Raw genomic sequence first — 57,671 nt, forward strand, 5'->3', positions numbered from 1 at the left:
GCTTGACTTTATCTGAGTATCCGACGCCTAGAAGCCGCCAGAACCCAGGGCCGCCGCCCACATGTCCCTTCATCTAAATCACTATGTCAAAGAGCACGTTCCTGCTCGAAGCGACGCTTCGAACATCCCTTGAAGGGCCCCAGTCGGCAGCACCGAAGTGCCGCAACCGATTTGTGAACGTCCCGAACCGGAGGACCGGTTGGAGCAGAGAGGCGAGCGCCTCGTTGCCGGGAGGGCGCCATCTATGTGCCCGACCGATTCCCGTCAACCCGAAAAATGCACTTTTTTCCGATCTTCGCATTTTTTCGGTTCGACCCGCGGCTTCCGCCCCGGATCGCCGCTGCGAACGGAGCGAAGGGACCCCCCGCCGGGAGGGAGCGCCCCTCGCCTTCCCCGCCCCCTTCCCAGATGAAGCACAGTCCCCGGCACGAGCCAGGAGCAACGGCCGCCACGCCCCCAACTGCGCCGGCCGTTTGGGAAACAAATCGGACACACGCGTCCATCGCCGCTCGTGAAACCGGCCGATCACGGTCGGCGTGCCATGCTTCGACTGCTCGGATACGGGACAGATGCCGCTACGGAAACCATGTCCGAACAAGGGTAATTACTTGTTCAGCATGATATGGTCCAAGTTCGACTCACAGGTATTTCGGGGGAATTACGATGGTTCGGCGAACGGATGCTGTGCGGCTCGCGCGGCTCGCGGCGCTGGTGGATGCGACGGGCGACGCAGTCGATGCCGATCGGCTGACCCGCATCCAGCGATCGGACTTCATTTCGGAAATCGGCGCCGTCCTCTCGCTGCTCGCCGATCGATCGGCGGCGCTGTCGCATGCGCTCGAGCGGCTGCGGGATCGCATTGCCGGTGCCGGCGCCCCGCGCCGTCCGCGCCAGGCCGACCGCAAGCTGTTCGGCACGCTCGCCCGGCACCTGAAGCGCATCGGCCTGCTGCTCGCCATGGGCACCGCCGCCTGGGCGACCACCGCCGCCGCCAATACCAGCGTGTCGCGCATGGCGCTCACCAAGGCGATGATGGCGCCGATGCCCACGCCGCCTCCCCTGCCCGTCGTCGCGGTGGGCGACCTGGTGCACAACCCGGTGACCGATGCCGACGAACGCGTCGTCGAAGTGATCAACGCCGCGCTGGTCCGCACCGACCAGAACAATACGATCCTGCTCGCCAACACCGTGGGCCAGACCTTCACCGACACCAACACCAACATCACCTATACGGTGAGCGCGGTTCAGCTGACATCGGGCCAGGTCACCGGCGTCACGCTCGACAAGAGCGGCGGCGGCACGGTCACCACGCCGATCGTCACCGATGTCAGCGCGGGCGTCGGCTCGGCGCCGCCACCGCAGGGCAACGGATCGACCGGAACGACGAGCTCGGGCTTCACCTTCCCGGCCGCGGCGGGCGACGTCCATCAATATTCGAACGTCCAGCGCGGCGCGAACGGCGGCAATGGCAGCTTCGGTGCCGGCGTCCGGATCTGCATCTTCGGCGGCTGCTTCACCATCGGCGCCAATGCCTCGGCCGGCGGCGCCGGCGCCAACGGGCCGGACATCACCGCGACGGTGACTCCCGCCAACAACGGCAACATCACCACCATCTCGGACAACCTCCCGGGCATCGCGGCGATCAGCGCGGGCGGCAATGGCGGCAATGGCGGCGACGGCGCCGGCAATGTCCGTGGCGGCGCCGGCGGCGGCGCGGGCCGCGGCGGCAATGTCAGCCTGACCTCGAGCGTGACCGTCAGCACCTCGGGCGTGCGCAGCTACGGCATCCTCGCGCAGAGCGTCGCCGGGCGCGGCGGCACCGGCGGCACCGGCTATCTGTTCTCGGGCGGCGGCGCCTCGGGCCCGGCGGCGCAGGGCGGCACCGTCACCGTCAACAATTCCGGCCAGATCCAGACCACCAACACCGGCGCGATCGGCATTCTGGCGCAGAGCCTGGGCGGCAATGCCGGCACCAGCGGCGGCAGCTACGGCATCGTCGGCAATCCCGGTTCGGGCAGCGTTGGCGGCGACGGCGGCAACGTCACCGTCGAGCATAGCGGCATCGTCCGTACCTCGGGCGTCGATGCGATCGGCATCCAGGCCCAGTCGATCGGCGGCACCGGCGGCAATGTCGGCGGCACCGGCGGCATCGCCACGTTCGGCGGCACCGCCGGCAATGGCGGCAATGGCGGCAACGCCACGATCAACGTGCGCGCCGGAGCCGAAGTCACCACCACCAAGAGCGGCGCCTATGGCGTCTTCGCCCAGTCGATCGGCGGCGGCGGCGGCTCGGCGGGCGGCTCGGGCGGCCTGGTCGCCTTCGGATCGGACGGCAGCACGGCGGGCAATGGCGGCATCGCTTCGGTCCTGGTCGAGGCAGGCGCGACCATCACCACCGGCGGCGCCAATGCGCATGGCGTGTTCGTCGAATCGGTCGGCGGCGGCGGCGGTGCGGGCGGCGCCTCGGGCGGCGCGGTCGCGGTCGGCGGCAAGGGCGGGTCCGGCGGCACCGGCGGCGCGGCGAGCGCCACCATCGCCGGCTCGGTCCGCACCGGCGGCGTCGACGCGCGCGGCGTGTTCGTCCAGTCCGTGGGCGGCGGCGGCGGCTCGGCCGAGGGCACCGGCGGCCTCGTCTCGATCGGCGGCAGCGGCACCGGCGGCGGCCTGGCGGGCAGCGCCTCGGCCAGCATCGCCGCAACCGGCAGCGTCGTCACCACCGGCAAGGGCGCCGACGCAGTGTTCGTGCAATCGGTGGGCGGCGGCGGCGGCGCGGGCTCGGGCTCGGGCGGCGTGGTCGCGCTCGGCGGGACGGGCGGCACCGGCGGCAATGGCGGCATGGTCACGGTCGGCAACGCCGGCACGGTCCGCACCGAAGGCGACGGCGCCCGCGGCATCTTCGCCCAGTCGGTGGGCGGCGGCGGCGGCAAGGGCGGCGACAGCGGCGGCCTGGTCACCATCGGCGGCAACGGCTCGGCGGCGAGCACCGGCGGCACGGTGACCATCACCAACACCGGCAGCGTCACCACGTTGCGCAACAATGCCACGGCGATCTTCGCCCAGTCGGTGGGCGGCGGCGGCGGCGACGGCGGCACCACCGGCGGCGTGCTGCTCACCATCGGCGGCAAGGGCGCGAGCGGCGGCAATGCCGGCATCGTCACCGTCAACCACAGCGGCAATATCGGCACCGGCGGCAATGATTCGAACGGCATCTTCGCCCAGTCGATCGGCGGCGGCGGCGGCAATGGCGGCGCGAGCGCGTCGCTGAGCGCGTTCGTCGGCGTCGCGATCGGCGGCGCCGGGTCGGCGGGCGGCAATGGCGGCACCGTCGACGTCAACCTCACCCCCCGCTCGGTGACGATCGGCGGCGTGCCGACTCAGCTCGATCCGTTCATCGCGACCAGCGGCGACCGCTCGCGGGGCATCCAGCTCCAGTCGATCGGCGGCGGCGGCGGCAATGGCGGCTTCGCGGTCCAGGCGACCGGCGGCTTCTTCGGCGGCGCCAGCGTGGCGATCGGCGGCAGCGGCGGGACCGGCGGCACCGGCGGCCACGTCACGCTCGACGGCGACGCGGTGATCCTCACCACCGGCGACAATGCGCAGGGCATCCTCGCCCAGTCGGTCGGCGGCGGCGGCGGCGCCGGCGGCTTCACCGTCTCGGTCGCCGCCGCGGCGGGGCCGGCGCTCGGCGCATCGATCTCGCTCGGCATCGGCGGATCGGGCGGCACCGGCGGCAATGGCGGCCTGGTCGAAGTCCATTCGGGCGGCGCGATCCAGACCGATGGCGATTTCTCGACCGGCCTGCTCACCCAGTCGGTCGGCGGCGGCGGCGGCAATGGCGGGTTCAACGTCTCGGCGGCAGTCGCGGCGGGCGGCGGCGGCGCGGTCTCCTTCGCCGTCGGCATCGGCGGCAAGGGCGCCAATGCCGGCAATGGCGGCGTGGTCGACACCGATTTCGACGGCACGATCTCCACCGGCGGCGACGATGCCGGCGGCGCGGTGATCCAGTCGGTCGGCGGCGCCGGCGGCTCGGGGGGCTTCAACGTCTCGGGCGCGGTAAGCTTCGCGGGCACCACCAGCGTGGGCGTCGCGGTGGGCATCGGCGGCGCGGGCGGCGGCGGCGGCGACGGCGGCAAGGTGACCGGGCGCGTCGGCGGCAACGTCCAGACCACCGGCGACCGCGCCACCGGCGTACTGATCCAGTCGGCCGGCGGCGGCGGCGGCAATGGCGGGTTCAACATCGCGGGCTCGATCTCGGGCAGCGGCTCCTATGCCGGCGGCATATCGGTCGGTCTGGGCGGCGCCGGCGCGGGCGGCGGCGGCGGCGGCGACGTCACCGGCACCGCGGCGGGCACGATCTATACTTCGGGCGACCAGTCCGACGGCCTGCTCGTCCAGAGCCTGGGCGGCGGCGGCGGTTCGGGCGGGTTCAACATCTCCGGATCGATCGCAGGCAGCGCGACCTTCGGCGGAGGCCTGTCCGTCGGCCTGGGCGGCGCGGGCGGCACCGGCGGCAATGCCCTGCACGCCACCGGCACCGCGCTGGGCGCGGTCCACACGCTCGGCGACCAGTCGCGCGGCGTGGTGGTCCAGTCGAACGGCGGCGGCGGCGGCGTCGGCGGATTCAACGTCTCGGGCAGCATCGGCGGTTCGGGCAGCTATGGCGCGGCAGTCAATATCGGCCTGGGCGGTTCCGGCGGCGGGGCCGGCAATGGCGGCGAAGTCGATGCGAGCGCCGTATCGATCCTGACCGAGGGCAACCAGTCGGGCGGCTTCCTCGCGCAGAGCGCCGGCGGCGGCGGCGGCGCGGGTGGGTTCAACGTCGCAGGCGGGGTGAGCTTCGGCGGCACCGCCGCGGGCGCGCTCTCGGTCGGCCTGGGCGGCTCGGGCGGCGGCGGCGGCAACGCCATGCGCGTCGGCGCGACGGTGACCGGCAATGTCGTCACCCTTGGCGACCAGTCGACCGCGATCACCGCGCAGAGCCTGGGCGGCGGCGGCGGCACCGGCGGCTTCAACGTCTCGGGCGGCATCGGCATTTCGGGCACCATCGCCGGTGCGATCAATATCGGCATCGGCGGTTCGGGCGGCACTGGGGGCGACGCGGGCATCGTCAAGCTCGACGTGACCGGCACCACCGCGACCGCGGGCGACAAGAGCGACGGCATCCTGGCGCAGAGCGTCGGCGGCGGCGGCGGCGCGGGCGCGTTCAACGTCTCGGGCGGCATCGCGGTGGCCAAGGACGGCGCCGGCACGCTCGGCATCGGCCTGGGCGGCGCGGGCGGCAGCGGCGGCGACGGCAAGGCCGTCACGCTCAACGTGAACCAGGGCGTTGCCGACACCGGCGATACGCTGGTCGCGGTCTCCACCGAGGGCGACGACGCCCGCGGCATCGTGGCGCAGAGCCTGGGCGGCGGCGGCGGCAACGGCGCGTTCAACGTCACCGGCGGCATTGCCGGCTCGAAGAGCGGCGCCGGCAATATCGGCGTCGGCATCGGCGGCGCCGGCGCCACCGCAGGCAATGCCGAAGCAGTGATCGCCAACATCAATGGCGACGTCGCCACGCGCGGCGCGCGCTCGGGCGGCGCGCTGATCCAGTCGGTCGGCGGCGGCGGCGGCAATGGCGGGTTCAACGTCTCCGGCGGCATCGCGGTCTCGAAGGAACTCACCGGCAACGTGCTGGTCGGCGTCGGCGGGTTCGGCGGCGCGGGCGGCGACGCGGGCACGGTCGACGCGGCCCTGACCAGCGACATCGGCACCCGCGGCGACGATTCGCTGGGCCTCACCGTGCAGAGCCTGGGCGGCAGCGGCGGCAATGGCGCGTTCAACGTCACCGGCGGCCTCAGCCTCAGCGCCGGCAATGGCAGCTCGGGCACGCTGGGCGTGGGCGTCGGCGGCTTCGGTGACAGCGGTGGGAATGCCAAGGCGGTCACCGCCGCGCTCACCGGCGACGTCGCGACGCTCGGCGCGCGCAGCGGCGCGATCCTGATCCAGTCGGCCGGCGGCGGCGGCGGCAATGGCGGGTTCAACGTTACCGGCAGCATCGCCCTTTCCAGCGGCGGCACCGGCACGCTCGGTATCGGCATCGGCGGCTTCGGCGGCGATGGCGGCGACGCGGCCACGGTCGACGCCACGCTTTCGGGCAATGTCGCCACCAGCGGCGCGGAATCGGCCGGCGCGCTGATCCAGAGCCTGGGCGGCGGCGGCGGCAACGGCGCATTCAACGTCACCGGCTCGCTCTCGATCTCGGCAGGCAACAACACCTCCATCGGCGCCGCGATCGGCATCGGCGGCTTTGGCGGCGACGGCGGCATCAGCCAGAAGGTCACCGCCAGCGTGACCGGCGACTATCGGACCCGTGGCGGCGATTCGGCCGGCGTGGTGGCACAGAGCATCGCGGGCGGCGGCGGCGCGGGCGGGATCAATGTCTCCGGCGCGATCGCCCTCTCCACCGGCACCGCGGGCACCGCCTCGATCGGTATCGGCGGCTTTGGCGGCGATGGCGGCAAGGCCGGCGATGTCGATCTCACCCGCATCGGCGACACCGTGACCAGCGGCACCGATTCCGACGGCGTCGTCGCGCAGAGCATCGGCGGCGGCGGCGGCCGCGGCGGCATCAACGTGGCCGGCGGCATCGCGGGCAGCACCAGCGGCAGCACCGGCGCGTTCGGCTTCGGCCTGGGCGGCTTCGGCGGCGGCGGCGGCGAGGCGGGCAACGTCACCGCGCGCGTGACCGGCAACGTGCTCGCAACGGGCAATGGCGGCGTGGTCGCGCACGCGGCGCAGACGATCAACTTCCTCGGCTTCGACTTCACTTTCCCCGCCTATCGCACGATCGCGAACGGTTCGAACGGCGTGATCGCGCAGAGCGTGGGCGGCGGCGGCGGCCAGGGCGGGCTCAACGTCACCGGCCAGATCGCCCTCACCTCGCCCGGCTCGAGCAGCGCGAGCCGCGTCGCCTCGCTGGGCATCGGCGGGTTCGGCGGCGATGGCGGCAATGCCGGCACGGTCGACCTGACCGTCAAGGCGCCGGGCACCGACCGGGTGCAGGTCGTCGCGTCGGGCGACGAGCGTTCGGCGGTGATTGCCCAGTCGCTCGGCGGCAGCGGCGGCATCGGCGGGATCAACGTCTCGGGCGGCATCTCGCTCGACGGCCAGCTCACCGTCGGGATCGGCGGGTTCGGCGGCGATGGCGGCCTGGGCCGCAAGGTGACCGCCAATGTCGATGCCGACCTGTTCGCCCAGGGCGCCAAGGCGCGCGGCCTGCTCGTCCAGTCGGTCGGCGGCGGCGGCGGCACCGGCGGCATCAACATCTCGGGCGGGATCACCGCCGATAGCACCGCCACGGAGCCGACGCTGGTCTTCGGCATCGGCGGCTTCGGCGGCGCGGGCAATGCCAGCGGCGATGTGATCGCCACCCAGAATGGCCAGGTGTTGGTCGACGGCTATGAAGCCGCCGGCATCATCGTCCAGTCGGTCGCGGGCGGCGGCGGCGATGGCGGGCTAAACGTCTCGGCGGCGCTCAACAATGCGGGCGCCGGCAAGTCGAAGCTCACCGGCGTCGCGCTCGCCGCGGGCCTGGGCGGCACCGGCGGCACCGGCGCCGATGCGGGCGACGTCACTTTCACCAGCAACGGCAACGTGCTGGTCAACACCAAGGTGACCACCGGCGCCGGCGGCGCGGTCACGCTTTCGGCGACCGACTATGTCGGCAAGGCGCCGGGCATCCTCGTCCAGTCGGTCGGCGGCGGCGGCGGCCAGGGCGGCATCGACGTGGCCGGCGCGGTCTCGCGCCAGGGCGCGCCGATCGCGCTCGGCATCGGCGGGACCGGCGGCGCGGGCGGCAATGCCGGCGACGTGACGGTGACGCGCGGCTACACCATGGTCGGCGGCATCGAGACCGAGACGCCGGGCCTGATCCGCACTTTCGGCGACGAATCGAACGGCATGACCGTACAGTCGATCGGCGGCGGCGGCGGCAATGCCGGCTTCAACCTGGTGCTCGACGTGACGCTGGCGCCGGCGGGCAACAGCCCGTTCGCGGCGGTGGTCAATGTCGGCGGCGCGGGCGGCGACGCGGGCGCAGGCGGCGACGTCACGCTGCGGCATCGCGGCGACATCGGCACCAGCGGCGCGCTGAGCGACGGCATCCTCGCCCAGTCGATCAGCAAGGGCGGCGGCAACGGCACCTTCAACCTGGCCGGCGGCTATACCCGCGATGCCAACCAGCTCAACCTGAGCATCGGCGGACGCGGCGGCATCGGCGGCGAAGCAGGCGATGTCGAAGTCAGCCAGGACGGGACGATCGTCACCACCGGCGAGCGTTCGATCGGCATCCATGCCCAGTCGATCGGCGGCGGCGGCGGCAATGCCTCGTTCGATTTCGGCCTGGTGCCGGGCGCGAAGAACCAGTTCGCGCTGAGCCTCGGCCAGTCCGGCGGCACCGGCGGCACCGGCGGCGAGGTTACGGTGAACGCCAAGGGCGCGATCGACACCAGCGGCGGCTATTCCTCGGCGATCTTCGCCCAGTCGGTCGGCGGCGGCGGCGGCAACAGCGGCTCGTTCAAGATCGGCGGCACGGTGGGCACCGGCAGCGGCACCTCGGCGCAGAGCTTCGCCGGCAGCGTCGGCGTCGGCCTGGACGGCGGCGTCGGCGCGACCGGCGGCGCGGTCTCCGTCGTCAACGCGGCGAACCTCACCACGCGCGGCGTCGAATCGCGGGGCATCTGGGCGCAGAGCATCGGCGGATCGGGCGGCGCGGGCGGCAGCGGCACCGGCGTGATGGTCAACACCACGGCGGCGCTCACGGTCGCGGTGGGCGGCACCGGCGGCGTCGGCTCGAAGAGCTCGACGGTCGATGTCGGCAACAGCGCGCGGATCGTCACCGGCGGCGACGATGCGGACGGCATCCTGGCGCAGTCGATCGGCGGCGGCGGCGGCACCGGCGGCTTCGCGGCAAGCATCGCGCTCCAGTACAAGGGCAGCGGCAACACCTCGAACACCATGGGCATCGCGGTGGGCGGCTCCGGCGGCACCGCCGGCGTGGGCGACACGGTGACGGTGACCAACACCGGCGTGATCGCCACCACTGGGGCGCGCGCCTTCGGCATCCGCGCCCAGTCGATCGGCGGCGGCGGCGGCATCGGCGGCGCGGTCATCGACTTCCGTGCCCAGGGCAAGAGCGCCAACAACTCGATCAACGTCAATGTCGGCGGCGCCGGCGGCACGGGCGAGAAGGCCGGCGACGTCGCGGTCACCAACGAGGGCCTGATCTGGACCAAGGGCGAGGATGCCGCGGGCATCAGCGCCAATTCGATCGGCGGCGGCGGCGGCGATGCGGGCCTGGTGCTCCAGCTCGCGGTGGGCGCCACCGGTGCGGACAAGCAGACCCACAGCGCCCGCGTCACCATCGGCGGCAATGGCGGCAGCGGCGGCGCGGGCGGCAAGGTCACCGTGGTCAACCGCGACACCGGCGGCACCAATTCGGGCGACATCCTCACCGAGGGCAAGGGCGCCTATGGCATCTTCGCCCAGTCGCTGGGCGGCGGCGGCGGCAACAGCTCGACCATCCTGGCGCTGACCGGCGTCTCCTCCGGCAAGGACAGCGTCGCCTTCGGGTTCAATTTCGGCGCGGTCGGCGGCAGCGGCAATATCGGCGGCGTGGTCGACGTGACCAATGCCGGCACGATCGAGACCAAGGGCGAAGGCGCCCACGGCATCCTCGCCCAGTCGATCGGCGGCGGCGGCGGCAATGGCGGGATGGCGCTCACCGGCAGCCTGCTGATCGGCGCCCCCACTTCGGCGCCGCTGATCGCGATCGGCGGCGTGGGCGGCAATGGCGGCAATGGCGGCGCGGTCACCGTGACCAACAGCGGGTCGATCCTCACCCGCGGCGCCAAGGCGAACGGCATCGTCGCGCAGAGCATCGGCGGCGGCGGCGGCAATGCCGGCCTGGGCGTGGCGCTCACGCCGGAGCCTGCGAGCCTGACCCTGTCGAACACGATCGCGCTGATCGTCGGCCTCACCGGCGGCGGCACCGGCGGCACCGGCGGCGCAGTCACCGTCAACCAGACCGGCGACATCACCGTTCTCGGCGCCGGCTCGCAGGCGATCGTCGCCGAGAGCATCAATGGCGGCGGCGGCACGCTGGGTTTCGACTTCAGCGGCATCACCGGCCTGCCGGGCCTGCCCGTGGTCGGCCCCGGCGGCAATACCCAGCGGCCCAACCCGCTGCTCGTCGCCCGCGCGGGCGCCGACGGCGCGTCCGGCATGAACGCCGGCAAGGTGACGGTGAATTCGAACGGCACGATCGGCGCGGGCGGGCGCAACGGCGTCGGCATCAGCAACCAGGCGATCGGCGGCGGCGGCGGCACGATCGACATCGACCTCGACATCGTCGCGCTCCACGACCCGACGGTCACCGACCCGCAGGCGCCCATCGGCGTCCGGCTGGCGCTGGGCGGCCTGGGCGGCGCCGACAATGACGGCGACGACATCACCGGCAGCCATTCGGGCAGCGTCACCACCAATGGCGACGGTGCCGCCGGCGCACTGACCCAGTCGATCGGCGGCGGCGGCGGTCGCGGCATCATCGACGTCACCGCCGAACTGGCGTCCTTCTTCGCGGGCGCCTCGATCACGCTCGGCGCCGACGGCACCACCGGCGCGTCGGGCGGCGCGATCCAGCGCGGCATGACCGGCGCGATCAGCACCACCGGCAAGTTCGCCCCCGGCGCAATCGTCCAGTCGATCGGCGGCGGCGGCGGCTCCGCGATCGTCGAGATCGCCCTGGGCACCGGCGCCACCGCGGCCGCGCCGAGCGTGCTGAACATCGACTCCACCGCGCCCGGCACCGCCCCCACCGCGAACCTTTCGCCGGAAAGCCAGCGCGCACTGGCCTATTGGCTGGCAGGCGCGGGCGCGGATCCGCTGGCGGTCGCACCGCCCGCGGTTCCGCCGACCGTCATCACGCTCGGCGCCAATGGCGGCGCCGGGCTCGACGGCGGCACGGTCGCCCTCGCCTATGCCGGCGGCTTCGCCACGCTGGGCGACTATTCGCCGGCGCTGGTCGTCCAGTCGATCGGCGCGGGCGGCGGCGAAGTGCGCCTCACCGGCGGCAGCGCGAGCGTCACCCTGGGCGGCAGCGGCGGCGCGAGCGGCAATGGCGGCAGCGTTACCGTGTCGAACAACGGCGCCGTCCAGACCGCCGGCAACCATGCGCACGGCGTGTTCCTCCAGTCGATCGGCGGCGGCGGCGGCGCGGTGCTGGGCGCAGTCGATTCCGCCAGCATCGCCTTCAACGCGGCCAACACCGGCAATGGCGGCGCGATCCGCTTCGACCAGACCGGCAACATCGCGGTGCTCGGCGCCAATTCGGTCGGCGTGGTGGCGCAGTCGCTCGGCGGCGGCGGCGGCTGGGTCGAGGGGATATTCGCCGGCAACGGCACCGGCACGGGCGCCGGCGGCGCGATCGACCTGCGCCTTTCGGGCTCGGTCTTCGCGGCCGGCCTGAACGCGACCGGCATCTTCGCCCAGAGCCAGGGCAGCACCGGCGCGGGCAATATCCGGGTCACCGCCAATAACCTGGTGCGCGGCGGTGCCGGCACCGGCGCGGGCATCCGCCTGGCCGGCGGCGCGGCCAACCTGATCCAGCTCACCGCCGGCTCGATCAGCGCGGTCTCCGGCCTCGCGATCGACACCGGCGCGGGCAACGACCGAGTGGAGAACAGCGGCACGATCATCGGCAATGTCGACCTGGGCAGCGGGGCCAACGCGCTGGTCAACAACGCGAACGGCACCTTCATCGCCTTCAGCCGGATCGACCTGCGCGACGGCGCGGGTTCGAGCGGCAGCTTCGCCAATGCGGGCGACTTCCAGATGGGCCTGGCCGCCAGCCGCACCCCGATCGACCTGCTGAACGGCGCCACCTTCGCCAACCTGGACGGCGTCGGCACCCCCGCGACCAACCTGCTCTACGGTGCCCGCGTCATCAACACGGTCGACCTCGACGGCGACTTCACCCAGAGCGCAACCGGCCACATGGCCTTCGACGTCGCGTTCGGCCCCTATGCGTCGGACCGGGTCAATGTGAGCGGCAATACCAGCGTGGCCGGCACCGGCGACGTCATCCTCACCTGGATGCAGGACAAGAACCCGGTCACCCTGTTCGCCACGGCAGGCACGGCGACCAACAACGGGCTCACCATCCGCGACACGCTGGCGGTCGACTATCGCGTGCTGGCCAACAGCGCCGGCATCCAGCTCGCCTTCGACACCAATTTCGGCCAGCCCTTCCTCAACCGCAACGAGCGCGCGCTCGGTGCCTATATGGACCGCGCGGTGACGGCGGGCAGTTCGGCGGGGATCGGCCGCCTGCTCGCCCTGCTCGGCAACATCCAGGCCGGTAGCGAGGCCCAGTATCGCGCGATCTTCGATCAGCTGAACCCCGAACCCTATCTGATCGCCTCGCTCACCCAGTTCGGCGCGGCGCGCGACTTCTCGTCCAACCTGTTCGGCTGCGGCACGCCCGCCGGCCCGGCGGGCGATGGCTGCGTGTGGAGCCAGGCCGGCGGCCATGTCTTCCGGCGCAGCGGCGACGGCGAGCATGCCAGCGTCCGCGGCGATACCGACGGCCGCTTCCGCGCCGGCTTCGAGAAGCCGCTGGGCGGCGACTGGATGATCGGCGGCGCGATCGGCTATGACAGCCTCGGCAATGCCAGGATCGACGGGCTGCGCGCCAATTCGGACGGCGACGGCGTCCATGCCGGCATCGGCGCGCGCTATGCGGGGACGAGCGGCGCGCAGTTCGCCGCCTCGGTGAGCGGCGGCTGGCAATGGACCGAGCTGCGCCGCGGCGTGAGCATCTTCGATCCGCGCCAGGGCGTCGGCAACCAGGGCACCGGCTATCTCCAGGGCAGCGCCGAAGCGGCCTGGGTGCTCGGCCAGGGCATGGTGTTCGCCCGGCCGGCGGTGCGCGGCTTCGTCACCGCGCTGCGCCAGGGCGGCTTCGCGGAGCGCGGGCTCGAGGGCCTGGGCGTCGAGAGCCTCTCCCATACGCAGTGGATCGGCACCGTCGCGCCCGAACTGAGCCTGGGCGTGCGGCTGGCCGGCAACGGGCCGACCAGCGCGACCTTCGCGATCACGGGCGGCGGCGTGTTCAACACCACCGACCGGATCGCGGCGCCGTTCCGTTTGCTCGGCGGCAACGCCTCGGCCGCGCCGGCGACGATCACGACGCTGATGGATCGCCAGGCCGCGCATGTCGGCGCGGAGCTGCGCGTGGTGGGCAACGAGAACCTGTCGCTGCGGCTCGGCTATGATGGCGAGTTCGGCAAGCGCACCAGGGACCACCGCGCCAGCCTGAGCGCCCGCATCCGCTTCTGATCGCGCGGGCTGCCCAGGGCATGGGGCGGGCCCTGGGCAGCCTATGGATCGGGAGGCTCATATTCTCCCCCGTCATCCCGCGAAGGCGGGGATGACGGGAGGCGGTGAGATCACGGAGGGGCCGGGACGATGGATAATTCGCCAGGAACGGAACAAAGGACTATACGTCAACGTCCTCAAGTGGATCGAAACCCCAGTCCTCGGCGAGGTCACGCCAAGTCGGGTTGTTCTCCTCGACAAGCCTGATCTTCCAGTCGCGATTCCACTTCTTGATCTGCTTCTCGCGGATGATCGCAGGCTCCATTTCTTCATGGACCTCAAACCAGACGAGGCGCTTGCAGCCATGTCTCTTGGTGAATCCCTCAAGCATGCCGGTGCGATGCTGGTAGATGCGGCCCGGCAGGTCTGAGGTGACGCCGGTGTAAAGCGTGCCGATGCGCTTGCTTGCAACAATGTAGACGGCCGGGATGCGATCCATTGGCATCGGCTAGCGTCGCGTGGATGTCGAAGCTTGGACGCATTCGCCATATCGCGCCAAAGCCAATCTCGCTTTCCTCCCTGCGCCCGCCTTCCCTGTCATCCCCGTCCTTCCCCCGTCACCTCACCGCCCTTCCCATCATCCCCGCCCTTCCCGTCATCCCCGCCCTTCCCGTCATCCCCCCGCCTCTTCCGTCATCCCCGCGAAGGCGGGGATCCAGGGCCAGGAGCAATGGTCGCGAGGCTGGGTTTGCCGTCTCCGGCGAGCCCGCGCGCGATTGCTTCGATTGTCCCGGATTACCCTGGATCCCCGCCTTCGCGGGGATGACAGGAAGGGCGGGGATGACGGAAGAGGCGGTGGGATGCCAAGGCGGCGCCCCGACGAAGGAAATCGGGCAACGAGCAAGCCAAGGCCTGGGCCCATCCCCGCCCCATGCCTATCGCATGGTGCGGATCTCGTCGTCCCGGCCCGTCATTTCCCAGCGGATCAGCGAGATCGGGATCGAGCCCGCCGCGCGGAAGCGATCGTGGAACGTCTTGATGTCGAACCCGTCGCCTTCGCGCATCGCCACATCGGCGAGCAGCTTCTCCAGCTCCACCTTGCCCATGTAATAGCCGATGCCATAGCCGGGCTGGCGCAGGTACAGCTCGATGTCGAACTGGGCGACGGCATCGCCCGGCTGCATCCATTTGGGCGTGCGCGCGATCAGCGAGGCATTGGCCTGTTTCCAGGTCCATTCGTTCGCCTGCATCTTCAGCTCGGGCAGGATGCGCGCGGCGCGCTTGGCGCCCAGGATATAGTCGATCTCGCGCGCCTTGGGCCGGTCCTCCAGCATGCCCGACTGGATCAGGAACTCCTCAAGATAGAAGGCCCAGCCTTCGTTGCGCAGCCCGTTGACGAAGAACAGCCGCGGCTGCCCGCGCACCGGGCGCGTGTCGCGCGCCGCCTGGAGCTCGTCAAAGGCATGGCCGGGCAAATTGTGCGCGCGCAGCGGCCGGCCGTCGCGGAATTCTGCCTGGAAGAAGAAATGGAGATGCTGCGGCGGATCGAACAGGCCCGGCCTGGACGGATCCTTCTCGAAGGGGAACTCGTACGGCCCCTCCTCCGGATCATGCTTCACATAGTCCGGGATCGTCACCCACTGGCCGTCGCGCAGGAACTTGAGCAGGTCCTCATCCTCCTGCTTGCGCTTGGCGTCGAACTCGGCGCGGGTCTTGACCGGCTCGGGCATCGGGATCGCGCGGTCGCGATGCTCCTCGATCTTCAGAAAGGCGAGCTGGCGCTGATATTCGCGCTCGCCGATCACCCGGACCTCCTCCGGAGTGTAGGGCAGCAGCAGCACATGCCTGAGATACCAGGCATAATTCTCCGCCCCCACGCCACCATAGGCGGGGAGCCCGGCCTCGATGCCCTCCAGCCACGCCTTGAACGCCGCGGCCGCCGCCTGGGCGCGCTTCGCCGGGGCGACGAGCGATGGCTGGCGCTTCGCCGCGTCCGCAGCCAGCGCGCCATAGACGTTCACTTCCACCTGCTTCTGCACGATCGCCAGCCGGGCAAGGTCGCCGCGCGCATCGGTGAGGTTCGCCCGTGCCTGGCGCAGCGCCTCGGGCACGGCGTCGAGCCGGGCGGCCAGCGCCGCCGCCTCGTCCTTTGCGATCGGCAGCCTGGGGATGGCGATGGCGCCGTGCATCTTGGGCCCGAAGCCGAGATTGGTGGTGCTGTAGAAGGCCGGGTCGCGCTTCCAGGGCTGCATCACCCGGTGCTGGAACTCCAGCCCGCGCATCTCGGCAAGCGCCACCATGTAATCGACGCGCTGCGGGATCGGCCATGCGCTGTCGTCGATCGCCGCCAGCCGTGCCTCGAAGCGCTGGAGCCCGGCATAGTGGCGCGCCATTGCCTGGGGCGAATAATCGGGCACGCCCTTCACCATCGGCGGCGGCACGAAGGCGCGGAACTCCCTGTAGAGCGCGAGCAGCGCGTCATAGCCCTGCGGGGCCTGCGCCTTGGCCTGGGCGCAGGCGGGCCCGGCCAGCAGGAGAGGAAGCGCCGGCAGGGCCAGCAAGGCGGCGGCAAGTCCCAGACGCTTCTTCATCCTCTTCTCTCCCCGAATTCCATGGCTAGACGCGCTCAAAGCGCGTTGAAGAACCGGCCGAGCCGCTCCATCGCCTCGGCCACCCGCGCCTCGGATTCCGATCCGAAGCAGACGCGCAGATGCCCCTCTCCGCCCGGCCCGTAGAAGCTGCCGGATTCGACCACGACATGCGCTTGCCTGAGGATCGCCATGGCAAGGTCCTGCGAGGAACGGCCGGTGCCGCGGATATCCGGAAAGGCATAGATGGTCCCTTCCGGCTCGGCGCAGGTGACGCCGGGCATCTGGTTCAGTGCCTGGACGACGATGTCGCGCTTGCGGCGATCCGCCTCGACCATCGCCAGCATCGCGTCCTGCGGCCCCTCCACGGCGGCGCGGGCGCCTTCCTGGATGAAGACGTTGACATGAGTCACGTCGGTCATGGTGATGCGCAGGATCGCGGGCATCAGCTTCGCATCGGCGGTCAGATAGCCGATCCGCCAGCCGTCCATCGAATAGGCCTTGGTGAAGGCGAAGCAGGTGATCGTCCGGTCGCGCATGCCGGGCAGGCTGGCGATGCTGACATGCTCGGCCTTGCCATAGGTGATGTATTCATAGACCTCGTCGGACAGCACCAGCAGGTCGTGCTCGATCGCCAGGTCGGCGACGTGCTGCAGCTCCGCGCGGCTATAGACGCGGCCGGTGGGATTGGCCGGGTTGACCAGCACGATCATCCGGGTGCGGTCGGTGATCCGGGCGGCGATCTTCTCCTTCGAGATCGCGAAATTGTCCGCCTTGTCGAGCTCGGCGATCACCACCTTGCCGCCGGCCAGCTCGGTCTTGCCGATATGCTGGGGGTAATAGGGATCGAGCAGGATCACTTCGTCGCCCGGATCGATCGCGGCCATGAAGGCGGCGAACGAGGCATGGGTGAGCCCGTTGCACACCAGTATCTCGTCCACCCCGTAATCCAGGCCATTGAACGCGGCGAGCTTCCCCGCCAGCGCCTGGCGGAAGGAGAGCGTGCCGCGGAAATCGCCGTAATGGACGATGCCCGCGTCGAGCGCGGCCTTGGCGGCGTCCTTGATGTGCGCCGGCGTGTCGGCGTGCGGCCGGCCGAACTCGAGATGGATCAGGTCCACCCCCGCCGCATCCAGCTTCGCCGCTTCGTCGTACATGCCGAAGCTCTTCTTCGATCCGCCCGTCAGGCGCTGTGCCGGCCACTTCATCCCTAGACCTCCCACGACTCCGATACCTGTGATTAATTGCGTGATATATGATATTTCAAGCTTGAAATTTCAGGCTTGAAGCATTTACGCTCCTGGCGCTAGATTGAGACGGACTGGAGTCGCCGCGATGGAGTCGGGTCAATGAAGATCGCATGCGTGGGCGGCGGGCCGGCGGGCCTCTATTTCGCCATCTCGATGAAGGTGCGCGACGGTGCGCACGAGATCCATGTGTTCGAGCGCAACCGCCCCGACGACACGTTCGGCTGGGGCGTCGTCTTCTCGGACCAGACGGTCGAGAATCTGATGGCGAACGATCCCGTCAGCGGCGAGACGATCCGCGGCGAGTTCGCCCATTGGGACGATATCGACGTGCACATCCATGGCGCGTGCATCCGTTCCTCTGGGCACGGCTTCATCGGCATCGGCCGCAAGCGGCTGCTGGCGATCCTGCAGGCGCGCGCCCGCGAACTGGGCGTGGTGCTGCATTTCCAGCACGAGGCGGGGCCGGATCTGGCCGATTGGGCGGATTACGATCTCGTCATCGCCGCCGACGGCGCCAACAGCCGCATCCGGGGCGCGCATGCCGACCGGTTCGACGTCGACATCCAGGTGCGCCGGAACAAGTTCTTCTGGTTCGGCACCAGCAAGGTGTTCGACGCCTTCACCTTCGCCTTCGAAGAGACCGAGGCGGGCTGGGTCTGGGCGCACGCCTATCGCTTCGACGACGATCTCTCGACCTTCATCGTCGAGATGGATCCGGCGACCTGGCACGGCCTGGGCCTCGACACGATGGACCAGCCCGAGGCGATCGCGCTGTGCGAGAAGATCTTCGCGAAGCAGTTGGGCGGCCATGGCCTGATGTCCAACGCCACGCACCTGCCCGGCCCCCAGGCCTGGCTCAACTTCCGCCGGATCGTCACCGGCCGCTGGTCGCACGACAAGTTCGTCCTGCTCGGCGATGCGGCGCACACCGCGCATTTCTCGATCGGATCCGGCACCAAGCTGGCGCTGGAGGATGCGATCAAGCTGGCCGAGGTGCTCAACCGTCCCGGGCTCGGCCGCGCCCAGGCGCTGGAGGAATATCAGGCCGAGCGCAATGTCGAGGTGCTCAAGCTGCAGAACAGCGCGCGCAACTCGACGGAGTGGTTCGAAACGCTCGACCGCTATCTGCCCTTCGCGCCGATCCAGTTCGCCTATTCGCTGCTCACGCGCTCGCAGCGGGTGAGCCACGAAAATCTCCGCCTGCGCGATCGAGAGTGGCTGGAAGGCGTCGAAAGCTGGTTCCAGTCGCAGTCGCCGGGCGGAAGGAGCAACGAACCGGTCCCGCCGATGTTCGCGCCGTACAGATTGCGCGAAATGCCGCTGGCGAACCGTATCGTGGTTTCGCCCATGGCCATGTATTCCGCCGTCGAGGGCACCCCGAACGACTTCCACCTGGTCCATTACGGTGCCCGCGCCCAGGGCGGCGCGGGGCTGGTCTATACCGAGATGACCTGTGTCTCGCCCGAGGGCCGGATCACCCCCGGCTGCCCCGGCATGTACGCGCCCGAGCATGTGGCGGCGTGGCGGCGGATCACCGATTTCGCTCATGCGAACAGCGGCGCGAAGATCTGCCTCCAGCTCGGCCATTCGGGCGCCAAGGGCTCCACGAAAATCGGCTGGGAGGGGATGGACGCGCCGCTGGACGACGGCAACTGGCCGCTCATCGCCGCTTCCGACGTGCCGTGGAGCGCAGGCAATGCCTCACCCCGCCCGATGACCCGCGCGGATATGGACATGGTGCGCGACCAGTTCGTCGCCGCCGCGCGCATGGCGGTGGAAGCCGGCTTCGACATGATCGAGCTGCACGCCGCGCACGGCTATCTGCTCTCCAGCTTCATCACCCCGCTCCAGAACACGCGCACCGACGGCTATGGCGGCAGCCTGGAGAACCGCCTGCGCTACCCGCTCGAAGTGTTCGCGGCGATGCGCGCCGTCTGGCCCGCCGAGCGGCCGATGTCCGTCCGCATCTCGGCGACCGACTGGATGGGCGACCGGGGCGTCACCCCCGACGAGGCGGTGGCGATCGCCCGCGCCTTCGACGAAGCGGGCGCCGACCTGATCGACGTCTCGGCCGGCCAGACCTGGGCCGAGTGCAAGCCCGTCTATGGCCGCATGTTCCAGACGCCCTTTGCCGACAAGATCCGCAACGAGGCACGCGTCTCGACCATGGCAGTGGGCAACATCTCCGAGACCGACCACGCCAATTCGATCCTGGCGGCCGGCCGGGCCGACCTGGTCGCGATCGGACGGCCGCACCTGATCGATCCGATGTGGACGCTGCGCGCCGCCGCCCAGCACGGCTATCGCGGCGTGCGCGTGCCGCCGCAATATCTGGGCGGGATGAGCCAGCTCGCCCGCAACCTGCAACGCGCCGCCGAGACCGGCGCGGCGCCGCGGAGCTGACCCATATGCGCCTGAAGGACATCCATGCGGTCGTCACCGGCGGGGGATCGGGCATCGGCGCGGCCATCGCCCGCGCACTCGCCGAGGAAGGCGCGCGGCTGACGCTGATCGGGCGCCGGCTGGAGCCGCTGGAAACCGTCGCCGCGGCCATTCCCGGCGCGATCACCGTTCCCGCCAACGTCTCCGACCGGACGTCGATCGAGGCGGCCTTCCAGGTCGCCCGCGCCGCGCACGGCCCGATCGGGATCCTGGTCAACAATGCCGGCATCGCCCCCAGCGCGCCCTTCGCCAGGGTGACCGCCGAGGCGTGGCGCGAGACGATGGCGACCAATCTCGATGCGCTGTTCCATTGCTGCCAGGCCGCGCTGCCGGACCTGCTCGCGGCACCGGCCGGGCGGATCGTCACCATCGCCTCCACCGCCGGGCTGAAGGGCTATGGCTATACCGCGCCCTATGTCGCCTCCAAGCACGGCGCGATCGGGCTGATGCGCGCACTCGCCGCCGAGTTCGCTGCGACGCCGCTCACCGCCAATGCGCTCTGCCCCGGCTTCACCGACACCGATATCGTCGCCCGGGCAGTCGAGACCATCGCCGGCCGCACCGGCCGCAGCCATGCCGAGGCGCTGGCCGAGCTCACCCGCCACAACCCCCAGAAGCGGCTGATCACGCCCGGGGAAGTGGCGGCGGCGGCGGTCTGGCTCTGCCTGCCCGCCAGCGGATCGGTGACCGGACAGGCGATCCCGATCGCCGGGGGAGAAGTGACGTGACTCGCACCGCCTCCCTGCGCGAAAAGCATGACGGCGCGCTCGACGATCGCGGCAGCGTGCGGCTGTGGCTGCGGCTGCTCACCTGCACCACGGTGATCGAGAAGCGGCTGAAGCGCGGCTTTGCCGACGGATACGACATCACCCTGCCCCGCTTCGACGTGATGGCGGCGCTCGACCGGCATCCCGAGGGGATGACGATGGGCCAGCTCTCCCAGGCGCTGCTCGTCTCGAACGGCAATGTCACCGGCGTCGTCCAGGCGCTGGTGCGCGACCGCTATGTGAGCCTCGCGCCCTCGCCCACCGACGGCCGCTCCTCGGTTGCCCGACTGACCCAATTGGGGCGCGAATGCTTCGCCGGGCTCGCCGAGGCGCATCATGCATGGATCGAAGCGATGCTGGCCGGGCTGGGCCGCGAGGAACGCGGCCAGCTTCACCAGCTTCTGGGCGTGCTCAAGGACTCGCTCGCTGTCGATGGGGAGAAGGAATGACCATGGATCCGACCAGCTTCGTGGCCCGGCATTTCGGCTGGCATTTCGCCGAGGGCGTGGCGACGATCACGCTCGACCGGCCCGAGCGGAAGAACCCGCTCACCTTCGAAAGCTATGCCGAGCTGCGCGATACCTTTCGCGACCTCGTCTACACGTCGCAGGTCAAGGCAGTGGTGCTCACCGGCGCAGGCGGCAATTTCTCCTCGGGCGGGGACGTCCATGAGATCATCGGGCCGCTGACCGAAATGGCGATGCCCGAACTGCTCGCCTTCACCCGGATGACCGGCGACCTGGTCAAGGCGATGCGCGCCTGCCCCCAGCCGATCGTCGCGGCGATCGACGGCATCTGCGTCGGCGCCGGCGCGATCATGGCGATGGCATCGGACCTGCGCCTCGCCACCCCCGCCGCCAGGACCGCCTTCCTGTTCACGCGCGTGGGCCTGGCCGGCTGCGACATGGGCGCCTGCGCTATCCTGCCGCGGATCATCGGCCAGGGCCGCGCCGCCGACCTGCTCTACACCGGTCGGATGATGTCCGCCGAGGAAGGCGAGCGCTGGGGCTTCCACAACCGGCTGGTACCGGCCGACGCGCTGCTGAACGAAGCCCAGGCGCTGGCCCGCAGCATCGCCACCGGCCCCAGTTTCGCGCACGGCATCACCAAGACCCAGCTCAACACCGAATGGGCGGTGAGCATCGAGACCGCGATCGAGATGGAGGCCCAGGCCCAGGCGATCTGCATGGCGACCAGGGACTTCCGCCGCGCCTTCGAAGCCTTCGCCGACAAGCGCACCCCCGAGTTCGAGGGCAATTGATGGCCGACCGCAGCTTCCTCGACTGGCCCTTCCTCGACGACGGCCACCGCAAGCTGGCCGACGCGCTCGAGGCCTGGTGCGTCGCCAATCTCTCCGGCCATCACGGCGCCGATGTCGATGCCGAATGCCGGCGGCTGGTCCGTGCGCTCGGCGAGGGCGGCTGGCTGCGCTACTGCGTGCCGGCGGCGTGGGGCGGCATGCACGAGACGCTCGACATCCGCTCCCTCGCGCTGATCCGCGAGACGCTGGCGCGCCATTCGGGGCTGGCCGACTTCGCCTTCGCGATGCAGGGGCTGGGATCGGGCACGATCTCGCTATTCGGCACCGAGGCGCAGAAACAGGCCTATCTCCCCGCCGTGGCGCGGGGCGAGAAGATCGCCGCCTTCGCGCTCACCGAGCCGGGCTCGGGCTCCGACGTCGCCTCGATGGAGACGCTGGCCGAGCGCGACGGCAATGGCTTGCGCGTGAACGGCGCCAAGACCTATATCTCCAACGGCGGCATCGCCGATTACTACGTGCTGTTCGCCCGCACCGGCGAGGCGCCCGGGGCCAAGGGCATCTCCGCCTTCCTCGTCGATGCCGACACGGCGGGCCTGCGCGTCACCGAGCGGATCGAAGTGATCGCCCCCCACCCGCTCGCCACGCTCGAATTCGCCGACATGGCGCTGCCGGCCGACGCGCTGCTCGGCGAGGCCGGGCGCGGCTTCGCGGCGGCGATGGCGACGCTCGACATCTTCCGCACCACCGTGGGCGCCGCCGCGCTCGGCTTCGCCCGCCGCGCGCTCGACGAGGCGACCGCCCGTGCCCGCACCCGGCGGCTCGGCGACGGCACGCTCGCCGACAATCCGGTGACCCAGTCGAAGCTCGCCGAGATGGTGCTCGACATCGATACGTCCGCCCTGCTCATCTACCGCGCCGGCTGGCTGCGCGACGTGCAGGGCCAGCGCAACACCCGCGAGGCCGCGCTGGCCAAGCTGCACGCCACCGACAGCGCCCAGCAGGTGATCGACAAGGCGGTGCAGATCTTCGGCGGCCTGGGAGTCACCGTCGGCGCCCCGGTCGAGGCGCTGTACCGCGAAGTGCGGGCGCTGCGCATCTACGAGGGCGCGTCGGAAGTGCAGAAGATCGTCATCGCCCGCCAGCATCTCGCGCAGAGCGCAGGCTGATGTTCCGCGTCTCCCATCCGCTGCGCTTCGCGCATTGCGACCCCGCGGGCATCGCCTTCTATCCGCGCTGCCTCGAGCTGTGCGACGCCGCGGTGGAGGACTGGACCCCGGCCGTGCTGGGCGACGACCGGCGGGCGATGCACATGGGCCGCGGCCTTGGCCTGCCCACCGTCAGCCTGGCCGCCACCTTCGCCGCACCGAGCAAGCTGGGCGACCTGCTCGATTTCGCCGTGAAGCTCACCCGGGTGGGACGCAGCTCGATCGACCTGGAAGTGGATGTGACCTGCGAGGGTACGCCGCGCTTCTCGGTCCGCCTCACCCAGGTGCTGATCGAGCTTGCCGGCGGCACGTCGCAGCCCTGGCCCGCCGAATATCGCCAACGCCTTGAAATGGAATGCCAATGACCGTGCATCAGAGCCTGTTGCCCCCCGGCTGGAAGCGCCCGCGCGGCTATGCCAACGGCATTTCCGCCAGCGGCCGGATGGTGTTCACCGCCGGCGTGGTCGGCTGGGACGCGGAGGAGCGTTTCGTCGCCTCCGATCTCGCCGGCCAGTTCCGCCAGGTTCTGGTCAACACGGTGGCGATCCTCGCCGAGGGCGGCGCCGGCCCCGAGCATATCGCGCGCATGACCTGGTACGTCACCAGCCGCGACGAATATCTCGCCGGCCTGGACGAGATCGGCGCGGCGTATCGCGAGCTGATCGGCCGCAACTATCCGGCGATGGCCGTGGTCGAGGTCGCCGCGCTGGTCGAGGCCGAAGCCAAGGTTGAGATCGAGACGATCGCGATCGTCCCCACTGCCTGAGGAACCCTGACATGCAGAAATTCGACTGGGCCGATCCCCTGCTGCTCGATGCGCAGCTGGAGGATGAGGAGCGGATGATCCGCGACACCGCGCGCGACTATGCGCAGGCACGGCTCGCACCGCGCGTGATCGAGGCGTTCGACCGCGAAGTCACCGACCCCGAGATCTTCCGCGAAATGGGTGCGCTGGGCCTGCTGGGCCCGACGGTGCCCGAGGCCTATGGCGGCGTCGGCGCTTCCTATGTCGCCTATGGCCTGATTGCCCGCGAGGTGGAGCGGGTGGATTCGGGCTATCGCTCGATGATGAGCGTGCAGTCGAGCCTGGTCATGTACCCGATCCACGCCTTCGGCTCGGAGGCGCAGCGGCTGCGCTACCTGCCCAGGCTCGCCAGCGGCGAATGGATCGGCTGCTTCGGCCTGACCGAGCCCGATGCCGGCTCCGACCCCGGCGGCATGCGCACCCGCGCGACCAGGATCGACGGCGGCTATCGGCTGAACGGCACCAAGACCTGGATCTCCAACGCGCCGATCGCCGACGTGTTTGTCGTCTGGGCCAAGTCGGACGCGCATGGCGGCGCGATCCGCGGCTTCGTGCTGGAGAAAGGCATGAAGGGCCTCTCCGCGCCCAGGATCGAGGGCAAGCTGAGCCTGCGCGCCTCGATCACCGGCATGATCCAGCTCGACGATGTCGAACTGGGCGAAGACGCGCTGCTGCCCGAAGTCGAAGGCCTCAAGGGCCCCTTCTCCTGCCTCAACCGCGCGCGCTACGGGATCAGCTGGGGTGCGCTCGGCGCCGCCGAATTCTGCTTCCACGCCGCCCGGCAATATGGCCTCGACCGGCACCAGTTCGGCAAGCCGCTTGCCGCCACCCAGCTCTTCCAGAAGAAGCTGGCGGACATGGAGACCGAGATCGCGCTCGGCCTCCAGGCATCGCTGCGCGTCGGGCGGCTGATCGACGCCGGCCGGTTTGCGCCCGAGATGATCTCGATCGTCAAGCGCAACAATGTCGGCAAGGCGCTCGACATCGCCCGGGCCGCCCGCGACATGCATGGCGGCAACGGCATCTCGGGCGAGTTCCAGGTGATGCGCCACCTGATGAACCTGGAAACGGTCAACACCTATGAGGGCACGCACGACGTCCATGCCCTGATCCTGGGCCGCGCGATCACCGGGATCGCCGCCTTCTGACGGCAATGGGGCGGCCGGGCCCATGCCGGCCGCCCATTCCCTCACTTCACCAGCAGGATCCGGCTGTTGGGCGGATAGGCCCATTCGAAGCCGCGCTCGGTGACGACGCCATTGTCCTCCAGCGGAATCTTGATCTTGCGCCCGCCCCATTCGGGCACCGGCGTGTAGAGGAACAGCTCGATCGACAGGAAATTGCCTGGCCGCAGCGTATAGGTCATGCGCAGCGGGTTGAAGTCGGCGATCGACGGGCCCGAGCCATGCCCCCAATCGCCCACCGAATGGCTGCCGATCACCACGTCGGAGACCTTCGGGTCCTTGCTCGGATCGTCATAGCGGCCGAGCGCCAGCCCCGGCGTCGCCGCCACGCGCTTGTTGACCGCGGCCAACGCGTCGCCGGCGGTCACGCCCGGGCGGATCACGTCGAGGATCATCCGGCGGATGTCCTGCGCCTTGTCATAGGCACGCTGCACGCCTGGCGGCGGCGCGTTCTCGCCGGGCTTGAGCACATAGGCCATGCGCTTCATGTCGGTGTAGTAGAAGAGATAGTTCACTCCCCAGTCGACCGTGATCAGGTCCCCCGGCTGGATCACATGGTCGCCCGATACCGGGCCGCGCTCGCCGGGCCCCAGGATGTAGATGCTGGGCAGCCCGAAGCTGCTGCCCAGCCCCTCCTTGTGGAGCTGCTCCATCATCCACCAGGCGATGTCGCCGGTGGTGGTGTGGCCGGGCGCGATCACTTCGTTGGAGAGCGCGCGCTCCAGGATGGTGCGCGAATATTCCCCCGCCTTGGCGAAGGCCGCGATTTCATGGATCGAATGGCGGGCACGGAAATCGGAGACCAGCTTCTCGGCCGGGACCAGCCGCTCCGCCAGCGCCGGGCCGAGCGTCTCGACCAGCTTCGCGTGCAACGAATGGCTGAGCCCGTCCGCCGTGCCGATCTCGGTCGCCACGTCGATGCCGATCCGCCTGGGATCGCGCGCCTCGACGAACCTGCGCAGCTCGGCGGGCGAGAGCTTCAGGTCGTAGAGCGGGCATTGGTCGAACGCCGCGCCGCCGATTCCCATCGCCGCGCGCTCGATCCGGCCGCTGCCGGTGCGATCGGTGAAGACATGATAGCCGACATCGCCCACATAGCCGCCGCCGAGCAGCGCGGCATTGGGATCGTCATGCCCCTCGCGCGAGGCGACGATCCACATGTCGATGCGGTTCTCGCGCATCGCCTCGGGCAGGATCAGGTCGAGCTTGTCCTTGCGGATCTGGCACATCTGGTCCCAGCGCCGCTTCGCTTCCTGCCCCTGGGCAGGCAGCGCCGCGAGCAGCGGCAGGACGGCGAGCGGCAGGGCCAGACGGCGGCAGCGTTTCGACGACACGCTTGTTCTCCCATGGTTTCACCCTCGGGAACGTGACAGGCCCGCAATGGAAATGGAACAATAATCACGCAATTTTCGTTGATATTTCGCCGCTTGTTCGGCATGGGCCCGCCTTCTCGCGCGGTGGGAGCTGCCCATGGCGTTTCCGCCACGCAACCGATCCGGCGCAAATGACGATTGATAGGTGTAGAAACATATGTTTTCGGCTAATTCGCCTGCCGCACGCCTTCCGGCCCGGCGCAACGTCTTGATCCTGCGGAACGATTGAGGGAAACATGGCCACCAGCGCGGTGAAGAAAACGGCAAGAACGGCAGAGGATCTGATGGACAATCGCAGCGTCTACGACCCGAGCAGCCCCAATTTCCGCCTCGAAAACTCGCCCTTCTACCTGATGGCGCATGCCGACTTCAAATATCACGAGGACATGGACATCGTGCTGCACAAGCATGGCGTGTCCAAGCCGATCTACCGCGTGATGACGGTGCTGCGCGAGCGCCAGCCGGCCAGCATCGGCGCGATCGCCGAAGCGGCGCTGACCAAGCGCTCTACGATCAGCCGGATCATCGACCGGATGGTCGAACAGGGCCTCGTCACCACCGAGCCCAATCCGGAAGACAATCGCATCACCGAAGTGACGCTGACTCCGGCCGGCCAGCAGACCCTGCGCAAGCTGACCCCGATCGTCGGCCGCCAGTTCAGCCGCGCGATGGACGGGGTGAGCGACCGCGACATCGCCCATCTGCTGCGCACGCTGCAGAAGATCAGCGCGAACCTGAGCAAGCTGCCGATCGAATGAGGGGAAGCCCGGCCCGGGCGACCGGGCCGGATTCATCCCGCGCGCCGTCACCCGGGGGACGATGGGCGACGCGCGCTCAACGGGGCCCGTTCTCCACCACCACCTTGCCATCGGCGACCACATAGCGGACGTCGCGCAGGTTCTTCAGCGAATCCAGCGGATTGGCGCCGACAACCAGGATGTCGGCGATCTTGCCCGGCTCGATCGTGCCCAGCTTGTCGCCCATGCGCAGGATCCTCGCGCCGGTGCTGGTGGCGGAGGCGAGCACATCGGCATTGGTCATGCCTGCCTGGTGGAGATAATCGAGCTCGCGGAAATAGGCGTCCGGATAGCGCCATTCATTCTCGAACGGGATATCGGTGCCCACGCCGATCGGCACGCCGGCGCGCCATGCCTCGTTCACGCGCTTCAGATGATCCTGCTGGTTGATCACGAAGCGGCGCGAATGCGTGTAGTAGAAGCCGCCGCCGGGGATGCCCGCGGTCGGATAGCCGCCCTCCAGCAGATTGTCGAACGCGCCGATCGTCGGCACGAAGGCGGTGCCGTGCTTCTTCATCAGCGGCACGGCCTGGTCGCTTAGCAGCAGCGGATGCTCGAGCGTGTCGACTCCCGCCTCGATCGCCCAGTCAGTATATTTGCCATAGCTGTCGATCGCGACCGGCACGCCGAGCGAATGCGCCTCGTCGATCGCCGCGGCCAGTTCCTCCCTGGCGGCGGGCGCGCTGATCTTGATCCAGTCGGACAGGCGCCGGACCTGCTCGCGCACCGCCTTGCGCCATTCCCACGGCCCGTCGACCCCGTGCGGATCGCCGCCGAGATTGGGCTTTTCGCGGCCGGTGGCGGTAGAGGTCACTTCGTCGCCATGGCCGCCCGTGCTGGCGATCAGCTTGCCGCTCCACAGCACGCGCGGGCCCCGGATCATGCCGCGATCCACCGCTTCCTTGATGCGCAGCGCCACGTCATCCATCGTACCCACGTCGCGCGCGGCGGTGATGCCCGCGGTGACCATCTGCTCGGCCAGCACGGTGCCGCGGATCGCCGCGGCGGCCGGGCTGTCCGAATAGCGGCCCATGTCGGTGCCGCGCTGCTGGGTGAAATGGATGTGCAGGTCGATCAGGCCCGGCAGGATCCACAGCCCCCGCGCATCGATCGTCCGCGCCGCATTGGCGGGCACGGAGGTGCCGGCCGGTCCGGCGGCAAGTATCCGGTCGCCCTGGAGCACGATCACCGCGTTCGGGATCGGCGCGCCGCCCCGGCCGTCGAGCAGGGTCCCGCCGGCGAGTATGATCACCGGCTCGTGGCTGCGGTCGACCGGGGGGATCGGCAGGCGGCGGACATCGTCCGTCGTCTCGGGGATCGCGCGCTGCGCATGCGCGAGATGCGGCGTCAGCACCCCGACCAGCAGCGCCGCCGAGATCGCCGCCCCTCGCAGAAGCTGCTTCCGAACCGCACCGCGCTTCCCCGATCCTCTCATGGCGACACCCCTATCATTCCCAATTACACATGATTTAAAGCGTGATTCCCTTGACGAAACAAGGGGCATTTGCAACCTTTCCCCTTCGGCGGGCTCCCGGAAGGAGACCCGCCATGGGAATCGCGTTCGATGGAACAGGCACCGCGACAGCAAGGCCCGGCATCTCCGCCAGCGGAGCCGAACGGTCTCGGCGCGCAGGCGCTTGGCGAAGCCCTGCAGCATGCCATGGGGCTGGCACGCGACGGCCAGGCCGGAGCGGCCGAGACCATTCTCCTGCATGTGCTGGATCTCGCTCCCGAGAATCCCGACGCGCTTCAGCTGCTCGGCATGATCGCGCGACGGGCAGGCCGGCACGAGGCGGCGGTAGCGCTCTTCCGCCGCTCGCTCGCGGCCGCTCCGGATCAGCCCCATGTGCACAACAATCTCGGGAACAGCCTTGGCGACCTGGGCGACTCCACCGGCGCGGCGCAAGCCTATCGCGACGCGCTGGCGCTCGCGCCTGCCTATGACGAGGCCCGGGTGAACCTGGCGATCGCCCTGCTCGCCGCCGGGGAACCGCGATCCGCCTGCGAGACGCTCGCCCCGCTGCTGCGCCGCGATCCGCGCAACGCACGCGCCTGGGCCACGCTCGGCCAGGCCCGGCGGGAGCGTGGCGAGCTCGATCACGCCATCGCCGCCTTCCGCACCGCGCTCGCATTGCGGCCCGACCATGTCGCCACGCTGCTCAATCTGGGCGTTGTGCTGCGCCTTGCCGGTTGGCCGGAAGAAGCCTTGCCCCTGCTCGCCCGCGCGGCCGAGATCGATCCGGCCAATCCGGATATCGCCTATGTCCTCGGCCATTGCCTGCAGGACCTGGGCCGGGTCGACGCCGCCATTGTCTCCTATGAACGCGCGATCACCCTGCGCCCCGCCGATCGCGCCGCACATGAATCGCTCAACAACCTGTTGTGGCGGCAGGGCCGCGGCGCAGCCTGGCTGGCCAGCTATCGCGCCGCGCTGGCCCGCTTTCCGGGCAATGAAGGGCTGCTCTGCGATCTGGCCGACCGGCTGCTGCTCGCCGGGGACGCGGCAGGTGCCGCGGCGCTGCTCGCGCCGCACGCCGATCGCGCCGGGCCGGAACTGCGCTGCCAGTTCGGCCGGGCCCGCTGGTCGCTGGGCGAAGCGCAGGCCGCGCTCCTGGAGTTCGATGCCGCGCTCGCCCGCGATCCCGGTTTCGCCCCCGCCGCGCGCGAAGCTGCCCGATCGCACATCATCCTCGATCGCCCCGCCGAAGCGCTGGCCCGGCTGGAGCCCCTGCTCGCCGCCGATCCGTTCGACCAGCAGGCGCTCGCGCTTCAGGGCCTCGCCTGGCGCTTCACCGGCGATCCGCGCGATGCCTGGCTGAACGATGCCGAGCGTCTCGTCTCGGCGAGCCGGCTGGCTCCGCCCGATGGCGACGCCGCCGGCTTCAACGCGCGGCTCGACGCGGCGCTCACCGCGCGTCACCGCGACCAGCAGCAGCCGCTCGGGCAGACGCTGCGCGGCGGCACCCAGACCAGCGACGACCTGTTCGCCCTGCCCGATCCGATGATCGCCGCGGTGCGCGCGATGATCGAGGCGCAGGTCCGCCGCTGGCTAGCCGCACTGCCCGCAGACGCGGAGCACCCTTTCCTTCGCCGCAACACCGGCCGGTTCGCCTTTTCCGGCTCCTGGTCGGTGCGGCTGCGCCGCGCCGGCTTCCACGAGAACCACATCCATCCCCAGGGCTGGATCAGCGCCTGCTATTATGTCGCCCTGCCCCAGGCGGTCGATTACCACCGCCAGGGCTGGCTCAAGTTCGGCGAGAGCGGGCTTCGCCTGGGGGAACGCGAACGGATCGCCCGCATGATCCGGCCCGAGCCGGGCCTGCTCGTGCTGTTCCCTTCCTATTTCTACCACGGGACGGTGCCGTTCGAGGATTCCGGCCACCGCACCACCATCGCCTTCGACATCGTGCCGGCATGACCAGGCCCGCGCGGATCCAGCCCCAGGGAGGACAGACATGACCAGCCAGACGCTCGAGAGTTTCGCCGCCGGCATCGCATCGGGTGCGATCCGCACCATCGACCTCACCCAGACGCTGTCCCCCGACACACCCACGCTCGTCCTCCCGCCCGAGTTCGGCCAGTGCGCCGGGTTCAGCCAGGAGGAGATCTCCCGCTATGACGAACGCGGCGTCGCCTGGTATTGGAACAACTTCACCGTCAGCGAGCATACCGGCACGCATTTCGATGCGCCCATCCACTGGATCACCGGCAAGGACCTGCCCAACAACGCCGTCGACACGGCGCCGCCCGCCGACTTCATCGCGCCGGCGGTGGTGATCGACATCTCCGCCCGCGCGGCCGAGAACCCCGACTATCTCCTCACTGTCGAGGATATCGAAGCCTGGGAAGCCGAGCATGGCCGCATCCCGCCGCGCAGCTGGATCCTGCTGCGCACCGACTGGTCGAAGCGCGCGGTCGATGCCTATGTCAATCGCCGCGAAGACGGGGCGCATACGCCCGGCCCCTCGGCCGAGGCGGTCCGGTTCCTGATCGACGCGCGCGCGGTGCACGGGCTGGGCGTGGAGACGATCGGCACCGATGCCGGCCAGGCGCATCTCCTCGATCCGGCCTATCCGGCGCATACGCTGTTCCACGCGGCTGGGCGCTATGGGCTCCAGTGCCTCGAGAATCTCGACCTGCTACCGCCGACCGGTGCGGTGATCGTCGCGACGCCGCTGAAGATCAGGGGCGGTTCGGGCAGCCCGCTGCGCGTCCTGGCGCTGGTGGCGGGCTGAGCGGATGGCCGAGCGTTCGTTCAAGGCGGAAGTCGAGCAATTGCGGCTGGGAGACGGCGGGGCCTTCCATGGCGAGGGCATCCTTGCCGTCACCAAGGCGCTGCTCCAGGCCGGAGTGGCCTATGTCGGCGGCTATCAGGGTTCGCCGATCAGCCATCTGATGGACGTGTTCGCCGACGCGAGCGAACTCATGGGCGAACTCGGCGTCCATTTCGAGAGTTCGGCGAGCGAAGCGACGGCGGCGGCGATGCTGGCCGCCTCGGTCAACTATCCATTGCGCGGCGCGGTCGCGTGGAAATCGGTGGTCGGCACGAACGTCGCCTCGGACGCGCTGTCCAACGTCGCTTCGGGCGGCGTGACCGGCGGGGCGCTGATCATCCTGGGCGAGGATTATGGCGAGGGCTCGTCGATCATGCAGGAACGCACCCATGCCTTTGCGATGAAGTCGCAGATGTGGCTGCTCGATCCGCGGCCCAGCCTGCCGGTGATCGTCGACATGGTGGAAAGGGGATTCGAGCTCTCCGAAGCCTCGAACACGCCGGTGATGCTCGAGCTGCGCGTGCGGGCCTGCCACGTCACCGGCAGCTTCGTCGCGCGCGACAATCGGCGCCCTGCGCTCACCGTGGCGGAGGCGGCCGAGGCGCCGGTGCGCGATCCCGACCGGATCGTGCTGCCGCCGGCCAATTTCCTCCACGAAATCGAGAAGATCGAGCAACGCTGGCCCGCTGCCATCCGCTTCGTGCAGGAGCATGGGCTGAACGAGCATTTCGGGCCCGAGGCGGACGAGATCGGCATCATCGTCCAGGGCGGCCTGTTCAACTCCCTCAATCGCGCACTGGAGCTGCTCGACCTGTCCGACGCCTATGGGAATGCGGCGATCCCCATCCATGTCCTCAACGTCACCTATCCGCTGATCCCCGACGAGATCCGCGACTTCTGCGCCGGCAAGCGCGCGGTGCTGGTGATCGAGGAAGGGCAGCCCGAGTTCATCGAGCACGAGCTGAACACCCTGGTCCGGCGTGCCGGGCTCGCCACGCGGATCGTCGGCAAGGAAATCCTGCCCCGTGCGGGAGAATATGGCGGCGCAGTGATCCGCGACGGGGTGGCGCAGTTCCTCCGCGCCCATGCTCCCGAACGTGCGCCTGCCGAGGCGCCCGTAGCCGCCAGCCCCGCCCTGCTGCCGAGCGCGGTGCCGCAGCGCCCGGCCGGCTTCTGCACCGGCTGCCCCGAGCGCCCGATCTTCTCGGCCATGAAGCTGGTGCAGAAGGAACTCGGCGCCTTCCACGTCTCGGCCGACATCGGCTGCCACCTGTTCTCGATCCTGCCGCCCTTCCATATCGGCAATACGACGATGGGCTATGGCCTGGGCACCGCCGGCGCCTCGGCCTTCCGCCCGCGCGACAGGCGGGCGATCGCGATCATGGGCGATGGCGGCTTCTGGCACAACGGACTGACCTCGGGCATCGGCAACGCGGTCTTCAATCAGGACGACAATCTGACGATCATCGTCGACAATGGCTATTCGGCCGCCACGGGGGGCCAGGACATCCTTTCATCCCGCGCCAGGCCGCCGGGCCGCAAGACCAACAATCCGATCGAGAAGGCCGTGCGCGGCATCGGCATCGGCTGGGCGCGGACGATGACGCGCACCTATGACGTGGCCGGCATGCGCGACGCGATCCGCGCGGCGCTGACGAGCGAGGAGAAAGGGCCGAAAGTGCTCGTCGCCCAGTCCGAATGCCAGCTCAACCGCCAGCGCCGCCTGAAGCCGCAGGTGGCCAAGGCAATGAAGGCCGGCGAGCGCGTGGTGCGTGAGCGCTTCGGCGTCGATCCCGACACCTGCACCGGGGACCATAGCTGCATCCGTCTTTCCGGCTGCCCTTCGCTCACGATCCGGCCCAATCCCGATCCGCTGCGCCAGGATCCGATAGCCCATGTCGAGAACAGCTGTGTGGGCTGCGGCGTGTGCGGCGAAGTGAGCCACGCCGCGGTGCTGTGCCCCTCCTTCTACAAGGCCCGGATCATCGCCAATCCCGATCGCCGCGACCGCTTCCGCCAGCGCCTGCGCGGCTGGGCGATCGGCACGTTCCAGCGCCGCGCGGCGCGCGCGATCGCCGCGAGGAGCTTCTGATGGCGGATCGCGAGCGCATCACCATCGCGGTGCTGGGCCTGGGCGGCCAGGGCGGCGGCGTGCTTGCCGACTGGATCGTCCAGCTCGGCAAGCGGGGCGGCCATGCGACGCAGGGCACCTCGGTTCCCGGCGTCGCCCAGCGGACGGGCGCCACCATCTACTATATCGAGATGATTCCGGCCGGCGGCGCAGCTCCGCCGGTACTGGCGCTCACGCCGGTCCCCGGGGATGTCGACATCGTCCTTGCCTCGGAGCTGATGGAAGCGGGCCGCGCGATCCTTCGGGGCTTCGTCACGAAGCGCACCGAACTGATCGGCTCCACGCACCGAGTCTACGCCATCGCCGAGAAGTCGGCGATGGGCGACGGCCGCGCCAGTGCCGAGCGCATCGTGGCGGCCGCCGGAGAGCGCTCGAAGCGCTTCATCGGCTTCGACATGGACGCAGTCGCCGAACGCACGGGCAGCGTGATCAGCTCGGTGCTGTTCGGCGCGCTGGCCGGCAGCGGCGCCCTGCCCTTCCCCCGCATCGCCTTCGAGGACGCGATCCGCGCCGGCGGCAAGGCAGTAGAGGCCAATCTGCGCGGTTTCGCCGCGGGATTCGATGCCGCCCAGGGGAAGCCGGAACCGCAGGATGAGGACGTCCGGACCATCATCCCCACCACCGACGCCGGCCGCGCCCTGGCCGCAAGGATCGAAGCCGATCTCCCATGCGAGGCGCGGCTCCTGGCGCTGGAGGGAGTCCGCCGGCTGATGGACTATCAGGACGCCGCCTATGCCCGGCTCTATCTGGACCGGCTCGACAGCCTGGGCAGCAATGCCGAGCTCATCGCCGAGGCCGCCCGCCATCTCGCGCTGTGGATGTCGTATGAGGATACGATCCGCGTCGCGGACCTCAAGGTCCGCGCCAGCCGTTTCGCCCGCGTCCGCGGCGAGGTCCGCGCGAAGGACGACCAGATCGTCCAGCTGACCGAATATATGCATCCGCGGCTGGAGGAGGTCTGCGAAACGCTGCCCGCGGGCATCGGCGGCCGCCTCCTCGCCAGCAAGCGCTGGTCGGACCGGCTGGCGCCGCTGTTCGCCAGGGGCCGCCATGTCGAGACGACCAGCCTGCGCTGGTTCCTGGCGCTTTCGCTGCTCGCCGGCTGGCGGCGCTGGCGACGGGGCACGCTGCGTTATCAGGTCGAGCAGGCGCGGATCGAGGACTGGCTGTCGCTGATCCGCGCCAGCGACACCGATGCCGCGATCGAACTCGTCCGCTGCCAGAGGCTGATCAAGGGCTATGGCGAGACGTTCGAGCGGGGGTTGGGCAACTATGCCCGCATCGTCGAGCGCTACCGGGCTGGCGGGCTGGACGCGGCCGGGCTGCGGCGCCTTCGCGAGGCGGCGCTGGCGGACGAGGAAGGCGCGGCGCTCGGGGCGGCGCTGGCTTCGTGACCGGCCGTCACCCTGGCGAAAGCCGGGGTGACGCGGGGGGAGGAACCGCAGGAGATCCCGGTCTTCGCGGGGGACGATGATGACGATATCGCCGGGTAACGCTATTTCCGCGCCGCGATCCAATCGTCCACCACCGTCTCCAGCATCGTCATCGGCAGCTGGCCCTGGGCCAGGATCAGGTCGTGAAAGGCGCGGATGTCGAAGCGGTCGCCCAGCGCCGCCTCGGCCCGGTGGCGCAGCGCGACGATCCGCAGCTCGCCGACCTTGTACGCCACCGCCCCGCCGGGCGCGCCGATATAGCGGGCCAGCTCCGTATCGATGTTGATGTCGGCCAGCGCAGTATTCTCCGTGAAGCAGGCCCGCGCCCGTTCATAGCTCCAGCCCATCACATGGATGCCGGTATCCACCACCATCCGGCAGGCGCGCCACATCTCGGTCGACAGGCTGCCGAACGCTTCATAGGGATCGCGATATACGCCCATCTCGTGCCCGAGCCGCTCGGCATAGAGCGCCCAGCCCTCGCGAAAGGCGAGCAGGTCGCGCTGGCGGCGGAAGCTCGGCCATTCGGGATGCTCCTGCGCGATCGCGGCATGGGTGTGGTGGCCGGGTGCCGCCTCATGCAGCGTCAGCGCCGGCACCTCGTAGAGCGGCCGCTGGTCGAGGTGCGAGGTGTTGACGATGAAGCGGCCGGGAAAGCCCCTGGAGAAGTCGCCGCCGCCCGAGCGCGCCGTGGTGTAGCCTTCCTCCAGGTCCGGCGGCACCGGCTCGACCGTGAAGGGCTGGCGCGGCAGCGTGGCGAACCAGCGGGGCAGCACGCCGTCGATGCGCTTGGCGGCGGCGCTGTATTTCTCGATCAGTTCCTCGCGGCTTCGGGCATAGAAGCGCGGATCGGTACGCAGGAATCGCAGCCAATCGACGAAGCTGCCCTTGAAGCCGCTCTCCGCGATCGCCCGGTCCATCTCGCCGCGGATGCGCTTCACTTCGGAGAGGCCGAGGGCATGGACCTGTTCGGCGGTGAGATCCGTGGTCGTGTAATAGCGCAGGAGGAAGTCGTAATAGCCCCTTCCCCCGCGGATGGTGGCAATGCCGAGCCCCTTGCGGGCATGCGCGCGGTAGCGGCCGTCGACATAGGCCAGGATCGCGCGCTGGGCGGGGCGGATCTCGCGCTCGATCACCTCGCGCGCTTCCGCGAGCAGCGCGTCCCGCCCCCGCAACGGCGCGAGCAGCGGATCCTCCGCCACCGGCCGCTCCACTTGCTTGCGCAGCACCGCCACCGCGACGTCGATCACCCGCGCCGGCTGGGTCCAGCCGGTCGCGATGCCGCGCTCCAGATTGGCGCGCTGCTCCGCGAAATAGCCGGGCACCCCGCGCAGCCGCGCGATCCAGGCCCGGCCATCGGCGTCGCTGCGCACCTCCACGCCGCGCGCGGTATAATAGGGCGTGTTGTAGAAGCCCTCATGCGCGACAAAGGCGAAGCGGCGCTCGTCGAAACCGATCCCTTCCACGCGCCAGCCGATGATATGACGGAGGAAATCGCGGTTCCGCCTGTCCTCCGAAGCGAGCGCCCCATCGGGCAGCGCGGCGAGCGCCTTGTCGATCGCGAGCAGCTCGGCCCGGCGCGCGGCCATGCCGCCAGGCGTCTCGACCGGCCAGCCTTGCGGAGAATGCGAGGGATCGGAGCGGCCTGCCTCCATCGGAAAGCGCTCCGAGAAATGCTCGTAGCGCGCGATCAGCGCATCGAGATCGGGCGATCCCGCGCCGAGCAGCAGCACGGCGCCGATCGGCAGCAGGAACAATCGCAGGGCACGGATCATGCGCGGTCTCCTCCAGGATCGGCCGGGCGCCTGCTCAATTGGACAGCCAGGCCATCGTCATCAGCAGCTTGGGCAGCAGCGCCGCGCCGGCATGGAGCCGGATCGGATGCGGCTCGCGCGGCACGACCGAGAGCCGCGCGCGGCTGTTCGACGCGATCGCCGCGGCCACTTCGATGCCCAGCTGCGTGTTGATGCCGATGCCGCGGCCATTGTCCGCCTGGATCGCCAGCGCGCCGTCGCCCAGATCGTAGAGCTCGGGCAGGAACGACGCGTTCACCCAGGCCAGCCCTTCCCAGACATGGTCGATCCGGGGATCGGACAGCGCGGCGAAATGCTGCCGGAGCCGGCGCCGTGCCTCGCGCAGATGCGCCCTGTCGCCCCGCACCAGGAACGACATCGGGAAGGCCGAGATCAGATGCCCCTGCGGATCGAGCCGCGCAGTGAAGAGATAGGAGACCTTGTCGGTGAAGGCCCCGCCCTCGGGCAGGATGGCGGCGCGCTGCACATCGTCCAGCGGCGCGGTGGCGAACTGGACGACGTGCAGCGGCAGGGCGGTGCGCCGCAATGCCGGGTGCAGCCGGGCATTGCCGCCATTCGCCGCCAGCACCACCCGCCGCGCCGACACTGCGCCGCCGGGCGTCCGCGCGATCCACCGGCCGCCTTCGCGCCGCAATGCCTGTACCGGGCTCTCGCCGAACAGCCTGGCCCCCTGCTTCAGCGCCGCCTGGGCGAGCCCGCGGACATAGCCGAGCGGATTGAGGCTGCCGCCCTCGCCGAAGCGCAGCGCGCCGCAATAGCGCTCCACCCCGAACATGTGCCGCGCCTCCCGCGCCTCGACGAAGCGAACGTCATAGCCGCGCGATTGCCATTGCTCGGCATAGCCGCGCTGGCTCTGCGCGAGCCCCTCGCTATGGGCGGGCGTGTAGAAGCCGTCCTGCCGGGCGTCGCAGTCGATCGCGTGCCGTTCGATCAGGTCGAACACCGCGCGCGCCGATCCGCCGATCATCCGCGTCAGCATCTCGCCATGGTGGCGGCCGAGCACCGTGCCGATCGTCTCGGGCGTGTGGCGGATATAGTCGGGCGCGACGAGCCCGCCGCTCCAGCCGGTCGCCTGGTCGCCGGGCTGCCCGGCCTCGAGCAGCACCGTGTCGACGCCGGCCTCGACCAGATGGAGCGCAGTGGTCATGCCGGCGATGCCGCCGCCGATCACGAGAACGTCCGCTTCGATCTCGGCGCCGAGCGGGGCGAGCCCCGGGCCCGGCGCCGCGGTGGCGACCCATAGCGGCATGGTCGACGGCGCTTCTCCCTTGCGGCGGGAAATGGGCTGATGCTGCATCACCACGCCTTCACAAGCATGAGGCTGGAGGCCGGCGCGAGGGACAAGAGCGCCCCCGCGACGTCCGTGATACGGGACGTTTGCATGTACTATCGAACTCTCTGTTCGCCCCGCGAGGGAGCGGTTCTTGCGCGCCCCTGAAAGAGGCGTTGTTCTCAAAAGGACGTCAGGCGGCGGCGGACACGGCTCTCCCGGCGCGCTCGGTGCGGCGCGCGATGGTGACGAAGGCCAGCACGAAGCAGAGCGCCACCGGCGTGTTCATGATCATCGGCAGCGACATCTCGTTGTTGCCGACGATGCTCACCGCAATGAAGATCGCCGTGCCTTCCTGCCGCATCAGATGCTCGATCCCGATCGCGATATTCTCGCGCCGGGTGAAGCCGGCGAAGCGCACGATCGTCATCACCACACAGACCATGATCAGGTTGAGCGCCACGGTGATCCAGAACAGCGCGCCCAGATTCTCGCGCAGCACCGGCACCTGGTCGAACAGGATCATGCCGAAGGCGCTGAACAGCACCACCATCGCGACGTTCTTGAGATATTTCTTGAAGGTGAGCGCGAAGGCCGGGCGCAGCGCGCGCAGCGTGAAGCCGGCGGCGGCGGGCAGCACCGTGATCGAGAAGATGTCCCAGAAGAACGACGCCAGCGGCACTTCCACGTCCGCCTCCAGCCCCATGAAGTGGCTCAGCGCGAAGTGCGCATAGAAGGGGACGACGAAGATGTAGATCATGCTGAGCAGCAGCGTCATCGACATCGACAGGGCCAGGTCGCCCTTGGCCATGTCGGTGAACAGATTGGAGAGCATGCCGCCCGGCGTGGTGGCGAGCAGCACGAAGCCGACCGCAAGTGCCGGCGTGGGCGCGACGGTGAGCGCCAGGGTGAGCCCGATCAGCGGCGGCACGATCAGCATCGAGCAGACGCCGAAGATCAGCGCGCGCTTGTTGCGGAACACCTGGCGAAAATCGTCGGCGGTGAGCGACAGGCCCATCGAGGCCATGATCGCGATCAGCGAGCCGGGCAGCACCCAATGGCCCAGGACGGACATCAGATCGGCATAGGTCATGTCCGCTTCCCCTCAGGCCGGCTCGACGGTGATGGTGCAGGCGCCGTTCCGGCGGATCGTGCGGCAATCGGCCACGGCCTTGTCCAGATCCTCCGGGAGGATGCGGGCGCAGACATTGGCCTGGATCCAGCCGAACGGCATCAGCAGCCGGCCGCCGGCGCCGTAGAAGATGCCGATGTCGTAAAAGGGCCCGGGCGGCAGGCCCTGGGTGCTGCCCGGCGCGAGATAGGCGAGCACCACGTCGCCCGCACCCGGATAGGAAGTGGCGTTCTCGGCCGGGATCGCCGGCTGGGTCATGCCCTGGGGCAGTGCGGCGGAGGGCATGGGCACCGAGATCTCCGGCCCCGTCCAGATCGCGTGCATCGCCTCGAACGACGCGCGGCGCGTGGCGAGATCGCGCAGGAAATCGCAGGATTGCGGCGCCGCGTCGGGAAGCAGGCGGCAGCGCGCCGACAGTCCCGATTTCGGCTCGGTGAAAATTACCAGATCCATCGAAAGCATGCCCCCTGTTCGCCCCTATTCGCCCGAAACCATCGACAGATACTCTTCCTTCTGCAGCGCGATCGGCACATTGCCGTTGGTCCATAGATAATCGTGGAAGCGCTTGAGATCGAAGGACTTGCCTTCGCGCACCCGCGCCTCGGCAAGGAACTCGGTCGTCTGCATCTTGCCGATCTGGTAGCTGATCGCCTGACCGGGCGCGGCGGCGAAGAAGGTGGCTTCCTCGCGCGCCGTCGCCCGGTCCATCGGGACCATCCTCTCCAGATAGTCGGCGGCCTGGGCGATGGTGAATTCACCTAACGCCAGCTTCACGTCCACTTCGACCCGAAGGGCACGCAATCGCGCGAAATTGTAGATGATCTCGCGCGTCTTGGGCGCATCGGCCCAGAAGCCCGCCTGGAGCATCATCTCCTCGGCATAGAAGCCGGTGCCTTCGTTGGCGCCGCTGTCATAATAGCGGCGGCGCAGCGGATCGGCGTTCCGCCAGCTGAGGCTGAGCTGGAAGAAATGGCCGGGCACCCCTTCATGGACGATGATCGGCCGCGGATCGCGCATGATCGAGAGGTTGAAATAGCCGAGCCTGGGCGAGGGATCGGGAAGATAGACGGTCGCGTCCTGCCCCGTCCGGTCGATGCTGGTGAAGTCGAAGGTACGCCCCAGCCAGCCGATCGGCGCCAGATAGGCCGGGAAAGGCTGGGCCTTGTAATGGCCGACCCAGTCCGGAACGGTCAGCAGGTTCTTCTCGGTGAGGAACCGGCGGACCTTCAGCTCCTCGGCATCGAGCCGCGCGGTCACCGCGCCGATCGAGGGGCCGATCGGCAGCTCGGGCAGCCCGGCATTGCGATTGCGCTCCAGCGTCTCGAACAGCACCGAGCGCGCCCATTCCTGGCGGCCCATCGCCACCAGCTGCTCGGGCGAATAGGGATAGATGCCGACATTGCCGAGGAAATAGCGATAGCTCTCCCGGCCCACCGCCGTCTGCTCGGACAGGCCGGCACGCTTCGATTTCAGGAAGGCGGCATAGTCGGCGAAGGCGGCGATCGCCTTGTCCAGCACGGCCTTGAGCCGCTTCTTCTGGCCGGCATCGGCATAGGCATCGAGCCCCGCCGCCATGCCGCGCAGGCTCTCCGGCACCTCGGCGAGCTGGCTGAGCGCGACGTCGACAAAGGGTCCGCGCAGGTCGTCGAGGTTCGCCCGGCCGGCCGCAAGGATGGCGGGCGCATTGGCCAGCAGGCGGATCACTTCCTCCAGCCGGGGACGCGCCACCGGCGGCAGGGGCAGCAGCACCTCGAACACCGGATTGAGCGCCTGCGCCGTGTAGAAATGCGGCTGGCGGCGCCAGGCGGCGACATGGTCCATTTCCCAATGGACCCGGGCCAGCGCCGAGCCGACCAGCCGGTAATCGACTTTCTCCGCCACGGTGCGGGGGGCGGCCTCCAGCGCCTGCCAGCGCGCTTCGAACGCGGCAAGCTGCCTGCGCTGGGCGGCGACGCCGGCGGGCGACCAGTCGGGCACCCAGCCCGCGGGGCGCACGATGCGGGGGATGTCGTCGCTGCTCGCCGGCTGGGTCGTGCCGCGCCAGGCCCAGAAATCGGCGCCCAGCTGCTGGACGGCCGGCTGGGCGGCGGCCGCCTGCGCCACCAGCAGAGCGGCGCCTCCCATCACGGCCGCGATGCCCCTCGCCCGCATGCTACTTCCGGTTCTTCACGTTGCGATCGAAGAACTCGACCATCTTCTTGAAGGAGAAGCGCGTCTGCGGGATGTTTTCCGCGTCCCAGCCATGGTTGGCGCCGGGCAGCGTGACCAGCTCGAACATCTGCTCGCGCTGGACCATCTGCTCGGCCAGCGCCATCGTGTCCGAATAGAGCACCACGGAATCGCGGGTGCCGTGGATGATCATCAGCGGATCCCGGATCCCCTTGGCCTGGTAGAGCGCCGACTGCGCCTCGTAGCGCGCGGGCATGTCCGGCCCCTCGGGCGGGCCCATGATCCACATCTGCGCCGGGAAGGCGTGCCACACATTGGTGGCGGGCGCGCCGGCGATGCCCGCGGCATAGAGGCCCGGCTTCTTCGACAGCGACATGATCGTCATCAGCCCGCCATAGCTGGAGCCCCAGATGCCGATGCGCTTCGGATCGGCATGGCCCTGGGCGATCAGATAGCGGACGCCGCTCTCGAGATCGTTGATGTCCGTCTCGCCATAGCTTTCATATTGCGTCTGGTTGTGCTCGCGCCCCTGCCCCCAGGAGCCGCGGATGTTGACCGTCAGGACGATATAGCCCTGCGCGACCAGATACTGGTCGAGCCCCCAGGTCGGATGGGCGCGGCGCCCGCCCCATTGGTTGCGCACCGCGTCCGAATAGACCGAGCCGACGATCACCGGATATTTCTTCGCGGGATCGAAATCGGCGGGGACGCTCACCCGGCCGAGCAGGTTGATCCCGTCGACATGGCTGGGGAACCGGACATAGCTCGTCCTGGCCCAGCTCTGGCCGTAAAAGTCCGGCTGGGGCGACTTGGTGACCTGCGCCGCCTTGCCCGGCTTCGCGGTGTCGATCACATAGAGCTCGGGCGGCGTGTCGTCGTTGCTGTACCAGTCGGCGATGCGGCTGAAATCGGGGGAATATACCGGCTCGTGCGTGCCGCCCGCGGGGCCGCTGATCCGCTGGATCTTCCCGCCCGCCACCGGCACCCGGTAGAGCTGGCGATCCTGCAGGGCGGATTCGTTGGCGGTGAAATAGAGCTGCCCGTTCTTCGCATCGACTTCGAACGAAGCGATTTCCCACTTGCCGCTGGTGATCTGGCGCGGCGCCTGGCCCGCCTTCTTCTGGTGATAGAGCTGCAGCCAGCCGTCGCGATCGGTGAGGATAATCAGCCCGTCGTCGCCCGGCGCCCAGGCGACTTGCCAGTCGGGGCGCAGATGCCTGGGCTCGCGCAGCTGGTAGAAGGTCTCGCGCGTGCCGGTGGCGGCGTCGTACAGGTAGATGGTGTGTTCCTTGGCCTCCATGTCGGCGCCGCTGACGAACAGCCGCTTGCCGTCATGCGACAGGCCATAGCCCCACACGTCGTGCTTGGGATCGGGACGCTCGAACAGGCGCGACCGGGCCGTGGCGAGATCGACCACGCCGATCACCGTCTTGCTGGTCTCCTCGCCCGGAAAGGCGCGGATCACGCGGTTGTTCTGCAGCTTGCCCTTGGCGTCGTAATAGATATCGCGCTCGGGCATGGCGCGGTCGTCGGCCTGCTGGAAGGCGATCGCCTTGCCGCTGTCGGCCCATTTATAGTCCTCGATGTAGAGCTTGGGATCGTCGCTGCCGGCCAGCCGTGTGGCGGCGGCGCCCTCCCCCGCCGCGGCGTCGCGCACCCAGAGCTGGCCGCCGGCAGCGACTGGCGATCCGTTCGGCGCGGCCGCGAGGAAGGCGAGCCTGCCGCCATCGGGCGATACGGCGAGCTTGCGGATGCCGCGCTTGTCGCCCTCGACCTTGACGATCTTGCCGTCGGCCTCGCGGATATGGAGCTGGCCGCCCAGGGTGAAGGCGACGCGGCCATGATCGAGGAACACCGCCTGGGCGATGCCCCTCGCTTCCGCCTCCGGCTTGCTGTCCTTGCCGAGGAAGGTCAGCCGGGTCTTCTGCCCGGTCCTGGGCGACCAGGCCCAGATGTCGCGGAACGCATAGCCTTCGTCGTTCCACAGGAACAGCACCGCGCTGCCATCCGCCGCCCAGCTATAGCCCTGGGGGTCGATGCCGACGAGGCTCTTGTAGCGATAGAGTTCGTCGATCGAGAAGCTGGTGCCGGGCACGCTGGCGGTACCCCGGACGGGCCCCTGGGCCTGCTGGGCGAAGACGGGCACCGCCACGCCCGGCGAGGCGATCATGAGAGCCGCCGACATCGCGCGGACGGAAACGCTGAACTTGATCATCTTCCCAACACCTTCACCATCTGTCGACGCCTTCGGCCCCGGAGCCGGTTGCCGGCGGCGACGGGGGATCAACCGCCGCCGCCGGGCTTGGGGCCTCAGAACCGCTTGCGGAAGCCGATCGTGAACCGGCGACCGATCGCATCATAGGTATCGCGTTCGTAGAGCTGGAACGGCGGGTTGTGATCGCCCAGATTGTCGATCATCCCGTAGATGCTCAGGCTCTTGTCGATGTCGTAGGACGCGCTCAGGTCGAAATAGCTGATCTGGCCCGTCTCCGGCACCGCGAGCAGCGGCATCGCCCCGCCCGAGGCCTTGGCCGCTGCGATCCGCCCGTCCTTCGCCGAGCCGATGAACCGGTGACGCAGCGAGACCTGGAAGGCATCGGAGACGTCCCAGGTCAGGCGCTGGGTGAAGCGCCATTTCGGGTTGGCGTTGCCGCAGGTGCCGCCGCCGATATAGCCGGCGCAATCCACCGCCGCGACGATCGGGCTGCTCTGCACGATGCTGTTGATCAGATAGCTGCCGGCCAGATAATAGCTCAACCGGCCCAGCGAACCGATGTCGTGGCGATAGTCGAGGCGGAAATCGACGCCCGCGGTCTTCATCGAGGCGATGTTGGCATTGAGCAGCGGCACGTCATAGAGCTGCCCGTCCGACGAGCGGTGGTTGAGCGGCTGGCAGAAGATGTTGCTCATCGACAGATTGGCGCGGCAGGCGGTGATCACCGACTGGAGGCCGCCGCCGAACGCCGCGATCGCGCCGTCGATCTTGATGTTGTAATAGTCGACGGTGAGCTGGAGGTTCGGCACGAACTCCGGACGGAACACCGCGCCGAGCGACCAGGTGTCCGACGTCTCCTCCTTCAGATTGGGATTGCCGCCGGTGATCGCGCGGATCTGGACATTCTCCTGCTGGAACACGTCGATCACGCTCGCCGGCACGCCCAGCGAGTTGATGCAGAAGCTGCGCTCGGCCGCCGTGCGGTTGGCCCCGGTAGCGTTGCAGAAGTCGGTCGCCTGCGGCGCGGTGTTGGTCGCGCCCGAATAGAGCTCGATCACGTTCGGCGCACGGACCGCCCGCTGATAGAGACCGCGGATCTTGAAGCTCTTCACCGGCGAGAACTCGCCGCCCGCCTTCCACGACGTCACGCCGCCTGCGGTCGAATAGTCCGAATAGCGGATGCCGCCCTCGAACGCGAGCAGGTGGACGAAGGGCAGGTCGGCCAGGATCGGCACGACGAGCTCGCCATAGACTTCCTTGACGTCGAAGCTGCCGCCGGTCGCCTGGATGCCCGCCGAGCGCGAGAGCGCCTTGCCCTGGATATAGAGCTGGTCGGGCGTGAAGGTGGAGCTTTCCTTGCGATATTCGGCGCCCACCGAGATGCCGACATTGCCCGCCGGCAGCTTGAACAGCGTGCCGGTGATGCTGGCGCCCGCCTGCTTCTGGTCGACGACGGTGATGTTGGTCAGGTTGGTGTAGATATAGTCGATCATCGGCTTGGTCATCGACATCAGCCCGAACGGGTTGATCGTGACGCAGCGCGGATCGGCCACCTTGCACGCATAGGGATTGCTCGGATTGGTCAGGAACGCATTGGCGAAATTGTCGATCAGGACGCCGCCGCCCTGAACCTCGGTGATCCGGACATGGCCCTGATTGTAGAAGGCCTCCCAGTTCAGCTTGTCGGTCAGCGCGCCCTTCAGCCCGACGACGAAGCGCGAGAATTCGCGGGTTTGATCGTCGGTGCGCGAGCCGAAGTCGAGCAGGCGGCGATTGATGTTGAGCGAAACCAGATTGTCGCCATCGCCATCGAGATTGGTGCGCAGGAACTCGCGCAGCGACGAGGACAGATAGGGATTGCGCAGGTCGAACTGGAAATTCGGCAGGAAGCCCGAACTGCTCATCGGCACCGCGCCCAGCGTCGAGTTGATCTCGCTGCGGACGTAATTGCCTTCCCAGAAGGCCGTGACGTTGTCGGTCACGTCGTAATGGCCGGTGATCGCCCCCGACCAGCGCTTCATCGGCATCTGGAGGTTGGTATAGGGACGGTCGTTGAAGCCGTCGCTGGTCTTGTAGGCGCGCCAGCCCTCGGGCGCGAAGAAGATGCCGGCGGTGCCGATCGTGTTGCCGAACTGGTCCAGCTTGCCGACCAGCGCCGGCGTGAAGATCGTGCCCTGCGGCGTGACGCCGTTGCCGCCCGGGACGAGCACGCCCTTCCCGTTCTGCACGGCGTCGACCAGGTAGAGCGTGGCATGGTCGCGCGCGGCGCCCTTCACCATCGAACGGTCGTAATAGCTGCCGTTGAACACGATGTTGCCGCGGCCATCGCCGAAATTGCCGCCGACGGTGAAGTCGATATTGTAGCGCTCGGCATCGCCCCGCTCGCTGATGCCGTATTGGCCGCTGACTTCCAGGCCCTGGAAATTGGTCTTGGTGACGAAGTTGACCACGCCGGCCATCGCGTCCGAGCCATAGACCGCCGAGGCGCCGCCGGTGACGACCTCGACCCGCTCGATCAGCGACGGCGGGATCATGTTGATGTCGACCACGCCGTCCTGGCTCGCGCCGACGATGCGGCGGCCGTTCTGCAGCACCAGCGTGCGCGCCGCGCCGAGGTTGCGCAGGTTGACCGTGGCCGAGCCGTTGCCCGCATTCGACTGGGCACCCGCGCCGGCGACCGCCTGGGGCAGCGCGTTGAGCAGCTGCTCGGTCTCGGCCGTGCCGGTCTGGCGGATTTCCTCGCTGCCGATCACGTTGACCGGGCTGTTCGAATCGACGTCCGGACGCGGGATGCGCGAACCGGTGACGACGATCGCCTCGCCTTCCTGCGCTTCCGGCTCGGCGGTCTGCGCCATCGCCGTGCCCATCATCATCATGGTGGCGAGCAGCGCGGAACCGCTCCGCAACCCCGCCCGCATCACCGCAATCCGCTTACCGCCCATGTCCGTGTCTCCCCGAATGGATACGCCCACCTGCCTCGTTCCGCTCTGGCGTCGTTCGTCGCGCCATTTCCGTGAACAAGTGCGTGATTTTGAGCATATTAGGAACAGGGGGTCAATTCGGGGTAACGAAAAAATGTGAAAAATGTCGCTTTCTGGTAACAAAGCTGCCGGGAAACCCGCGATTGCGCACGGTTTTTTCCGTGCCCCATGCTGGGCGGCGCGCGCCCTGCGGAACGCGCCAAACGCTCTCGCCGTCACAGGGGAACGGCCGAAAATGCGCAGATTTCCGCCGATTCGCATCGTTTCGGATTGGTCTGGAGCACTTCGCATCCCTCCGAGATAACACCGATTCGGTGCCTCTTGACCAGTGCCGCCCCGGGGATCATCGTATTACAAATCACATGTTTTCAGTTTTATTATGAATGAACGCGGCAATGGAAGCGCTGCGCGACCCGGACGACAGGGAGGAGATGGACATGCGTGCAAGGGGATTGGCGATCGCGATGCTCCTGGCCGGGAGCGCCACGCCGGCGGCATTCGGCGTCGCGCCGGCAACCGCGCAGCCGGCGGCCAACCAGCCCGACGGCCCGCCCCAGGGCGCGCGCGGCCATGCCGATCTGGTCACGCTGTTCACTGCCTTCGATGCCTGGCGCACGCCGCCCGCGGTCGATGGCGTGGTCGACTACAGCCCCGCCGCGGTCGACCGGCGCCGCGCCGAACTGCGCGGCTTCCAGGCGCAGCTCCCGGATTTCGCCGTGGCGCGCTGGGATCGCCATCAGCAGGTCGATTATCTCGCCGTCCGCGCGCAGATGGACCTGGAGGATTTCAACCTGAACATCCTCAAGCCCTGGGCGCGCGATCCGGGCATGTATGTCGATGAATTGCAGCGACTGGCCTATGCCGACCTGCCGCCGAAGGGCGAAGCGCGCGCGCGCTTCCGCGCCCGGCTGAAGGCGATCCCCGCCTATCTGGCCCAGGCGCGGGTCAACCTGGATTCGGTGGCGGCGGACTATGCCGATCTCGCGCTCCACGGCCTCTCGCACGGCGACGGCGTGGGCCATGGCATGCCGTATCGCGCCGTGGAGCCGGAGGGGCTGATCGGCTGGTTCGCCGATCTGCGCGGCCGCGCGCAGAAGCAGCAGCCCGATCTGCTGGCGGACATCGAGGCAGCGGAAGGCGCGATCCGCGGCTTTCGCGACTGGCTCGCCGCCGCGCGCCCGGCGATGACCGCCCGTGCCGGAGTCGGCAAGCCGGCCTATGACTGGTTCCTCGCCAATGTCCGGCTGATGCCCTACACTTCGGACGAAGTGGTGATGCTGGCCGAGCGCGAGCTCACGCGCTTCTGGGCCGACTATGCCACCGAGCGGCACCGCAACCGCAAGCTCCCCGAACTGCAGCTGCCCAGGTCCGCCGCGGAATATGAGGCGCAGCTCGCCGGCACCGATGCCAAGATCCGCAAATGGCTGAAGGACGAGGAGATCATCACCATCCCGGACTATATTCCGGGCAGCTATCGGGAAGTCGGCTTCAACGCGCCCTGGATCGTGCGCCCCACCGGGCCGATGTTCTGGGAGCAGATCCAGTTCCGCGACGCCTCGCCGGACCATCTCCACGCCACCTTTCCCGGCCACCGCTTCGACGGGATGACCGGCAAGCGCGTCACCGACCCGATCCGCAGTCGGGTGAGCGACAGCGGCCGCACCGAAGGCTGGGGCTTCTATCTCGAGGAGACTGCGCTGCAGCTCGGCCTGTTCGACGACCGGCCCCGCACGCGCGAGCTGATCTACGTCTTCGGCCTGTTCCGCGCGGCGCGCACGATCGGCGACGTGAAGATGCAGCGCAACGAGATGACCGTGGGCGAGACCATGCGGTTCTGGAAGCAATGGACGCCCTGGCTGGACGACAATGTCGCGCGCACCGATGCCGGCATCTATATCCGCCGGCCGCCGGGCTATGGCATGACCTATACGATCGGCGCGATGCAGCTCCAGAAGCTGCTGGTCGATCGCCGCCGCCAGCTCGGCGACGCCTTCTCGGTCCGCGACTATCACGACTATCTGATGAACACCGGCCGCCTGCCGGTGTCGCTGCTGCGCTACGACCTTACCGGCCAGGACGACGAGGTCCGCGGATTCTGGCGGCATGTCCCATTATCGGAAGTGCCGCGCTGACCCTTTCGGCGCGAGACGCGAAGACCATTGCAGCAACAGCGTGACGATGGGGCGTGCCAGGTGCGTGCGCCTGGCCATTTCGCCTGACCCTTCGCTTCCGGACGATCCCGTGCTCCGGCCATGGTGCCATCCGGCAGGATGGCGAGGCTTGTCGCGCGCCCCGCGCTTGCCGCGTCGTACCCGCCTTGCCGATTGAGATTGAGCAGGATACCCGCCGCTTTCCAAGACCCAGACCCCCTGTCGACAATCTAATTTGATCATTGACATGATCGAAAAAGATCGAGATTGAATGATTGTGGAAAATCGCTCGGACGGGTGATTCCATCCCGCGCAAGGCGCTGACCCCGCGGGAAACGAGAGTCCGAAGGACCAATTGGGGAGGGAATATGAACACCGAGATCATGGAGCCGCGCGTCCGCGGATTCGCGAAGCAGGCGGGGCTTTCGATGCTGGCCCTCGCCACCATGCTGGCCTGTGCCGGTACAGCGCATGCGCAGACCGCCCCGGCAGGTCCCGATGCCGCGCAGGCCGAGGCCCAGCCGGCCGATGACGGCACCGACGAAGCCCAGGGCAACATCGTCGTCACCGGCACGCTGCTGCGCGGCGTCGCCCCCACCGGCACCAACGTGATCGGCGTCACCCGCGACACGATCACCGCGCGCGGCGTCAGCTCCGCCAACGATCTGCTCGCGAAGATCCCGCAGGTCGGCAATTTCGGCACGATCCCGGTGGGCTCGGCGTCGTTCGCCCTGCCGGTCCTGCGCCCCAATATCCGCAACCTCGGCGCTTCGGGCGGCAGCACCACGCTGGTGCTGATCAATGGCCATCGCGGCGTCGGCGCGGGCATCCTGCAGACCACCGTAGATCCCTCGATCCTGCCCCCCGATGTGCTCGAGCGCGTCGAAGTGGTGCCGGACGGCGGCTCGGCCATCTACGGCTCGGACGCGATCGGCGGCGTGGTGAACTTCATCACCCGCAAGCGCTTCGACGGCATCTCCGCCAATCTGCGCTACGGCTTTGCCGACAAGTACAAGACGGTCGACGGCAACCTGACCGTCGGCAAGGACTGGGGCAGCGGCTCGCTGTTCCTCTCCTATGCCCATGTCTGGCACGGCAATGTCCTCGGCATCGATCGCGACTATGCCTCGGCCGATCGCCGGTCGAAGGGCGGCGGCGATTTCCGCGTCACCACCTGCGCGCCGGGCAACATCCAGATCGGCGCGACCAGCTATGCCCTGCCCGCGCTGACCCCGGGCACGGTCAACAAGTGCGACCAGAATGCCTATGCCGACCTGTTCCCGCGCGAGGAGCGCAACTCGGTCTTCGGCTCGCTGACCCAGCAGCTCGACGACAATGTCGCCTTCGGCTTGACTGCCTATTGGGCCCGCCGCGACACGGTGGTGAACCAGGCCCAGGGCATGCTCTCCGGCACGATCACTGCCCTCAATCCCTTCTTCCGCCCGATCGCGGGCCTGACCTCGCAGACCGCCAGCTTCTCGTTCGCCAGCGTCTATGGGAACAGCCTGACCAGCCGCCAGCGCTTCGAATCCTATGGCGTCACTCCCAGCTTCTCCTTCGCGATCGGCGACAAGTGGCAGCTGCGGGCGGAGAGCAATTTCGGGCGCAGCACCAGCCTGGTGCGCGAAGCCGCGCTCGACACCGGCACCGCGTCGTTCGCGCTCGCCGGCCTGATCCCCGGCATGGCGCTCAATCCCTATGACCTGGCGTCCAGCAGCCCCGCTGCCCTCGCCGCCATCCGGAACTACGAGAATTACGGCGACGCCACCCAGGAACTGGCCGAGGGCCGGCTGATCCTCGACGGTTCGCTGGCGCATCTGGCGGGCGGCGACGTCCGCCTCGCGATCGGCGCCGAATATCACTACGAGAACATTTCCTCGCGCATCGCCCAGGGCGCGGTCGGCTCCTATGCCAATACCAAGACCTCGCGCGCCGCACGCGACGTGCGCTCGGCCTTTGGCGAGCTGATGATCCCGATCGTCGGCGCCGGCAACGGCAGCCCCGGCCTGCGCGGGCTCCAGCTCTCGGCGTCGGTCCGCTATGACGATTATAGCGACCAGGGCGGCACCACCAACCCGAAGTTCGGCGTGAACTACAAGCCGTTCACCGACCTGACGATCCGGGGCAATTGGGGCACTTCGTTCCATGCGCCGAGCCTCGCCGACACGACGAACACCTCGGACTCGCGCGCGACCGTGCTGCCCTACAGCCCGTTCCTCGCGCCGGGCGCCGGCCCCCTGGATCCGCTGCGCAACACGATCGTGCTCGCAGGCGGCAACCCGAACCTGAAGCCCGAGCGCGCCGATACCTGGTCCGCCGGCTTCGACTGGACGCCGAAGGCGGTCCCGGGCCTGGTTGCGAACCTCACTTACTACAATGTGAGGTTCAAGGACGCGATCGGCCTGGCGCCGTTCCTCTCGCCGACGCTGTTCACCAACACCAACTATGCGAACTTCTACATCCTCCGTCCGACGCTGGCCCAGGCCCAGGCGGCGGTGGGCAACCTGAACGTGGTGGGCGCGCCCAGCATCGCCAGCCTCTATACCGGTCCGCTCACGCCTTACGTGCTGATCGACGCGCGCCGCAACAATCTGGGCGCGGTCAACACCGAAGGGCTCGACTTCAACCTGGCCTATACCCGGCTGACCGGCTTCGGCGCGATCAACGCCAGCATCGCCGGCACCTACACGCTCAGCCGCAAGTCGCAGGCGGTTTCCGGCGGACCGTTCACCGACGACCTGAAGAACGGCGTCGGCCGCACTTCCTTCGTCGCCACGCTGGGCGGCAAGTCGGGCGGGTTCATCGCCTCGGCCTCGTACAACTACAAGGGCGGCTTCCCGATCCTCGGCGTCACGCCGCAGACCCGGGTGGGCGCGTTCCAGACGGTGGATGCCTTCCTCGCCTATGACCTGGGCGCGCACGGCTTCATCAAGAACGCGATGCTCACGCTGAACGTCGACAACATCTTCGACCAGGATCCACCCTGGCTGAACAGCGCCGCCGCCTATACCAATGGCAGCACCCTGGGACGGCTCGTCACGTTCGGCATCCGGACCAAGTTCTGAGGGAAGGGGATCGGGTGTCGCTTCCGTCGTCTGTGCTGACAATGCGTACCCTGTTGGCCTCGGGCACGGCGGCCATGGCGCTTCTCGCCGCCATGGCCGCGTCCGCCCGGGACGACGGCCCGGCACCCACCCGGCTGACGGCCGAATATGCCGATGCCGCGCTCGGCATCGACGAGCCTGCCCCGCGCCTCGCCTGGCATTCCCCGGCGAAGCGCCAGGCAGCCTATCAGATCCGCGTCACGGCCGAGGGCAAGCCCGTCTGGGACAGCGGCAAGGTGGCTTCGGCCGACAATGCGCAAATCCCCTATACGGGGCCCGCCCTCGCCGCGCGCACCCGCTATTCCTGGCAGGTCAGGACCTGGGACGCCGACGGTCGCGAGAGCGGCTGGAGCCGGCCCGGCTGGTGGGAGATGGGCCTGCTCGCCCCGGCCGACTGGGCGGCGGGGTGGATCGCCGGCCCGGCACGCCGCGACCATGACTGGAGCGACCTGCGCTTCGAAAGCGACCTGACGCTCACCGGCAGCTCGGTCGACCTGCTCTTCCGCGCCGGTGCGGCCGGCAAGACCTATGGCGAGGCCTATGTCTGGACCCTGGCCGAGGAGAAGGCCGGCCCGGTGCTGATCGCCCGCGTCCGCCATTATCCCGGCGGCAGCAGCTCGGGCGTCAAGCTCACCGAGCTCAAGCGCGTGCCGCTCACCGGCATCACGCTGAAGGGGGTGCGCCACAAGGTGACGATCACTGCCCGCGGCTCGAACATCGCCACCGCGATCGACGGCAAGCAAGTCGATCTGCTCACCGACCAGTCCCAGCCGCACGGCACGATCGGCTTCTCGTCGCGGGAAGCCGCCGGAGCGACGATCCACGCGGTCAGCGTCACCGGCACCGGCAGCCCGGCCTTCGCCACCCGCTTCCCGGCCAACGACAATCCCTTTGTCGGCGGCACGGTCGAGGCGCAGGGGCTCACTGTCGCCGCCGGCGTTCCGAACATCGACATCGTCCTGCCGATCGAGGCCCCCGCCCCGCTCGTCCGCAAGGCCTTCACCCTGCCGGCGAAGAAGATCGCGGCGGCGCGCCTCTATGTCGCGGGCGCGGGCTGGCCGCGCATGCATCTCAACGGCGGCACGGTAGGCGCCAGCGCGATGGCCAGCGGCTTCACCGCCTATGACAAGCGCGTCCTCTACCAGACCTATGACGTGACCGACCGTGTTCGCGCGGGGCAGAACGTCCTCGGCGCCGAGCTGGGACGCGGCTGGTATGGGCTGACCGACCCGAACGAATGGTATTTCGACCAGGCGCCCTGGCACGGCGAGCCGGCGCTCAAGGCGCAGCTCGAAGTGACCTTCGCCGACGGGTCGCGCCAGACGATCGCCAGCGATGCGACCTGGCGGACCGTCTCCGGCCCCACCCGCAACGATTCCGTCCATCGCGGCGAGCGCTATGACGCGCGGCTGCTCCCGACCGGCTGGGACAAGCCCGGCTTCGCCGGCAAGGGCTGGACCGCCGCCCGGCAGGTCGAAGGCCCCAAGGGTCTGCTCCAGGCCGCGAACGTCGAGCCGATCGCCCCGGTCGAGCAGCTTGCCCCGGTCTCGCTCACTCAGGTGAAGCCGGGCGTCTGGGTCTATGATTTCGGCCGCATCTTCTCGGGCTGGACCACGCTCGACGTGCGCGGGCCGCGCGGCACCACCGTCTCGCTCGTCGCCAGCGAGCGGATCGGCGACGACGGGATGGTCGTCCCCGCCTCGGGCCTGATCGACGCGCAGCTCCAGACCGATCGCTACACGCTCGCCGGATCGGGCGCCGAACGCTGGGAACCGAGCTTCGGCTATCGCGGTTTCCGCTATGTCGAGCTGCGCGGCTATTCCGGCACGCCGACCCTGGCCACGCTCACCGGCAAGGTCGCCCATAGCGCGGTCGCCCGAACGGGCAGCTTCACCAGCGCCAATCCGCTGCTGAACGAAATCGACCAGGCGGCGATCCGCACCATCCTGAACAACATGCACGGCTATCAGACCGATACGCCGACCTATGAGAAGAATGGCTGGACCGGCGATGCCCAGGCCTCGGCCGGCGCCGCGGCGCGCAGCCTGGGCATCGCCCGCGTCTGGACCAAATGGCTGAACGACTATCCGGATGCCCAGGCGCCGAGCGGCGAGCTGCCCGAGATCGTTCCGGCCACGCCCTTCTACGGCTATGAAGGCACCCCGGGCTGGTCGTTCGTCTGGGGTCCGTCGACGCCCTGGGACGTCGCGGCGATGATCCTGCCCTGGGAACTCTACCAGGCCGAGGGCGACACCCGCATCCTGGCGCGCATGCACGCCATGCAGAAGCGGCTGGTCGACTATACCGCCACCGTCTTCAAGGCGCCCGACTATCGCCACGACCGGGGCCTCAGCGAATGGAGCGCGCCGGGCCCGCTCGACATCTTCGCCACCAACAATGGCGGGATCGACGCGATCACCACTGCCTATTTCTTCCACGAGGCGGACCTGCTGGCCAAGTCCTCCGCAGTGATCGGCAACACGGCCGATGCGGACCGCTATGGCGCGCTCGCCGCCGATATCCGCCGCGCCTACAACGCACGCTACTGGGACGCAGCGAACGGCCGCTACCGCACGCTCGACGACAAGGGCGCGACCAAGGGACCGACCCAGTCGCAGAACATCCTGCCGCTCGCCTTCGGCATGGCGCCGGAGGGCCAGGCGCAGAAGGTCGCCGATACGATCGCCGCCGACGTCGAGGCCCGGGGCCTGCGCGCCGGGGTGTTCGGCACGCGCTACCTGCTCGAGATCCTCAGCGACTACGGCCATGCCGACCTCGCCTATCGCGTCGCCACCCGCACCGAGGAGCCGAGCTGGGGCTTCTGGCTGAAGAGCGGTCACAAGACGATGTTCGAATCCTGGGGCCTCAACGCCCGCTCGCGCGACCATCATTATTTCGGCTCGATCGCGGACTGGATGCGCCAGCGCCTCGCGGGACTGCGCCCGGGCGCGCCGGGCTATCGCATCGTCCTGGTCCGCCCCGAGATTCCGCAGGGCCTGGCTTCGGCTGCCGCCACGATGGCGACGCCGCAGGGCGAGGCCAAGGCCGGATGGCAGGTCGAGAACGGTCGCCTCACGCTCACCGCCACGGTGCCGATGAACGCCGCCGGCGAGATCTGGGTACCCGCCCGCTTCGGCATGGTCGGCGCAGTGCCCCGGGGCGCCACCCTGCTCCGCCAGACCGATGCCGCTACCGTCTATGCCACCGGGCCGGGCAGCTTCACCTTCGTGACCGGGGGACGGAAATGAGAACTTCGCTTTTCGCTCTCACCCTGCTGCTCGCGGGCACCGCCCAGGCGCAGGAGGTCCGCACCGACCGCGGGACCCTGCGCGGTGCCACTGCCGAAGGCGTCGCCAGCTTCAAGGGCATTCCCTATGCGGCCGCCCCGGTCGGGCCGCTGCGCTGGCACGCGCCGATGCCGGTCCCTGGCTGGACCGGCACGCGCGACGCCACCGGCTATGGCAATGACTGCGTCCAGGCTCGCATGCCGGGCGACCTCGCCAACACTACGCTGCCGATGAGCGAGGACTGCCTGTTCCTCAACGTCTGGACGCCCCGGCCCCGTGCCGGCGCGAAGCTGGCGGTGATGGTCTATATCCATGGCGGCGGCTTCTCCACCGGATCGGGCAGCGCCGCGATCCTGGACGGCAGCCGCCTGGCTGCGCGCGGGGTGGTGGTCGTCACCTTCAACTATCGCCTCGGCCGGTTCGGCTTCTTCGCCACGCCCGCACTCACCCGCGAGGCCGGTGGCGGCCCCACCGGCAACTGGGCATTGATGGACCAGCTCGCGGCGCTGCAATGGGTGAAGCGCAACATCGCTTCGTTCGGCGGCGATCCGGCCAATGTCACGATCTTCGGCGAGTCCGCGGGCGGGGAATCGGTCAGCCGGCTGATGGTCTCGCCGGCCGCGAAGGGCCTGTTCGCCAAGGCGATCGCTGCCTCGGGCGGCGGCCGCGACAGCTGGCCCGACCTCGCAGCCGGAGAGGCCAAGGGCCTCGCCTTCGCCAAGCGCGCCGGCGCCGAGGATCTCGCGGCGCTGCGCGCATTGCCGGCGGACAAGGTGCAGGGCGGCATCAACCTGCTCAACGGCGACGAAGCGCATTATTCCGGTCCGATGACCGACGGCCGCATCGTCACCGGCGACACCGACGCGCTGCTCGCCGCCGGCAAGGCACGCGGCATCCGCTATGTCGTCGGCTCGAACAGCGACGAGCTGGGCTTCATCCCCGCGCCGTTCCTCAAGGGCTTCGTCGCCAAGGCGACCGAGAAGCTGGGTGCCGCCGCCGATGCGGTGCGCACCGCCTATGGCTCGGCCGAGGCCTATGCCCGCCACATCCCGAGCGACTATACCTTCACCGAGCCGGCCTTCTCGCTCGCCGGGCGGCAGGCCGCCCACGGCCCGACCTGGCTCTATCGCTTCGGCTATGTCGCCGAGGCGAAGCGCGCCACGCTCGCAGGCGCCTCGCACGCCACCGACGTGCCCTATCAGTTCGACAATCTCGCCGCCGCGGGCGGCAAGCCCAGCCCTGCCGACATGGCCGCCGCCAGGCTGGTCGCGGACCATTGGGCGGCGTTCGCCAAGACCGGCGACCCGGGCTGGGCAAGGTTCGACCCGGGCGCACAGATGCTAGTGATTAGCAATAACGGAAGTGCCGCCGCACCCGCCGGCACGCCCGAGATCATGGCGATCGCCGCCGCCCGCGATGCGGCCAAGCAGAAATGAGGAAGTCCATGCGTACCCTCTTCCGGATCCTGGCGCCGTTCGCGCTGTTCGCCGGCAGCGTCACCGCCCATGCCCAGGAGGCGATCCGGCTCTGGCCGAACGGCGCGCCGGGCTCGATGGGTCCGATGCAGGCGGAGACCACCGCCGACAAGAAGCCGTACGGCTTGATCACCCGCAACGTCTCCGAGCCGACGCTCACGGTGTTCCGCCCCGATCCGAAGATCGCCAACGGGACCGCAGTGATCGTCGCGCCGGGCGGCGGCTTCCATCTGCTCTCGATCGGCAATGAAGGCGACGGCGTGGCCAGGTGGCTCAACAGCCAGGGCATCACCGCCTTCGTGCTGCGCTACCGCCTGCTTCCCACTGGCGACGATTTCGGCATGGTGATGATCCGCCGGCTGATGAACTTCAAGTCGCTCGAGGCCGCGATCGTCCCGCTCCGTCCGCTTGCCACCGCCGATGGCGAGGAAGCGATGCGCTATGTCCGCGCCAATGCGGCCAGGTTCGGCGTGAAGCAGAACCGCATCGGCATGATGGGCTTCTCGGCCGGCGGCGCGGTGACGATGTGGACGGTGCTCGGCGCGAAGCCGGCCAGCCGCCCGGACTTCATCGTCGCCATGTATCCCGGCCTGGTCGGCAATCCGCTGACCGTCCCGGCCAAGGCGCCGCCGCTGCTCGCGATGGTCGCCGAGGACGATCCCATCGTCCGCCCCGAAGCCGGCCGGCTGGTCGATGCCTGGAAGGCGGCAGGCGCCGACGCGACCCTGGTGACTTTCCCCAAGGGCGGCCACGGCTTCGGCATCACCAAGAGCGGCAAGGCATCGGACGCCTGGCCCGAGCACGCGCAGAAATGGTTCCAGGCCAAGGGGTTGCTCAACAAATGAACCGGATAGCCCATTTCGGCGCACTGGGCGCCGTCGCCACCGCGCTGCTCGTCTCGGGCGGCAATCCCGAACCCGTCGCGGCGACCCCGCCCACCGGCGCCTGCACCGCGCTCACCGGCATGGCGCTCGCCGACGGCAAGGTCGTGAAGGCCGAGGAAGTCGCCAAGGGCGGCATGGTCAACACCAAGGAGGGTACGCCCGGTCTCCCCGCCCAGGCCGGCTTCTGCCGCGTCTATGCAGTGCTCGCCCCCACCCCGCGCTCCGAGATCAAGGTCGAGGTGTGGCTGCCCGCACCCACTGCCTGGAACGGCAAGCTGCTGGGCGCCGGCAATGGCGGCTATGGCGGCTCGATGCTGCTCCCCC

32 protein-coding genes (1 of these 32 running past the window's edge) are annotated in these 57,671 nt (G+C 69.2%); 20 read left to right on the top strand and 12 right to left on the bottom strand.

The genetic code is table 11. The annotated features are described in order from the left end of the window. The first annotated feature begins 663 nt into the window (after positions 1-663). Entirely contained in the window at positions 664-13,377 is a 12,714-nt protein-coding gene (locus FHR20_RS15535; RefSeq protein WP_167300558.1) for an autotransporter outer membrane beta-barrel domain-containing protein, read from the top strand. Between the two features lie 160 nt (positions 13,378-13,537). Here FHR20_RS15535 and FHR20_RS15540 read toward each other — a convergent pair whose 3' ends face one another. The 3 genes from FHR20_RS15540 to FHR20_RS15550 all read right to left on the bottom strand — a co-directional run bounded on the left by FHR20_RS15540 (position 13,538) and on the right by FHR20_RS15550 (position 17,152). After that, entirely contained in the window at positions 13,538-13,855 is a 318-nt protein-coding gene (locus FHR20_RS15540) for a GIY-YIG nuclease family protein (protein ID WP_167300559.1), read from the bottom strand. Positions 13,856-14,291: 436 nt separating this feature from the next. Continuing rightward, positions 14,292-15,947 (bottom strand): DUF885 family protein, encoded by a 1,656-nt coding sequence (locus FHR20_RS15545; protein WP_167300560.1) that lies wholly within the window; start codon positions 15,945-15,947, stop codon positions 14,292-14,294. Between the two features lie 35 nt (positions 15,948-15,982). Beyond that, a complete protein-coding gene (locus tag FHR20_RS15550; protein ID WP_167300561.1) occupies positions 15,983-17,152 on the bottom strand; it encodes a pyridoxal phosphate-dependent aminotransferase in 1,170 nt (389 codons plus the stop codon). 141 nt (positions 17,153-17,293) lie between these two features. Here FHR20_RS15550 and FHR20_RS15555 point away from each other — a divergent pair, with 141 nt between their 5' ends. The 8 genes from FHR20_RS15555 to FHR20_RS15590 are packed head-to-tail and all read left to right on the top strand — an operon-like array spanning position 17,294 to position 24,822. Further along, entirely contained in the window at positions 17,294-19,597 is a 2,304-nt protein-coding gene (locus tag FHR20_RS15555) for a bifunctional salicylyl-CoA 5-hydroxylase/oxidoreductase (protein ID WP_167300562.1), read from the top strand. Positions 19,598-19,602: 5 nt separating this feature from the next. Continuing rightward, positions 19,603-20,364 (top strand): SDR family NAD(P)-dependent oxidoreductase, encoded by a 762-nt coding sequence (locus FHR20_RS15560; protein WP_167300563.1) that lies wholly within the window; start codon positions 19,603-19,605, stop codon positions 20,362-20,364. Then, entirely contained in the window at positions 20,361-20,852 is a 492-nt protein-coding gene (locus tag FHR20_RS15565) for a MarR family winged helix-turn-helix transcriptional regulator (protein ID WP_341786459.1), read from the top strand. Before FHR20_RS15560 ends, FHR20_RS15565 begins: the two co-directional genes overlap by 4 nt. Then, a complete protein-coding gene (locus FHR20_RS15570; RefSeq protein ID WP_167300564.1) occupies positions 20,849-21,664 on the top strand; it encodes an enoyl-CoA hydratase family protein in 816 nt (271 codons plus the stop codon). The genes FHR20_RS15565 and FHR20_RS15570 overlap by 4 nt, the downstream gene beginning before the upstream one ends. Beyond that, positions 21,664-22,830, top strand: coding sequence for an acyl-CoA dehydrogenase family protein (locus FHR20_RS15575; RefSeq protein WP_167300565.1), 1,167 nt, complete (start codon positions 21,664-21,666; stop codon positions 22,828-22,830). Before FHR20_RS15570 ends, FHR20_RS15575 begins: the two co-directional genes overlap by 1 nt. Then, positions 22,830-23,234: an acyl-CoA thioesterase gene (locus FHR20_RS15580; protein WP_167300566.1), complete on the top strand. Its 405-nt coding sequence runs from the start codon at positions 22,830-22,832 to the stop codon at positions 23,232-23,234. Before FHR20_RS15575 ends, FHR20_RS15580 begins: the two co-directional genes overlap by 1 nt. Further along, on the top strand, positions 23,231-23,635 hold the full coding sequence (locus FHR20_RS15585) for a RidA family protein (protein ID WP_167300567.1): 405 nt from the start codon (positions 23,231-23,233) through the stop codon (positions 23,633-23,635). The genes FHR20_RS15580 and FHR20_RS15585 overlap by 4 nt, the downstream gene beginning before the upstream one ends. 11 nt (positions 23,636-23,646) lie before the next feature. Further along, positions 23,647-24,822, top strand: coding sequence for an acyl-CoA dehydrogenase (locus FHR20_RS15590; protein WP_167300568.1), 1,176 nt, complete (start codon positions 23,647-23,649; stop codon positions 24,820-24,822). Between the two features lie 41 nt (positions 24,823-24,863). Here FHR20_RS15590 and FHR20_RS15595 read toward each other — a convergent pair whose 3' ends face one another. Then, positions 24,864-26,192 (bottom strand): M24 family metallopeptidase, encoded by a 1,329-nt coding sequence (locus FHR20_RS15595; protein ID WP_208413681.1) that lies wholly within the window; start codon positions 26,190-26,192, stop codon positions 24,864-24,866. A gap of 275 nt (positions 26,193-26,467) precedes the next feature. On the opposite strand from FHR20_RS15595, the gene FHR20_RS15600 reads away from it, so the two are divergent. Continuing rightward, positions 26,468-26,989, top strand: coding sequence for a MarR family winged helix-turn-helix transcriptional regulator (locus FHR20_RS15600; protein ID WP_086131331.1), 522 nt, complete (start codon positions 26,468-26,470; stop codon positions 26,987-26,989). A 76-nt stretch (positions 26,990-27,065) separates the two neighbouring features. On the opposite strand, the gene FHR20_RS15605 is transcribed toward FHR20_RS15600, so the two are convergent. Beyond that, positions 27,066-28,463 carry an amidohydrolase family protein gene (locus FHR20_RS15605; protein ID WP_167300569.1) on the bottom strand — a complete coding sequence of 466 codons (1,398 nt, stop codon included), beginning with the start codon at positions 28,461-28,463 and terminating at the stop codon, positions 27,066-27,068. Positions 28,464-28,688: 225 nt separating this feature from the next. Here FHR20_RS15605 and FHR20_RS15610 point away from each other — a divergent pair, with 225 nt between their 5' ends. From FHR20_RS15610 to FHR20_RS15625, 4 genes are read left to right on the top strand one after another with little or no spacing between them, the layout of a single operon-like run. Continuing rightward, complete coding sequence (locus FHR20_RS15610) at positions 28,689-30,446, top strand: tetratricopeptide repeat protein (RefSeq protein WP_167300570.1); 1,758 nt, start codon at positions 28,689-28,691, stop codon at positions 30,444-30,446. A gap of 37 nt (positions 30,447-30,483) precedes the next feature. Beyond that, positions 30,484-31,263, top strand: coding sequence for a cyclase family protein (locus FHR20_RS15615; protein ID WP_167300571.1), 780 nt, complete (start codon positions 30,484-30,486; stop codon positions 31,261-31,263). Between the two features lie 4 nt (positions 31,264-31,267). After that, entirely contained in the window at positions 31,268-33,394 is a 2,127-nt protein-coding gene (locus FHR20_RS15620; RefSeq protein ID WP_167300572.1) for an indolepyruvate ferredoxin oxidoreductase subunit alpha, read from the top strand. Beyond that, positions 33,394-34,827, top strand: a complete 1,434-nt coding sequence (locus FHR20_RS15625; RefSeq protein ID WP_167300573.1) for an indolepyruvate oxidoreductase subunit beta family protein — start codon at positions 33,394-33,396, stop codon at positions 34,825-34,827. Before FHR20_RS15620 ends, FHR20_RS15625 begins: the two co-directional genes overlap by 1 nt. A gap of 101 nt (positions 34,828-34,928) precedes the next feature. Here the strand turns inward: FHR20_RS15625 and FHR20_RS15630 are convergent, their stop codons facing one another. From FHR20_RS15630 to FHR20_RS15660, 7 genes are all read right to left on the bottom strand, one after another. Further along, positions 34,929-36,641, bottom strand: coding sequence for a DUF885 domain-containing protein (locus FHR20_RS15630; RefSeq protein WP_167300574.1), 1,713 nt, complete (start codon positions 36,639-36,641; stop codon positions 34,929-34,931). A 34-nt stretch (positions 36,642-36,675) separates the two neighbouring features. Beyond that, the gene (locus tag FHR20_RS15635) at positions 36,676-37,977 is read right to left on the bottom strand and encodes an NAD(P)/FAD-dependent oxidoreductase (protein ID WP_167300575.1); all 1,302 of its coding nucleotides are present in this window, start codon (positions 37,975-37,977) and stop codon (positions 36,676-36,678) included. Between the two features lie 166 nt (positions 37,978-38,143). Further along, positions 38,144-39,043, bottom strand: coding sequence for a bile acid:sodium symporter family protein (locus FHR20_RS15640; protein ID WP_167300576.1), 900 nt, complete (start codon positions 39,041-39,043; stop codon positions 38,144-38,146). Between the two features lie 12 nt (positions 39,044-39,055). Next, a complete protein-coding gene (locus FHR20_RS15645; RefSeq protein WP_167300577.1) occupies positions 39,056-39,535 on the bottom strand; it encodes a DUF3830 family protein in 480 nt (159 codons plus the stop codon). A gap of 24 nt (positions 39,536-39,559) precedes the next feature. After that, positions 39,560-41,206, bottom strand: a complete 1,647-nt coding sequence (locus FHR20_RS15650) for a DUF885 family protein (RefSeq protein ID WP_167300578.1) — start codon at positions 41,204-41,206, stop codon at positions 39,560-39,562. Between the two features lie 28 nt (positions 41,207-41,234). Next, entirely contained in the window at positions 41,235-43,466 is a 2,232-nt protein-coding gene (locus FHR20_RS15655) for a S9 family peptidase (RefSeq protein ID WP_167300579.1), read from the bottom strand. 95 nt (positions 43,467-43,561) lie between these two features. Then, positions 43,562-46,408, bottom strand: coding sequence for a TonB-dependent receptor plug domain-containing protein (locus tag FHR20_RS15660; RefSeq protein ID WP_167300580.1), 2,847 nt, complete (start codon positions 46,406-46,408; stop codon positions 43,562-43,564). A gap of 434 nt (positions 46,409-46,842) precedes the next feature. Between FHR20_RS15660 and FHR20_RS15665 the strand changes: the two genes are divergently transcribed. From FHR20_RS15665 to FHR20_RS22720, 6 genes are all read left to right on the top strand, one after another. Next, positions 46,843-48,579, top strand: coding sequence for a DUF885 family protein (locus tag FHR20_RS15665; protein ID WP_167300581.1), 1,737 nt, complete (start codon positions 46,843-46,845; stop codon positions 48,577-48,579). Between the two features lie 386 nt (positions 48,580-48,965). After that, on the top strand, positions 48,966-51,662 hold the full coding sequence (locus tag FHR20_RS15670) for a TonB-dependent receptor domain-containing protein (RefSeq protein ID WP_167300582.1): 2,697 nt from the start codon (positions 48,966-48,968) through the stop codon (positions 51,660-51,662). Positions 51,663-51,703: 41 nt separating this feature from the next. After that, positions 51,704-54,949: an alpha-L-rhamnosidase gene (locus tag FHR20_RS15675; protein WP_167300583.1), complete on the top strand. Its 3,246-nt coding sequence runs from the start codon at positions 51,704-51,706 to the stop codon at positions 54,947-54,949. Continuing rightward, positions 54,946-56,424 carry a carboxylesterase/lipase family protein gene (locus tag FHR20_RS15680; RefSeq protein WP_167300584.1) on the top strand — a complete coding sequence of 493 codons (1,479 nt, stop codon included), beginning with the start codon at positions 54,946-54,948 and terminating at the stop codon, positions 56,422-56,424. The genes FHR20_RS15675 and FHR20_RS15680 overlap by 4 nt, the downstream gene beginning before the upstream one ends. An 8-nt stretch (positions 56,425-56,432) precedes the next feature. Next, the gene (locus FHR20_RS15685) at positions 56,433-57,308 is read left to right on the top strand and encodes an alpha/beta hydrolase (RefSeq protein WP_167300585.1); all 876 of its coding nucleotides are present in this window, start codon (positions 56,433-56,435) and stop codon (positions 57,306-57,308) included. Beyond that, a protein-coding gene (locus tag FHR20_RS22720; RefSeq protein WP_208413682.1) for a tannase/feruloyl esterase family alpha/beta hydrolase crosses the window boundary here: on the top strand, positions 57,305-57,671 show its beginning. 1,235 nt of this gene lie beyond the right edge of the window; the window shows 367 of its 1,602 coding nt (coding positions 1-367); the start codon lies at positions 57,305-57,307; its stop codon lies off the right edge, out of view. Before FHR20_RS15685 ends, FHR20_RS22720 begins: the two co-directional genes overlap by 4 nt.

This window comes from Sphingomonas leidyi (genome assembly GCF_011761945.1).
Taxonomy (GTDB): Bacteria; Pseudomonadota; Alphaproteobacteria; order Sphingomonadales; family Sphingomonadaceae; genus Sphingomonas; species Sphingomonas leidyi.

What these genes read in the sequence shown, in the direction of transcription:
- FHR20_RS15535 (WP_167300558.1), top strand. Translation starts at nt 664, where the DNA reads ATGGTTCGGCGAACGGATGCTGTGCGGCTCGCGCGGCTCGCGGCGCTG.
- FHR20_RS15540 (WP_167300559.1), bottom strand. Translation starts at nt 13,855, where the DNA reads ATGGATCGCATCCCGGCCGTCTACATTGTTGCAAGCAAGCGCATCGGC.
- FHR20_RS15545 (WP_167300560.1), bottom strand. Translation starts at nt 15,947, where the DNA reads ATGAAGAAGCGTCTGGGACTTGCCGCCGCCTTGCTGGCCCTGCCGGCG.
- FHR20_RS15550 (WP_167300561.1), bottom strand. Translation starts at nt 17,152, where the DNA reads ATGAAGTGGCCGGCACAGCGCCTGACGGGCGGATCGAAGAAGAGCTTC.
- FHR20_RS15555 (WP_167300562.1), top strand. Translation starts at nt 17,294, where the DNA reads ATGAAGATCGCATGCGTGGGCGGCGGGCCGGCGGGCCTCTATTTCGCC.
- FHR20_RS15560 (WP_167300563.1), top strand. Translation starts at nt 19,603, where the DNA reads ATGCGCCTGAAGGACATCCATGCGGTCGTCACCGGCGGGGGATCGGGC.
- FHR20_RS15570 (WP_167300564.1), top strand. Translation starts at nt 20,849, where the DNA reads ATGACCATGGATCCGACCAGCTTCGTGGCCCGGCATTTCGGCTGGCAT.
- FHR20_RS15575 (WP_167300565.1), top strand. Translation starts at nt 21,664, where the DNA reads ATGGCCGACCGCAGCTTCCTCGACTGGCCCTTCCTCGACGACGGCCAC.
- FHR20_RS15580 (WP_167300566.1), top strand. Translation starts at nt 22,830, where the DNA reads ATGTTCCGCGTCTCCCATCCGCTGCGCTTCGCGCATTGCGACCCCGCG.
- FHR20_RS15585 (WP_167300567.1), top strand. Translation starts at nt 23,231, where the DNA reads ATGACCGTGCATCAGAGCCTGTTGCCCCCCGGCTGGAAGCGCCCGCGC.
- FHR20_RS15590 (WP_167300568.1), top strand. Translation starts at nt 23,647, where the DNA reads ATGCAGAAATTCGACTGGGCCGATCCCCTGCTGCTCGATGCGCAGCTG.
- FHR20_RS15600 (WP_086131331.1), top strand. Translation starts at nt 26,468, where the DNA reads ATGGCCACCAGCGCGGTGAAGAAAACGGCAAGAACGGCAGAGGATCTG.
- FHR20_RS15605 (WP_167300569.1), bottom strand. Translation starts at nt 28,463, where the DNA reads ATGAGAGGATCGGGGAAGCGCGGTGCGGTTCGGAAGCAGCTTCTGCGA.
- FHR20_RS15610 (WP_167300570.1), top strand. Translation starts at nt 28,689, where the DNA reads ATGGGGCTGGCACGCGACGGCCAGGCCGGAGCGGCCGAGACCATTCTC.
- FHR20_RS15615 (WP_167300571.1), top strand. Translation starts at nt 30,484, where the DNA reads ATGACCAGCCAGACGCTCGAGAGTTTCGCCGCCGGCATCGCATCGGGT.
- FHR20_RS15620 (WP_167300572.1), top strand. Translation starts at nt 31,268, where the DNA reads ATGGCCGAGCGTTCGTTCAAGGCGGAAGTCGAGCAATTGCGGCTGGGA.
- FHR20_RS15625 (WP_167300573.1), top strand. Translation starts at nt 33,394, where the DNA reads ATGGCGGATCGCGAGCGCATCACCATCGCGGTGCTGGGCCTGGGCGGC.
- FHR20_RS15630 (WP_167300574.1), bottom strand. Translation starts at nt 36,641, where the DNA reads ATGATCCGTGCCCTGCGATTGTTCCTGCTGCCGATCGGCGCCGTGCTG.
- FHR20_RS15635 (WP_167300575.1), bottom strand. Translation starts at nt 37,977, where the DNA reads ATGCAGCATCAGCCCATTTCCCGCCGCAAGGGAGAAGCGCCGTCGACC.
- FHR20_RS15640 (WP_167300576.1), bottom strand. Translation starts at nt 39,043, where the DNA reads ATGACCTATGCCGATCTGATGTCCGTCCTGGGCCATTGGGTGCTGCCC.
- FHR20_RS15645 (WP_167300577.1), bottom strand. Translation starts at nt 39,535, where the DNA reads ATGGATCTGGTAATTTTCACCGAGCCGAAATCGGGACTGTCGGCGCGC.
- FHR20_RS15650 (WP_167300578.1), bottom strand. Translation starts at nt 41,206, where the DNA reads ATGGGAGGCGCCGCTCTGCTGGTGGCGCAGGCGGCCGCCGCCCAGCCG.
- FHR20_RS15655 (WP_167300579.1), bottom strand. Translation starts at nt 43,466, where the DNA reads ATGATCAAGTTCAGCGTTTCCGTCCGCGCGATGTCGGCGGCTCTCATG.
- FHR20_RS15660 (WP_167300580.1), bottom strand. Translation starts at nt 46,408, where the DNA reads ATGGGCGGTAAGCGGATTGCGGTGATGCGGGCGGGGTTGCGGAGCGGT.
- FHR20_RS15665 (WP_167300581.1), top strand. Translation starts at nt 46,843, where the DNA reads ATGGAAGCGCTGCGCGACCCGGACGACAGGGAGGAGATGGACATGCGT.
- FHR20_RS15670 (WP_167300582.1), top strand. Translation starts at nt 48,966, where the DNA reads ATGAACACCGAGATCATGGAGCCGCGCGTCCGCGGATTCGCGAAGCAG.
- FHR20_RS15675 (WP_167300583.1), top strand. Translation starts at nt 51,704, where the DNA reads ATGCGTACCCTGTTGGCCTCGGGCACGGCGGCCATGGCGCTTCTCGCC.
- FHR20_RS15680 (WP_167300584.1), top strand. Translation starts at nt 54,946, where the DNA reads ATGAGAACTTCGCTTTTCGCTCTCACCCTGCTGCTCGCGGGCACCGCC.
- FHR20_RS15685 (WP_167300585.1), top strand. Translation starts at nt 56,433, where the DNA reads ATGCGTACCCTCTTCCGGATCCTGGCGCCGTTCGCGCTGTTCGCCGGC.